Source organism: Pseudomonas sp. HB05 (assembly GCF_016756915.1).
Classification (GTDB): Bacteria; Pseudomonadota; Gammaproteobacteria; order Pseudomonadales; family Pseudomonadaceae; genus Aquipseudomonas; species Aquipseudomonas alvandae.
The window spans coordinates 1-55,588 of sequence record NZ_JAESPG010000016.1; the positions used below are offsets into that span (position 1 = coordinate 1).

At 62.9% G+C, this 55,588-nt stretch carries 55 protein-coding genes; 24 read left to right on the forward strand and 31 right to left on the reverse strand.

Translation table 11 applies throughout. From position 1 onward, the window contains the following. Window positions 1–228: 228 nt before the first annotated feature. From JMN22_RS14950 to JMN22_RS14965, 4 genes are read right to left on the reverse strand one after another with little or no spacing between them, the layout of a single operon-like run. A complete protein-coding gene (locus JMN22_RS14950; protein WP_198796538.1) occupies window positions 229–1,596 on the reverse strand; it encodes a 4Fe-4S binding protein in 1,368 nt (455 codons plus the stop codon). Then, window positions 1,584–2,441 (reverse strand): FTR1 family iron permease, encoded by an 858-nt coding sequence (locus tag JMN22_RS14955; protein WP_030138809.1) that lies wholly within the window; start codon window positions 2,439–2,441, stop codon window positions 1,584–1,586. Before JMN22_RS14955 ends, JMN22_RS14950 begins: the two co-directional genes overlap by 13 nt. Window positions 2,442–2,459: 18 nt before the next feature. Then, window positions 2,460–2,786 (reverse strand): cupredoxin domain-containing protein, encoded by a 327-nt coding sequence (locus JMN22_RS14960; RefSeq protein ID WP_198796537.1) that lies wholly within the window; start codon window positions 2,784–2,786, stop codon window positions 2,460–2,462. Between the two features lie 2 nt (window positions 2,787–2,788). Continuing rightward, window positions 2,789–3,319 (reverse strand): iron transporter, encoded by a 531-nt coding sequence (locus tag JMN22_RS14965; RefSeq protein WP_198796536.1) that lies wholly within the window; start codon window positions 3,317–3,319, stop codon window positions 2,789–2,791. 181 nt (window positions 3,320–3,500) lie between these two features. On the opposite strand from JMN22_RS14965, the gene JMN22_RS14970 reads away from it, so the two are divergent. After that, window positions 3,501–3,725 (forward strand): DUF3079 domain-containing protein, encoded by a 225-nt coding sequence (locus tag JMN22_RS14970; protein ID WP_198796535.1) that lies wholly within the window; start codon window positions 3,501–3,503, stop codon window positions 3,723–3,725. Window positions 3,726–3,886: 161 nt separating this feature from the next. Here the strand turns inward: JMN22_RS14970 and JMN22_RS14975 are convergent, their stop codons facing one another. From JMN22_RS14975 to JMN22_RS14985, 3 genes are all read right to left on the reverse strand, one after another. Next, on the reverse strand, window positions 3,887–5,626 hold the full coding sequence (locus JMN22_RS14975) for a dipeptidase (RefSeq protein WP_198796534.1): 1,740 nt from the start codon (window positions 5,624–5,626) through the stop codon (window positions 3,887–3,889). Window positions 5,627–5,939: 313 nt separating this feature from the next. Beyond that, window positions 5,940–7,943: a peptidase U32 family protein gene (locus tag JMN22_RS14980; protein WP_198796533.1), complete on the reverse strand. Its 2,004-nt coding sequence runs from the start codon at window positions 7,941–7,943 to the stop codon at window positions 5,940–5,942. Between the two features lie 117 nt (window positions 7,944–8,060). Continuing rightward, window positions 8,061–9,629: a sensor domain-containing diguanylate cyclase gene (locus tag JMN22_RS14985; RefSeq protein ID WP_198796532.1), complete on the reverse strand. Its 1,569-nt coding sequence runs from the start codon at window positions 9,627–9,629 to the stop codon at window positions 8,061–8,063. A gap of 126 nt (window positions 9,630–9,755) precedes the next feature. On the opposite strand from JMN22_RS14985, the gene JMN22_RS14990 reads away from it, so the two are divergent. Then, on the forward strand, window positions 9,756–10,214 hold the full coding sequence (locus JMN22_RS14990) for a metallophosphoesterase family protein (protein ID WP_198796531.1): 459 nt from the start codon (window positions 9,756–9,758) through the stop codon (window positions 10,212–10,214). Window positions 10,215–10,224: 10 nt separating this feature from the next. On the opposite strand, the gene JMN22_RS14995 is transcribed toward JMN22_RS14990, so the two are convergent. The 3 genes from JMN22_RS14995 to JMN22_RS15005 all read right to left on the reverse strand — a co-directional run bounded on the left by JMN22_RS14995 (window position 10,225) and on the right by JMN22_RS15005 (window position 13,377). Next, entirely contained in the window at window positions 10,225–11,127 is a 903-nt protein-coding gene (locus tag JMN22_RS14995) for a sugar phosphate isomerase/epimerase family protein (protein WP_045155837.1), read from the reverse strand. Window positions 11,128–11,267: 140 nt separating this feature from the next. Beyond that, window positions 11,268–12,437: a Gfo/Idh/MocA family protein gene (locus JMN22_RS15000; RefSeq protein ID WP_198796530.1), complete on the reverse strand. Its 1,170-nt coding sequence runs from the start codon at window positions 12,435–12,437 to the stop codon at window positions 11,268–11,270. A 16-nt stretch (window positions 12,438–12,453) separates the two neighbouring features. Further along, on the reverse strand, window positions 12,454–13,377 hold the full coding sequence (locus JMN22_RS15005) for a TIM barrel protein (protein WP_039591077.1): 924 nt from the start codon (window positions 13,375–13,377) through the stop codon (window positions 12,454–12,456). A gap of 130 nt (window positions 13,378–13,507) precedes the next feature. On the opposite strand from JMN22_RS15005, the gene JMN22_RS15010 reads away from it, so the two are divergent. From JMN22_RS15010 to JMN22_RS15025, 4 genes are all read left to right on the forward strand, one after another. Continuing rightward, entirely contained in the window at window positions 13,508–14,563 is a 1,056-nt protein-coding gene (locus JMN22_RS15010) for a LacI family DNA-binding transcriptional regulator (RefSeq protein ID WP_045155838.1), read from the forward strand. A gap of 93 nt (window positions 14,564–14,656) precedes the next feature. Then, on the forward strand, window positions 14,657–15,223 hold the full coding sequence (locus JMN22_RS15015; protein WP_033864438.1) for a chalcone isomerase family protein: 567 nt from the start codon (window positions 14,657–14,659) through the stop codon (window positions 15,221–15,223). Beyond that, window positions 15,220–15,759, forward strand: coding sequence for a DUF3833 domain-containing protein (locus JMN22_RS15020; RefSeq protein WP_198796529.1), 540 nt, complete (start codon window positions 15,220–15,222; stop codon window positions 15,757–15,759). Before JMN22_RS15015 ends, JMN22_RS15020 begins: the two co-directional genes overlap by 4 nt. Next, window positions 15,756–16,061 carry a DUF6482 family protein gene (locus JMN22_RS15025; RefSeq protein WP_198796528.1) on the forward strand — a complete coding sequence of 102 codons (306 nt, stop codon included), beginning with the start codon at window positions 15,756–15,758 and terminating at the stop codon, window positions 16,059–16,061. The genes JMN22_RS15020 and JMN22_RS15025 overlap by 4 nt, the downstream gene beginning before the upstream one ends. A gap of 17 nt (window positions 16,062–16,078) precedes the next feature. Here JMN22_RS15025 and JMN22_RS15030 read toward each other — a convergent pair whose 3' ends face one another. The 8 genes from JMN22_RS15030 to JMN22_RS15065 all read right to left on the reverse strand — a co-directional run bounded on the left by JMN22_RS15030 (window position 16,079) and on the right by JMN22_RS15065 (window position 23,172). Continuing rightward, on the reverse strand, window positions 16,079–16,567 hold the full coding sequence (locus tag JMN22_RS15030) for a DUF2878 domain-containing protein (RefSeq protein WP_080628530.1): 489 nt from the start codon (window positions 16,565–16,567) through the stop codon (window positions 16,079–16,081). Further along, a complete protein-coding gene (locus JMN22_RS15035) occupies window positions 16,567–17,835 on the reverse strand; it encodes an SAM-dependent methyltransferase (RefSeq protein WP_198796527.1) in 1,269 nt (422 codons plus the stop codon). Before JMN22_RS15035 ends, JMN22_RS15030 begins: the two co-directional genes overlap by 1 nt. Next, window positions 17,807–18,622, reverse strand: a complete 816-nt coding sequence (locus tag JMN22_RS15040; protein ID WP_030138827.1) for a DUF1365 domain-containing protein — start codon at window positions 18,620–18,622, stop codon at window positions 17,807–17,809. The genes JMN22_RS15035 and JMN22_RS15040 overlap by 29 nt, the downstream gene beginning before the upstream one ends. Further along, window positions 18,619–19,866, reverse strand: a complete 1,248-nt coding sequence (locus JMN22_RS15045) for an NAD(P)/FAD-dependent oxidoreductase (RefSeq protein WP_198796526.1) — start codon at window positions 19,864–19,866, stop codon at window positions 18,619–18,621. The genes JMN22_RS15040 and JMN22_RS15045 overlap by 4 nt, the downstream gene beginning before the upstream one ends. A 3-nt stretch (window positions 19,867–19,869) precedes the next feature. Beyond that, entirely contained in the window at window positions 19,870–20,625 is a 756-nt protein-coding gene (locus JMN22_RS15050) for an SDR family NAD(P)-dependent oxidoreductase (protein WP_198796525.1), read from the reverse strand. Next, a complete protein-coding gene (locus JMN22_RS15055; protein WP_181289580.1) occupies window positions 20,622–21,044 on the reverse strand; it encodes a nuclear transport factor 2 family protein in 423 nt (140 codons plus the stop codon). Before JMN22_RS15055 ends, JMN22_RS15050 begins: the two co-directional genes overlap by 4 nt. A gap of 165 nt (window positions 21,045–21,209) precedes the next feature. Continuing rightward, complete coding sequence (locus JMN22_RS15060; RefSeq protein ID WP_198796524.1) at window positions 21,210–22,286, reverse strand: alkene reductase; 1,077 nt, start codon at window positions 22,284–22,286, stop codon at window positions 21,210–21,212. Between the two features lie 46 nt (window positions 22,287–22,332). Then, entirely contained in the window at window positions 22,333–23,172 is an 840-nt protein-coding gene (locus JMN22_RS15065) for a pirin family protein (RefSeq protein WP_030138832.1), read from the reverse strand. 118 nt (window positions 23,173–23,290) lie between these two features. Between JMN22_RS15065 and JMN22_RS15070 the strand changes: the two genes are divergently transcribed. The 6 genes from JMN22_RS15070 to JMN22_RS15095 all read left to right on the forward strand — a co-directional run bounded on the left by JMN22_RS15070 (window position 23,291) and on the right by JMN22_RS15095 (window position 29,156). Further along, window positions 23,291–24,205, forward strand: coding sequence for a LysR family transcriptional regulator (locus JMN22_RS15070; protein WP_198796523.1), 915 nt, complete (start codon window positions 23,291–23,293; stop codon window positions 24,203–24,205). A gap of 235 nt (window positions 24,206–24,440) precedes the next feature. Continuing rightward, entirely contained in the window at window positions 24,441–25,745 is a 1,305-nt protein-coding gene (locus tag JMN22_RS15075; RefSeq protein WP_198796522.1) for a flavin-containing monooxygenase, read from the forward strand. After that, window positions 25,745–26,155 (forward strand): RidA family protein, encoded by a 411-nt coding sequence (locus JMN22_RS15080; protein WP_003182257.1) that lies wholly within the window; start codon window positions 25,745–25,747, stop codon window positions 26,153–26,155. Before JMN22_RS15075 ends, JMN22_RS15080 begins: the two co-directional genes overlap by 1 nt. Window positions 26,156–26,165: 10 nt before the next feature. After that, window positions 26,166–26,840, forward strand: a complete 675-nt coding sequence (locus JMN22_RS15085; protein WP_198796521.1) for a DUF1028 domain-containing protein — start codon at window positions 26,166–26,168, stop codon at window positions 26,838–26,840. Continuing rightward, entirely contained in the window at window positions 26,833–28,011 is a 1,179-nt protein-coding gene (gene argE, locus JMN22_RS15090; protein WP_198796520.1) for an acetylornithine deacetylase, read from the forward strand. The genes JMN22_RS15085 and argE overlap by 8 nt, the downstream gene beginning before the upstream one ends. A 104-nt stretch (window positions 28,012–28,115) precedes the next feature. Continuing rightward, window positions 28,116–29,156, forward strand: coding sequence for an ABC transporter substrate-binding protein (locus JMN22_RS15095; RefSeq protein ID WP_198796519.1), 1,041 nt, complete (start codon window positions 28,116–28,118; stop codon window positions 29,154–29,156). A gap of 192 nt (window positions 29,157–29,348) precedes the next feature. Here JMN22_RS15095 and JMN22_RS15100 read toward each other — a convergent pair whose 3' ends face one another. From JMN22_RS15100 to JMN22_RS15110, 3 genes are all read right to left on the reverse strand, one after another. Next, window positions 29,349–30,260: a LysR substrate-binding domain-containing protein gene (locus JMN22_RS15100; protein ID WP_198796518.1), complete on the reverse strand. Its 912-nt coding sequence runs from the start codon at window positions 30,258–30,260 to the stop codon at window positions 29,349–29,351. Window positions 30,261–30,477: 217 nt separating this feature from the next. Further along, complete coding sequence (locus JMN22_RS15105; protein ID WP_198796517.1) at window positions 30,478–31,680, reverse strand: NAD(P)/FAD-dependent oxidoreductase; 1,203 nt, start codon at window positions 31,678–31,680, stop codon at window positions 30,478–30,480. Window positions 31,681–31,920: 240 nt separating this feature from the next. Further along, window positions 31,921–32,322, reverse strand: coding sequence for a hypothetical protein (locus JMN22_RS15110; RefSeq protein ID WP_030138840.1), 402 nt, complete (start codon window positions 32,320–32,322; stop codon window positions 31,921–31,923). Between the two features lie 246 nt (window positions 32,323–32,568). Between JMN22_RS15110 and JMN22_RS15115 the strand changes: the two genes are divergently transcribed. Further along, window positions 32,569–33,639: a M42 family metallopeptidase gene (locus tag JMN22_RS15115; RefSeq protein WP_198796516.1), complete on the forward strand. Its 1,071-nt coding sequence runs from the start codon at window positions 32,569–32,571 to the stop codon at window positions 33,637–33,639. A gap of 137 nt (window positions 33,640–33,776) precedes the next feature. Here JMN22_RS15115 and JMN22_RS15120 read toward each other — a convergent pair whose 3' ends face one another. Further along, window positions 33,777–34,256: a nuclear transport factor 2 family protein gene (locus tag JMN22_RS15120; protein ID WP_030138842.1), complete on the reverse strand. Its 480-nt coding sequence runs from the start codon at window positions 34,254–34,256 to the stop codon at window positions 33,777–33,779. 60 nt (window positions 34,257–34,316) lie between these two features. Further along, complete coding sequence (locus JMN22_RS15125; protein ID WP_030138843.1) at window positions 34,317–34,883, reverse strand: TetR/AcrR family transcriptional regulator; 567 nt, start codon at window positions 34,881–34,883, stop codon at window positions 34,317–34,319. A 126-nt stretch (window positions 34,884–35,009) separates the two neighbouring features. Between JMN22_RS15125 and pssA the strand changes: the two genes are divergently transcribed. The 11 genes from pssA to JMN22_RS15180 all read left to right on the forward strand — a co-directional run bounded on the left by pssA (window position 35,010) and on the right by JMN22_RS15180 (window position 47,160). Beyond that, window positions 35,010–36,353, forward strand: a complete 1,344-nt coding sequence (pssA, locus tag JMN22_RS15130; protein WP_198796515.1) for a CDP-diacylglycerol--serine O-phosphatidyltransferase — start codon at window positions 35,010–35,012, stop codon at window positions 36,351–36,353. Window positions 36,354–36,364: 11 nt separating this feature from the next. Further along, entirely contained in the window at window positions 36,365–37,381 is a 1,017-nt protein-coding gene (locus JMN22_RS15135) for an AraC family transcriptional regulator (protein ID WP_198796545.1), read from the forward strand. 246 nt (window positions 37,382–37,627) lie between these two features. Further along, window positions 37,628–38,599, forward strand: a complete 972-nt coding sequence (locus JMN22_RS15140; RefSeq protein WP_030138846.1) for an NAD-dependent epimerase — start codon at window positions 37,628–37,630, stop codon at window positions 38,597–38,599. Between the two features lie 33 nt (window positions 38,600–38,632). Further along, window positions 38,633–39,376, forward strand: a complete 744-nt coding sequence (locus JMN22_RS15145) for a glycosyltransferase family 2 protein (RefSeq protein WP_030138847.1) — start codon at window positions 38,633–38,635, stop codon at window positions 39,374–39,376. 1 nt (window position 39,377) lies between these two features. After that, entirely contained in the window at window positions 39,378–39,671 is a 294-nt protein-coding gene (locus JMN22_RS15150) for a lipid-A-disaccharide synthase N-terminal domain-containing protein (protein WP_030138848.1), read from the forward strand. A 4-nt stretch (window positions 39,672–39,675) separates the two neighbouring features. Continuing rightward, window positions 39,676–41,196, forward strand: a complete 1,521-nt coding sequence (locus tag JMN22_RS15155; protein ID WP_030138849.1) for an ArnT family glycosyltransferase — start codon at window positions 39,676–39,678, stop codon at window positions 41,194–41,196. A gap of 398 nt (window positions 41,197–41,594) precedes the next feature. After that, window positions 41,595–43,259, forward strand: coding sequence for an AMP-binding protein (locus JMN22_RS15160; RefSeq protein ID WP_198796514.1), 1,665 nt, complete (start codon window positions 41,595–41,597; stop codon window positions 43,257–43,259). 16 nt (window positions 43,260–43,275) lie between these two features. Beyond that, on the forward strand, window positions 43,276–44,037 hold the full coding sequence (locus JMN22_RS15165; RefSeq protein ID WP_198796513.1) for an SDR family NAD(P)-dependent oxidoreductase: 762 nt from the start codon (window positions 43,276–43,278) through the stop codon (window positions 44,035–44,037). 11 nt (window positions 44,038–44,048) lie between these two features. Further along, window positions 44,049–45,236, forward strand: a complete 1,188-nt coding sequence (locus tag JMN22_RS15170; protein WP_030138852.1) for an acetyl-CoA C-acyltransferase — start codon at window positions 44,049–44,051, stop codon at window positions 45,234–45,236. A 9-nt stretch (window positions 45,237–45,245) separates the two neighbouring features. Further along, complete coding sequence (locus JMN22_RS15175; protein WP_198796512.1) at window positions 45,246–46,373, forward strand: acyl-CoA dehydrogenase; 1,128 nt, start codon at window positions 45,246–45,248, stop codon at window positions 46,371–46,373. Window positions 46,374–46,386: 13 nt separating this feature from the next. Further along, entirely contained in the window at window positions 46,387–47,160 is a 774-nt protein-coding gene (locus JMN22_RS15180; RefSeq protein ID WP_198796511.1) for an enoyl-CoA hydratase, read from the forward strand. Window positions 47,161–47,315: 155 nt separating this feature from the next. On the opposite strand, the gene JMN22_RS15185 is transcribed toward JMN22_RS15180, so the two are convergent. The 8 genes from JMN22_RS15185 to JMN22_RS15220 all read right to left on the reverse strand — a co-directional run bounded on the left by JMN22_RS15185 (window position 47,316) and on the right by JMN22_RS15220 (window position 55,465). Then, the gene (locus tag JMN22_RS15185) at window positions 47,316–48,467 is read right to left on the reverse strand and encodes an acyl-CoA dehydrogenase family protein (protein ID WP_198796510.1); all 1,152 of its coding nucleotides are present in this window, start codon (window positions 48,465–48,467) and stop codon (window positions 47,316–47,318) included. Between the two features lie 2 nt (window positions 48,468–48,469). After that, window positions 48,470–49,576, reverse strand: coding sequence for an enoyl-CoA hydratase/isomerase family protein (locus JMN22_RS15190; protein WP_198796509.1), 1,107 nt, complete (start codon window positions 49,574–49,576; stop codon window positions 48,470–48,472). 134 nt (window positions 49,577–49,710) lie between these two features. Beyond that, window positions 49,711–50,418: an HPP family protein gene (locus tag JMN22_RS15195; RefSeq protein WP_030138857.1), complete on the reverse strand. Its 708-nt coding sequence runs from the start codon at window positions 50,416–50,418 to the stop codon at window positions 49,711–49,713. A gap of 172 nt (window positions 50,419–50,590) precedes the next feature. Beyond that, window positions 50,591–51,970, reverse strand: coding sequence for a UDP-glucose dehydrogenase family protein (locus JMN22_RS15200; protein WP_198796508.1), 1,380 nt, complete (start codon window positions 51,968–51,970; stop codon window positions 50,591–50,593). Window positions 51,971–52,084: 114 nt separating this feature from the next. Continuing rightward, complete coding sequence (locus tag JMN22_RS15205) at window positions 52,085–53,011, reverse strand: LysR family transcriptional regulator (protein WP_198796507.1); 927 nt, start codon at window positions 53,009–53,011, stop codon at window positions 52,085–52,087. 57 nt (window positions 53,012–53,068) lie between these two features. After that, window positions 53,069–53,602, reverse strand: a complete 534-nt coding sequence (locus JMN22_RS15210) for a hypothetical protein (protein ID WP_198796506.1) — start codon at window positions 53,600–53,602, stop codon at window positions 53,069–53,071. 23 nt (window positions 53,603–53,625) lie between these two features. Further along, complete coding sequence (locus JMN22_RS15215; protein WP_198796505.1) at window positions 53,626–54,429, reverse strand: putative hydro-lyase; 804 nt, start codon at window positions 54,427–54,429, stop codon at window positions 53,626–53,628. Window positions 54,430–54,526: 97 nt separating this feature from the next. Next, window positions 54,527–55,465 carry a LysR family transcriptional regulator gene (locus JMN22_RS15220; protein WP_198796504.1) on the reverse strand — a complete coding sequence of 313 codons (939 nt, stop codon included), beginning with the start codon at window positions 55,463–55,465 and terminating at the stop codon, window positions 54,527–54,529. Window positions 55,466–55,588 lie beyond the last annotated feature (123 nt).

Below are 55,588 nucleotides of genomic sequence, written 5' to 3' on the forward strand. Positions count from 1 at the left end.
CGCGAAGGCGGTGGGTCTGTTTGAATTAAGGTTGAATGTGCCGACGCCTTCGCGAGCAAGCTCGCTCCCACATTGGCTTTGTGTTTGAGCCTGGACATGGTGGACGCCGCGAATCCCTGTGGGAGCGAGCTTGCTCGCGAAGGCGGTGGGTCAGTTTGCATCGGAGTTGGATGTGCCGACGCCTTCGCGAGCAGGCTCGCTCCCACAGGGGACGTTGGTGGCTTCGTGTTACCACCCCCAGAACTGCAACCACCAACCGTATCCCACCAAGCCGCTCGCCATGACCAGACAGGTCATGGCGGGCATCCGCTGGATCGGCCCGGCGCCGTCGCGGCCGAGCACTTTCCAGCCCAGCAGCAAGCTCCAGCCGATGGCCGCGACCAGCAGCATCGCCCGGGCTGGCTGTACCCATTCCAGCAACAACCCTTCGTAGCGCAACAGCTTCACCGTGGTGGCCGACAGGCCGAGGAACAACCCTGCACCGCCGAGGGGCACCAGGGTGATGGCCAAGGGCCAATACTGTGCAGCATCACCCGAGAGTCGGGCCGCCAGGCGCATCAGCAGCATCAACGCAGTGCCCATCAGCAACGCACTCATTCCGAGATAAGTGACGATGCAAAAACCGTCCAGCCAACTGAAACTGTCGTTGAGCCGCGGATAGTGCGTCAACAACCACCACGGCGCGTTGTCCAGCAACGGCCAGGTCACGTCGCGCGACACCAGCCATTGGGCCAACCCCTGTTTCAAGGCGATGAACCAAGGGCTGACGGTCCACTGGAACGCGCCCATCGCCAGGCCAATGACCCCGAAGAACAGCAAGCGCACGTCCCAGGGCGAGACCGTGGTTGGGGTGGCCTGGAGGATTTCCCGGTTGCTGGAGCGTGCGATCAGCCGCACCGCGTCGCGCTGGCCGCTGCAACGGCCACAGGCATGGCAATCGGCGGCGCCGCGCATCCGGCGGATGTCGAGCAAAGGCGCGCAGTTGGGCGGCGGGCGGCGCGGCGCCGGGTTTTCCAGCCAGCGTTTTTCATCCACGTGGAAGTGCACGGGTGCGAGGCGGGCGAGCAGGGCAAAGACGCCGCTGACCGGGCACAGGTAACGGCACCACACCCGTTTGCCACGGGCGAACAGCAATCCCACGACGACCGCCGCGACGGTCGAGCCACCGAGGATCAGCAGCGCCGCCTGGGCATAGTCATAGACGCTGATCAACTGGCCGTAGAGCGTGGTCAGGCAGAACGCCAGGGTCGGCCAACCGGCCCAGCGCAATCCCCGTGGCACGCCGAGGCCACGGCCGTATCGGCTGGCCCATTCGCTCAAGGCGCCTTCGGGACACAGCACGCCACACCAGAGCCGGCCGAACAGGACGATAGACAGCAACACGAACGGCCACCAGATCCCCCAGAACAGGAACTGCGCCAACAACGTCAAGTTGTCCAGGAGATGCGCCTGGCTGTCCGGCAACGGCAACATCGCCGGGAGAACCAACAGCACGGCGTAGAACAGCACCACCGCCCATTGCACGGTGCGGATGGTCGCGCCATGGCGGCGCATGCCGTCGCCGAGGCGCTGGAGCGCCGGGTTCAGGTCGGGCATGGCAGGTTTTCCACCTTGCTGCGTGGCCGCAGCCAACCGGCGACGGCCAGCCAATAACCGAGCCACACCAGCAACGTCAGCAGGCTGGGGCTGGCGCGATAACCGGTGAAGTCGGCGAGAAAAGCGCCCAAGCCATGGCCGTCGTCCAGCACGGCGCTGCTGTCCCACAGCGCATCGCCGATGGCGCGATACACCGCCTCCGGCCAATCCATCGCCAACAGTTGCCCGCCGATCCGCTCGACACCGCTGACCAGAAGCGCCGAGCCCAACAGCAGCAGGATCGCTTCGCTGATGGCGAAGAAGCGCGGCCACGAGATGAATCGGCGGCTGCCGTGGAGCAGGGAAACGGTCAGCAGCGACAAGACCAATCCGGCCACCGCGCCGACCGCGAACAACCCCAGTGAAGGACCTTCCAGCCGGGCGCCGGCGCCGTAGAGAAAGACCACGGTTTCGCTGCCTTCGCGGCTGACGGCAAGCAACGCCAGCACCAGCAGCCCCATCCCACCCTGGCGCCCCAGGCGTTGGTCGGCCTGACGCGTGAGGTCATGCTTGAGCGTGCCGGCGTTGCGATGCATCCAGCCGACCATTTGCACGATCAGCAGACTGGCGACCAGCGCCAACGACGCCTGGAACCACTCGTTGGCGCCGCCGCTCATGGCTTCGCCGGCCAACAGGATCAAACCGGCCAGCACGCCCGACAGCAACAGGCCGAGGGCCGCGCCACTCCAAACGTAGCGCAGCAGTCGGTCGGCCTGCTGCTGGCGGCTCACCCAGGCCTGGAGAATGCCGATAACCAGCAAGGCCTCGACGCTTTCGCGCCAGACAATGAACATCGATTGCGTCATTCGAACCTCTCCTGAGGATTAGCGGGCGAGAATGCTGCCCTCGGGTAACTGCGGGTTGAATTCATCGAAGAACGGGTAACGGCCGGGGCGCAGCGGGTGGATCACCACGAAGCTGGTCACGCCGGGGGACAGGACCTTCTCGACCCGTAGCGGCGTGCTTTCGAATTCCGCCGGGCCTTGGCCGATGTTCTTCAGCACGATCTTGAAACGCTGGCCGGCCGGCACTTCAAGCAGCGGCGGGGTGAACTGCCCGTCGCGCATGCTCAGCTCGTAAGTGAGCAGTTCGGCCTTGGCGATCGATGGCAGCGACAGGCCGGCCAGCATCAGCCAGATGAATCGGCTCATGTTCAGTACCCGCCTTTTTTTCCGATCCCGGCGTAGACGAATTCGTAGTGCAATTCACAGCGCTCGAACCACGGCGCCACGCCGGTTTCCTTGTCGGTGTGACGGCCGAGGGATGCGTGGCCTGCCGGCGGCTGGACGGTGAAGGTCAGTTGGTATTTGCCGGGGCCGAGCAGCTTCACGTTATCGCCGTAGTGCGGCCCGTCATTGGCGACCATGGCGTGGAAATCGCCCTTGAGCTCGGTGTCGTTGCCTTGTTTCTTCAACTGGAACGAGACGTTGAGATAGGGCACGAAGCTGCCTTCCTGGAAGCCCTGTTTATTGTCGGCGGTGGCGCGGATGTCGGCCTCCAGGTGCACATCGGAATCGGCGGTGGCGCGCATCATGCCGGGGGGGGCCATTTCGATCGGTTGCAGGTACACCGCGCCGACTTCAAGCCCGGGGCACAGTTGCGGTTCGCCGATGGGGTATTCCTTGGCCTGGGCCAGCGGTACGAGACACAACAGGGCGAGGGACAGGGGAGCGAGTGTGCGCATGATGACTTCCTGGTTGGCTAAGTGATGGCGCCGAGTCTAGGAAGCTTCGCTGCGAATAATAATGATTCTTGTCAATTTTCAGCGTGAATTTTCCCCGGATCTCTGTTCTTGACCGGAATCAAGGGACGCTGCGCGGCGCCAGGGTAGGGTGGGGTACATCCATCCGGCATGCGGGGTCGTCATGGCAAAGCCCTTTCCCATCAGTCCCAAACATCCCGAGCGCATTTGTTGGGGGTGCGACCGTTACTGCGCGTCGACCGCGCTGGCGTGCGGCAACGGCGCCGACCGCACGATGCACCCGGCGGAGATGATCGGCGAGGATTGGTACCTGCACGGGGATTGGGGGATAGACGTGGTGGATGTGACGGACAAGGCACCGGATGAAACCGCTGATCATCTGAAATAATGAATAACCTGTGGCGAGGGGATTTATCCCCGCTCGGTTGCGCAGCGACCGCAATATCTTGGGGCCGCTGCGCAGCCCAGCGGGGCGGTGCGACGTTTCGCTAAATCCCCTCGCCACATTAGAACCCGCAAACTTCAGATAGCATTGCTGGGCAGGAGTAGTTAGAGCTTCGGCAACTGCCCGATCCGCCCCATCATTTCGGTCACGACCTGCAGGTCCAGCAGGAACTGCTCCACGGTCTTGAACTCGTTGTCGTTGTGACCGGTGTACTTCACATCGGGCATGGCCAGGCCGAATTGCACGCCGTTGGGCAGGTCATGGACCGACGTGGCACCTGCGGAGGTGCCAAACTTGTGTTCCATGCCGAGGTTCTCGGTGGCGACGGCCAGCAGCGCCTTGACCCATTCGCCTTCGGGGTTGCGGTACATCGGTTCGTCGATAGAGTTATCGAAGGCCACCGCGACCTTGGACTTCTTGGCCCAGTCGGAAAGCTTGTCGTTGATCTCCGTCTTCAGCGTCTCGGTCGGCTTGCCCACGGGCACCCGCAGGTTCACGGCCAGCTTGAAGGTCTTGTCATCCATCCCGACGTAGGTCAGCGAGGCGGTCAGCGGGCCCATGAATGCGTCGGAGAAGCCGATGCCCAGTTTCTTGCCCAGGTAATCCAGGCCCCAATTGTCAGTGGCATAGCGGGCGGAGTCGGTGATGTGGTTGTGCTTGAGTGCGACCTTGCCGTCGAGGCCGTTGATGAACACCAGCATCCTGGCCACCGGGTTGACGCCTGACTCAGGCTCGGAGGAGTGGGCGGAAACGCCAGTGAAGGTCAGCTTGACCGTCTTGCCGTCCACCTCGCTTTTTACCTCAACGTCGCCGCCATTGGCCTTGGCGTAGTCAGTGCCGGCCTTGCGCAGGCTGGCGGCCAGCTCGGCGGGTTTGTCGGTGGCGAATGTCGCGACTGAAGTCGATGGGATCTGGTTGGTCGCCATGCCGCCGGTCAGCCCGGTGATCTCGGCGCCTTTGCCCTGGCCCGCGCGACGCGGGAAATTGGCCATGACCGTGCCATAGCCTTTCTCGGCGATCACCACCGGGTAGCTGCCATCCAGCGCCAGGTTGTAATTGGGCGTCGGGTTGCGCTCGAAATAATAGGGAATGGCATCGCCGGTGGTTTCTTCGGTGGTGTCGACCAGCAGCTTGAAGTGACGCGCCAGCGGCAGTTTTTCTTCCTTGATGATTTTCATGGCGTAGAGCGCCACGACGATGCCGTTCTTGTCATCCTCGGTGCCGCGACCGTACATGCGATCGCCCACCAGTGTGACCTTGAACGGATCAAGCTTGGTGCCGTCCTTGAGCACCCAGTTTTCCGGCGTCACCGGCACCACGTCGGCATGGGCGTGAATGCCCACGACTTCGTCGCCGCTGCCTTCGAGGGAAATCTCATAGACGCGGTTGTCGATGTTGCGGAAGTTCAGGTTGAAGTCGTTGGCCAGGCTCTTGATCTTGTCGGCGATCTTCAGGAATTCCGGGTTTTCATGCTGGGCCACGCCGTCCTTGCGATAGGTCGGGATTTCCACCAACTGGCGCAACGTCTCGGTGGCGGCCTTGCCGTACTTCACCCGGGCGTAGAGACCCAGCAGCCGATGGATCTCGTTCTGTTGCTCGGCGGACAGGGTTTTGTTGTCTTGGAAGGCATCGATCGCCGGGCCGAGGTTGGCGGTCTTGGCCAGGTCACTCTTGGCGACGCTTGCCAGGAACTGGCGGAAATCGCTGACCGAGGTATCGCTGAATGCTTTGACGAAGTCCGCGCTTTGTTGCGCAGTGATGTTGGCATTGGCCGATAACGGCAGGGAGGAGAGGGTGGACAGGACGAGGGTGGCGATAGCAAGACGCTTGAACGGGAAGTTCATGGTGGCAGGCATTCCTTTGCAGGGAAAAGTGTCGTTTGATGAAACAATCACTTACAACCTAGCATCATGAACGCGGATTGGGGGAGCCCCTTGAACGGAATATGTCGCCCGTAAAAGCGCAAACGGCGCAGAAATGAAAAATCCCTGCGCCGCGTCTGATCCAACTTTTCCGGCGGCTGGAATATCGCCTTCGCGAGCAAGCCCGCTCCCACAAAAGATCAGCAGAGGCGGCTGAGTAGCAGCACTTACTGTGGGAGCGGGCTTGCTCGCGAAGACGTCGGTCCATTCAACCGAGAGGTAACTGACCCGCCGATCAATGCGTCCCGCGCGGAATCGTCTTGAGCAAATCTTCCGGGCTGATATGCCCCACCACCGGCTGCGCGGTGCTGCCCGGCAGCGGCAGGTCGAGGATGTGCCCCTTGATCTTGCCGACCACGTGCATCTCGCAGGGCTTGCAGTCGAACTTCAGCGTCAGCACTTCATCACCGTGAATCAACTGCATCGGCGCAACCTTGGTGCGCACGCCGGTGACGCCCTTGGCCTGCTTGGGGCAGAGGTTGAACGAGAAGCGCAGGCAGTGCTTGGTGATCATCACCGGCACTTCGCCGGTTTCCTCGTGGGCTTCGAACGCCGCGTCGATCAGCTTGACGCCGTGGCGGTGGTAGAAGTCCCGGGCCTTCTGGTTGTAGACGTTGGCCAGGAATGACAGGTGCGATTCCGGGTACACCGGCGGCGGCGTGGTCTCGGCCTTGCGTCCGCCCCGTGGGTGCGCCGCGACGCGTGCCGTGGTCAGGGCTTCGATCACCTCGCGGCGCAGCGCCTTGAGCTGGGAGTTGGGAATGAAAAACGCCTGGGGCGCGTCCAGCTTGATCGACGTGGCGTGATACTCGGTGGTGCCCAGTTGGCCGAGCAGGTCCTGCAATTGTTCCAGGGCTTGCTCCGGCTTGTTCGCCAGGCCGAAGGGACCGTCGAGGGCCACGCTGGCGCTGATGCCTTCTTCGCTGGTGGCGGTCAGCGCCAGGCGCTCTTCACGCAACTGTGCGACCCAGGCCAGGCCCACACGGCGCTCGGCGGAGGTCTTGAGCAGCGCTTGTTGCCAGTTGTGATCGAGGTTGCGGCTCAGCGGATGATTGGGGCGCAACTGGTACATGCCGACTGGCATTTCGTTGGGCTCGACGCGGTAGCGGTAGCGCTTCTGGCCTTCGTCATCGAGGAACTCGCCCTTGGGCTCGGCGATGTTGGCCCGGAAACCCACCACTTCGCGCTTGACCAGCACGTTGAGGCCGTCGCCGTTGGACAGCGGGTCAGAGGTCACCACTTGCAGGTCACGCTTGCCGACTTTCTCCACCACGCCCACCGGTACGCCGGTGAACGTCGGCGAATCGAAGGCGCCGATGTCGATCTTGCGCTCGCTGACGAAATAGTCAGTGCTGCCACGGTGGAAGGTCTTGTCCGGGTCCGGCACGAAGAAATGCGCGATGCGGCCACTGGAGGCGCGGGCCAGGTCGGGGCGGTCTTCGAGGACATCGTCCAGGCGCTGACGATAGTAGGCAGTGATGTTCTTTACATAGGCCGCATCCTTGTAGCGGCCCTCGATCTTGAACGAGCGTACGCCAGCCTCCACCAGGGCGCGGATGTTGGCGCTCTGGTTGTTGTCTTTCATCGACAGCAGGTGTTTCTCGTAGGCGACCACCCGGCCCTGGTCATCTTTGAGGGTATAGGGCAGGCGGCAGGCCTGGGAGCAATCGCCACGGTTGGCGCTGCGGCCGTTTTGCGCGTGGGAAATGTTGCACTGCCCGGAAAACGCCACGCACAGCGCGCCGTGGATGAAGAACTCGATGGCCGCGTCGGTCTCGTCGGCGATGGCGCGGATTTCCTGCAGGTTCAGTTCACGGGCCAATACCAGTTGCGAGAAACCGGCCTGGTCGAGGAATTTCGCCCGGGCGAGGGTACGAATGTCGGTCTGGGTGCTGGCGTGCAGCTCGATCGGCGGGATGTCCAGTTCCATCACGCCCAGGTCCTGGACGATCAGGGCATCGACGCCAGCATCGTAGAGCTGGTGGATCAACTGGCGGGCCGGCTCCAGTTCGTTGTCGTGCAGGATCGTGTTGATCGTGGTGAACACCCGGGCGTGGTAGCGGTGGGCGAACTCCACCAACTGGGCGATATCGCTCACCTCGTTGCAGGCGTTGTGACGCGCGCCGAAACTCGGGCCACCGATGTACACGGCATCGGCGCCATGCAGGATGGCCTCGCGGGCGATGGTCACGTCGCGGGCGGGGCTGAGCAATTCCAGATGATGTTTAGGCAAGGACATGTTTTTTTAGTCAGGCTGGTCACGGTCGAAGCGCGCATTGTAGCCGCCAGGCGCCGGATCGGCACCTGCGCAACCCGACATTGGGTGATATGAGGCGATATGCGGTTGATCGCCGCGTCAGGGCCGGGAAGCACCGGCACTGCACCAGCGGTTTCGCCCGGTGTTCTTCGCCAGGTACAAAAACGCGTCTGCGGCCTTGATCAGCATGGCCGGGGTCGCGTCCTCGTTGCTTGGCTGGCAGGTGGTGATGCCGGCGCTGATGGTCACGATCCCCAAGGGATGATCGCCATGCTCGATGTTCAAGGCCCGGACGGCATCGAGGATTTGCTGCGCGACCTTGGCGGCGCCTGGGCTGTCCGTGTTGGGCAGCAACACGGTGAACTCCTCGCCGCCGTAGCGGACCGCCAGGTCACCCGGTCGCTTGATCGTCTGCCCGATCGCGCCGGCAATGGCTCGCAGGCAGTCGTCACCGGCGGCGTGGCCGTAGCGGTCGTTGAAGCGCTTGAAGTAATCGACGTCGAGCATGATCAGGGCCAGGGACGAACCCTGGCGCTTGGCCAGGCGCAGCTCATCGGCCAGGGCGATGTCCAGCCGCCGGCGATTGCCGAGCCCGGTCAGGCTGTCGGTCAGCGCCATGTCGCGCATGGCCTGGTGGGCGCTGCGGATCTGCTTTTCCATGGTCATGCGATAGCGCAATTGGCTCAGCACGATGAGGCCGAAAGCCACCAGCACCGAGATCAGGAACACCAGCACCAGGCTGGTCTTGAGCAGGTCGCGACGCCAGGGGCCGATGATTGAATCCCGGGACAGGCCGGCTTCCACCACCAACGGGTAGGTGGTCAGGGCGCGGTAGCCGTAGAGGCGCTCGGTGTCGTCGACGACGGCCCTGGCTTCGGCGATGCCTTGGTTGGAGGTGGGCAAATGCTCCCGGAAAATCACGCTGTTGACCAGGCTCTTGCCGATCACCGAGGCGACGAAAGGCCGGCGCACCAGGATCGTTCCACTGCGTGTCGCCAGGACCAGCGCGCCCTTGTCGTCGATCTTGAAATCACCGTAGTAATCGACGAAATAGCTGACCTTGACGGTCCCGAGCAGCACGCCCGCGAACGAACCGTCGGGGTTGTTCAGGCGCCTGGAGACGGGAATGATCAAATCGTTGGTGGAGCGGCTGTTGATCACCTCGCCGATGCGTACGCCCCGGTCGTCGTGGGTGCGGTGGTACTGGAAATAGTCGCGGTCGGCGTTGTTCGCCGTTTCCGGGATCACCTCCTTGTCCGTCGCCAGCCATTGGCCATCCGGGCCATAGATGAACAGCCCGTGCAACTGCGGCATGATCGCGGCCTGTTGCACCAGCAGCCTATGGATGCGCGGGATGTCCATGTTTTGCAGACCATCGCCTTCCACGCGTTCGGCGAGGGCGGCGGTCACCACGTCGACTTGTCGGATGGTGTCTTCGGCGTGTTGGGCGGTTGCCCGTGCCAGGTTGGTGACCGAATCGCGCGCAGAGGCAAAGGCCGCGCGATAATCACGCCATGTTCGCCAGCCTTCGACAGCCAGGAAGGCGATGATGACCACGAGCATGAAACTGACGGTCAACCGAAACGCCGCCCCGGCTCGCACAGCCTGCTGGGAGAAGGCTTCATCGGGGCTTTCGATTTTTGGCTCTGGCTGCTTGCGTCCGAGCATTCACATATCCTTTCCACGACAGGTTCGCGCCTTTCAGCGCGGAGCCTATCCTATTCGATTTCAGCACGTTAGCTAACTGCGACGAGATAGATATAGCCCACGACACACGCCGCAGGAGGAAGGTTCATGAAAGTTGGCGTCATTTCCGATACCCACGGCCTGCTGCGCCCCGAAGCGCTTGCTGCGCTGCAAGGCTGCGAGCGGATCATTCATGCCGGTGATATAGGCAGCCCGCAGATTCTGGAGGCATTGTCCACCATCGCCGAGCTGCACGTGGTGCGGGGAAACAATGACTTGGCGGCTGATTGGGCAGGGCACATCGCCGATTGCCTGCAGTTCGACCTTGGCGGATGGCAAGTGCTGTTGGTCCATGACATCGCCGACGTGCCGACACCGCTCGACCCAGGCGTGAGGCTGGTGATCACCGGCCATTCTCACAAACCGCTGATCGAATGGCGCGGCGAGCGGCTCTATCTCAACCCTGGCAGCGCCGGCCGGCGGCGGTTCAAGCTGCCGGTGACGCTGGCGCTGCTGGAGATCAGCGAACAGGCGATCAAACCACGGATCGTGCCGTTGCTGCCGTGACGGGCACGGTTTACCTGAAGTACTTGTCGACGTAGGCCTGGATTTCCTGGCGCATGAATCGCCCGGATTCATCTGCGCGTTCCTCCCAGCCGAACACGCACGCGGTGACGATGCCATCGAAGCCGGTCTTGGCCAGCTCGCCAAAGAACAGGTCCCAGTCGATCTCGCCCTGGTGCATGTCCATGTGCTGGTGCACCGTCACTTTGGCGCCGGGCGGGTTGACGATGTAGCGCAGGCCGGACGAGGCCTTGTGGTTGTAGGTGTCGGCGATGTGCACGTGGGCAATCATCGGCCCGGCTTCGGCGATCATGGCTTTCATGTCGTCGCCGAAGTAGAAGGTGTGGGGCGTGCAGTAGAGGAACTTGACGTTGTCCGAGCCAATGGTCTTGAGCATGTCCAGGGCCGGGTGCAGCGTCTCGCACCAGTCCTCCGGATGGGGCTCGACGTTGAGCGTGACGCCTTCGGATTCGAGGATCGGCACCAATTCCTCCATCGAACGCCACCAGGCCGCTTCGCTCGACTCATGGCTGTGCACGCCGCCACAGCAACTGACCTTATGCCCGCGATCCGGCGACGGTCCGCGGCCGAATTCCGAGTTCATCGTGGTGCAGCCCATCTCCACGGCGACCTGGATCGCTTCCTTCCAATAGTTCACCGCAGCCCGGCGCTCGTCCTCGTGCGGGCTGGCCCAGCGGTACATGGGTAGCAGCGAAGCCAGTTGCAAATCGTGGTCGCGCAGGGCCTTCTTGAATTCGGCGATGCGTTCCTTGTGGGCCCGCGGGCGAACCCACCACGGCAGGAAATCTTCCCGTGGCGACAGCTCGAGGTATTCGTAGCCGAGCTCGGCGGTCTTGCGGCAGAGGTCCGGCAGGCTCAGGTGGCGGTGCATGTAGGGATCGAGGGCGATTTTCATTGTTGTTCTCCTTGGGGAGCGTTCATGACCGTGGCGAGGGAGCTTGCTCCCGCTGGACTGCGCAGCAGTCCCAAAAAAGGGGCCGCTTCGCGCCCCAGCGGGAGCAAGCTCCCTCGCCACAGGAATTCTCTGGCAGCGGGTTAGTAGGCGATCCAGGTTGAATCGTTATTAGCCGATTCCACGCAACGCTCGACCCAGCGCACGCCGTCCACGCCGGCGTCGATATCGGGATAACGCAGGGCGGCCAGCGTCTCGGTGTCGCCACGGTTGGCAGCGTCCATGGCGAGGGCGAAGCGGCGATAAAGATTGGACCAGCCTTCGAACAGCCCTTCGGGGTGGCCGCCACCGATGCGATCGTCTTGCAGCGCGTCGGGATGCAAGTAGCCCATGCCGCGCTCGAGGGTTTGCGCGGGTTGGCCCTGGATTTCGAAACTCAGCTGGTTCGGGCGTTCGTCCCACCATTCCAGGCTCGCCCGGGACCCGATCACGCGGATCTTCTGGCCGTGCATCGAGCCGGCGTTCACCGCGCTGGACCAGACCATGCCCATCGCGCCGCTTTCGTATTCCATCAAGGTGTAGGCGTTGTCCTCCAGCGGGGCGCGGCTGGCGACGAAGCTTTGCCGGCTGCACATCAGGCGCTTGATTCGGAACTCGGGCAGCATGACTTTGGACAGGTACAGCGGATGCGTGCCCACGTCGCCCAACACATAGCTGGGCCCTGCCTGGCGCGGGTCGACGCGCCATTGCGTCGCCTGGTTCTGCGCCTCTACCGGTGCGCTATGGAAACCGTGGGCGAACTGCATGTGCACCATGCGAATCTCCCCCAGCTCGTGGGCGACGATCATCGCCCGCGCCTGCTCGATCAACTGGTGCCCGGCATAGCCGTAGGTGAGGCCGACGATGCGGCCCTTGGATTTCGCCAGGTCCCGCAGCGCCTCGGCCTCGTCGAGGGTGAAGCACAGCGGTTTTTCGCAGACCACATGCAAGCCGGCTTCAAGGGCCGCGCGAGTAATGGCGTAGTGAGTGCCGTTGGGGGTGGCGATCGACACCGCCTCGATGCCGTCGGGCCGCTGCGCTTCCATCTCGAACAGGCTCAGGTAGTCCGGATAACAGCGCGCCGGGTCGATCCCCAGCCGTTGGCCGAAGGCCCGGCCACGCTCGGGGTCGATGTCCAGCGCGGCGGCAACCAGTTCGAAGTTGCGGTCGCGCAGGGCGGCCGAGCGGTGGATGTAGCCAATCTGGCTGTGTTCGCCGCCGCCGACCATGGCCCAGCGGAGGGGGCGTGCAAGGATGTTGCTGCCATTGATCATGAGGACTCCTTTTCCTTTAAAAACCGATGCGGGATAGATAGGCGCGGCTGGCCGCCACGTCTTCCAGGCTGCTGGCGGCATTGCGCGGGTCGCGTTCCTGTTCGACGGTGATGCAGCCTTGGTAACCGAGCTCATGTAGGAGGCGATGCAACGCCGGGTAATCGATGACGCCACGCCCGATCGGGCACATCACGCCCCGGGCGCAGGCTGCGAAGAAGCGGATGCGTTCGTTCAACACCTGGTCGAAGACCGCCGGGTCGATGTCCTTGAAGTGCAGGTAATCCACGCGATGAGCGTAGGTACGCAGCGATGCGAGGGGGTCCATGCCTGCGTAATAGAGGTGCCCGGTGTCCAGGCACAATCCGGCGACGTCGTGGGGAATATCATCCACCAGCCGCGCCAGCTCATCGGCGAATTCGATGTGGCCGCCCGCGTGAGGATGGATGACGGCACGGATGCCGTAGGCGTGCCAGGCGATGTCGGCGACGGCGCGGATGTGCGCCATCATGGCGTTCCAGCGCGCGTCGTCCAGGCGTGGCGCGCGGTCCGAGTGGCCGGCCGCGTAGTCGCGTTCTTCGTGGCCCCAGTCGATGATCACCAGGTAGGGGCCACCGAAGCGTTGGCCGGGTTGTGGTTCGATGGGCGGCAACTGTTTGAGCAATCCGCAAATGGCGTGGGCCTGGCGCAGCAACTCCGGCAGGTTGGCCGGACTTACCAAGTCATCGAAAATCGTCCCCGCGACGATGTGAAGGCCGTGCTCCGACAGCGCTGGGCTGAGGGTCTCGGCCTCCAGCGGCAGATAGCCGCAAGGCCCCAACTCGATGCCGCGATAACCGGCCTCGGCGGCTTCGCCCAACACCCGTTGCCACGGCGGCAGGAACGGGTTCTTGATGTCATCGACGCCCCAGCAGCAGGGCGCCGTGCAGATGTGAATCGCCATGGAAGCACTCCGGCGGTGTTGTTGTTGTTTTTGTCTTGCCCTGATGCTATTGCCTCGGCGGGGAGCGGGCCATGGGGTGATGGCTTAATGTGGCAAAACCCCTCATGATGCCGGAAAGAGGTGTCAAGACATGTCAAAGCAACCCCGCCGAAAACTACGACCGACCATGGCCGACGTCGCCCGGGAAGCCGGCGTGAGCCTGTCGACCGTCGACCGAGTTCTGAACCTGCGCGCCGATGTCCGCGCCGACACCGCCCAGCGCATCGCCGCGGCGGCCGGGCGCTTGGGTTTTCATGCCAAGGCCGTGATCGAGCAACGGGTGCTCAACGACCGTCCCACCTTGCGCTTGGGCTTCCTGTTGCAGAAAAGCGGGGTGCCGTTCTACCAAGGGCTGGCCCACGCCCTGTCAAACGCCGCCGCCACCTGCGCGCGAGCGCGCATTCGGGTGGTCATCGGTTACCTGGACGACCTCGACCCCGTCAACGTGGCGCAACGCATCCTGGCCCTGCGCGACCAGGTGGACGGCCTCGGCGTGGTGGCGGTCGATCACCCCAGGGTGCGCGAGGCGGTGGCCCAATTGCGTGAGACAGGCATATCGGTGGTGGCGTTGCTGTCGGAATTGTCGAGCAGCGCCGGCACCGGCTATGCCGGCCTTGACAACCGCCTCACAGGCCGTACGGCTGGCTGGTTCATCAGCCGCCTCGCCAGGCAGCCCGGTCCAGCGGCGGTCATGCTCAGCAGCCAGCGTTTCCAGTGCCAGGAATTGTGCGAACTGAGCTTTCGCAGCTACCTGGCGGAGCAGTCCGGTGAATGGGAACTGCTCGCCTCGCGCCTGACCCTGGAAGACGATGAATTCGCTTATGGCAATACGCTCGACCTGCTCACGGCAGAACCCGACCTGGCGGGGCTCTATGTGGCTGGCGGCGGCATCGCCGGGGTGTTGCGCGCCCTGCGTAGCCTTCAGGAACAACAGCTTCGCCTGCCCGTGGTGGTGTGCCATGACCTCACGCCGCTGACCCGCGACGCGTTGAAGACCGGGTTGGTCCAGGCAGTACTTTCCCATCCGGTGATCGCCTTGGCGGAAGAGGCCGTCGATGCCTTGGTCGAGGCTGCGACGGCCACGTTGGCAGGGCCGGTGGCGAGGCGGGTGGTGCCGCTGCAGGTTGATGTACCGGAAAGCGTCTAGGGAAAATCCCAAGGTATTTGCCTACAAAAAAGCTGTACAAAACTATGATGTTGTACAAATATCGGTTTGCCTTCGCAAACCGGTTGCTTGCCCATGCCCAGATCCTTAGCCGCCCGCCACCGCTTGATAAGTGCCATGAGCCTTGCGCTGGCGCTGTACGCCAGTGATGCCTTGGCGGATTGGCGCGAGGCCTTGCCCGGAGCGGATCTGATCGGCGAGGCAGATTTTCGCTGGTACGGGTTCGCCGTCTACCGGGCGCGGCTCTGGAGCACCGTGTCCAAGCCGAGCCTGGACACGCCTTTTGCCCTTGAACTCGATTATCGGCGCCGCATCAGCAAGCAGGACCTGGTCGAAACCAGCCTTGAGGAAATGCAACGCGTCACCGGCACGGTGCAGGATGCCGGGCGCCTGGAAGCCTGGGCGGCGCAGATGCGCGGTGCCTTTGTCGATGTGCAACCCGGCACTCGCATCACCGGCGTGTACCTGCCCGGCCAAGGCAGTCGCTTTTATGTCGATGGACGCCTTTCCCGCGAGATTGCCGACACGCTGTTCTCCCGATGTTTTTTCTCGATCTGGCTCGATCCGCGCACGCGTCATCCCGAGTTGCGCCAACGATTGCTGGGGCTCGATACGTCAAACGCAAAAAGGAGCACGCCATGATCCGTCTGCTGGCCATCTTGTTGCTGGTGATGGGCCTGACCAGTTGCGGCAATGTCAACGTAGGCCGCTATGCCGACCAGCAACCGCAACTCGACCTGGAGCGTTTCTTCAGCAAACCCGTCAAGGCCTGGGGCATCTATCAGAAGCGCTCGGGGGAGGTCATCAAGCGCTTTGAAGTGGATATTTCCAGCCGTCGCGAGGGTGATCGACTGATACTCGACGAGCGTTTTCTCTACAGCGATGGAAGCCGGCAGCGTAGGGTCTGGACATTGACGCCAACCGGCCCAGGCCTTTGGAGTGGCCGCGCCGACGATGTAATTGGCGAGGCGTTAGGGGAGGTGGCGGGCAATGCGCTGCGCTGGCGCTATCGACTGAACCTGCAAGTGGACGATTCCACTTACGAGGTGACGTTTGACGACTGGATGTACCTGATGGACGAGGACACGCTGATCAACCGCTCCAGCATGAGCAAAGCCGGCATCGAACTGGGACAAGTGACGCTGTTCTTCCGTCGCCAGGCGGGGGACATGCAATGACTTTGAAAGAACTGCTCCAACTGGCCGTCGAGGGTCGGATCGTCGAGTTGGAATTGCTCTCACTGGAAGGCGGAATCTACCTTCTACGTGTTCGATTGGACCGGGAAGTGCTCACGTTGCTTGACGAGTCGGGACATTCGTTTCGAGTTCGCTCCACCACGCATCTGCGGGAGCTGTTGCGCGATGTGCCGCGCCTGCCCTGTACGCTGATTCAACAGGTTGTCCATGATGAAATGTGCGACCAGCGTGAAGGGCTGATCGAGCCGCTGCGCCTGCCGCTTTTCCTGGATGAGCCTTGGTAGACAGGCCGATGCCGTGGCTATTGGGCGTCGGCCAGGCGTACGGCCAGCGGCAGCCCTATCGCCCATAGCGGCGCCAGCACCAGCGCGGTGCCGAGCATCCCCAGCGGCAGTGAAACACCCGCCAGTGGTGCGCCCGCGCAGTAGGCGAGGGGGCCGCCGACTGCGCCCGCGAGGGCGCCAAGCCACAGCTTTTTTCCAGCCCATGCCAGGCTGTGGCGCAGCCCGCTGGCAAAAACCAGCCAGAGCAGCGCCAGCCACAGCGGCAACGGGCTTTCAGCGAATTCGAACAGGCCCAAGATCCCCAGGCTCCCATCCAGCAACATACCGCTCACACCGACACGCAGCATCGCCCGACGCTCGGCCTTCGGGTCGGGGCACAACAGTAGGTGAGCGAGCAATCCAACCACCACGGCAGCAAGCCATGCCGGCTGGTGCGCACCCAGTACACACGCCCACCAGCCCAATTGCAGCCAGAGCGCATTGGCAATCAGCGCGGTGCGACTGATCATGCTTGACGCTGTTCCAGCAAGGGCGCGGGGCGGGCCCCGGGGGCGGCGAACAGCAGTTGCGCGACGCCAATGGCACGCTCCTGGAACCCGCCCTCGCAATAGCACAGGTAAAACTCCCAAAGGCGCTGGAACGTCTCGTCATAACCCAACGCCAGCAGGGCCTGGCGCGACTGCCGGAAGTTGTCGTGCCAGTGGCGCAGGGTGCGGGCGTAATGCGCGCCAAAATCTTCCAGGTGCAGCAAGTTGAGCGGGGTCTGGGCACTGGCGGTCTTGAGCAGCATCGACAGGGACGGAAGCGCCCCACCGGGAAAGATGTGCCGCTGGATGAAATCCACCGAGCGCCGGGCCTGCTCGTAGCGTTGGTCGCGAATGGTGATGGCCTGGATCAGCATCAGGCCGTCGTCCTTGAGCAGCGCGGCGCAGCGGCGGAAATACTCGGGCAGGTAGCGATGGCCGACTGCTTCGATCATCTCGATGGACACCAATTTATCGAAGCGTCCCTCCAGGTCGCGGTAATCCTGGCACAGCACTTCGATGCGTTGTTGCAGGCCCAGCGCCGCGACACGTTGACAGGTATGCGCGTACTGCTCTTTGGAAAGTGTCGTGGTGGTGACTTTGCAGCCGTAATGGGTAGCCGCATGGATGGCCAGGCTGCCCCAACCGGTGCCGATCTCCAGCAGATGGTCGCCGGGTCGCAGATCAAGCTTCTGGCAGATGCGTTCGAGCTTGTTGACCTGGGCCTGTTCGAGGCTTTGTTCGGCATGTTCGAACATGGCCGCCGAATACATCATCGTTGGATCTAGCAAGCGTTCGAACAGCTCGTTGCCCAGGTCGTAATGGGCCTTGATGTTGCGCCGCGAGCCCTTGCGATTGTTGCGATTGAGCCAGTGCAAGCCGCGCAGCAAAGGCCGGCCCAGGCGTGCCAGGCCGCTGTCCATGGCATCGAGCACGTCAAGATTGGCGACGAACAGGCGAGTGACGGCGGTGAGGTCGTTGCTGCGCCAGTAGCCGTGGATATACGCCTCGCCGGCACCGATCGAACCATTGCCGGCGACCATGCCCCAGACGGCACCGTCCAGTATCTCGGCCTCGGCCACCAAAGGGCTGGACACGTCGCCAAAGCTCAACGGCTCGCCATCCAGCATGAGGCGCAGGTGGCCGTGACGCAGGCGGCGCAGTTGTGCGAACACGGCCTGTTTGAACAGGCCGCCGCTCAACGGGCAGCCGCCGCTGGCCTTAGTGACGCTCAGGGTGGGTTCGGACATGGTCTGGATCCTTATGGGCGGTTTGGCCGACAGTCAGGCTGCCATCGCTGGCCTGATGATCGTGCAGGGGCGTGCGTTTGAAGAGCAGGCGCAGGGCCTGCCAATAGATGGCGCTCACGGTGCGCAAGCTCATCCACGGAAACGCCAGCACGTAGCGACGCAGTGCTGGCGCGTCGAGAGGGCGACGTTGCAGCGCGAGGTCGGCCTCGAACACCTTTTGGCCGGCGCGCCAGTTTTCCATGTGCACGCGGATGTGCGAGTCCTGGATCAGGAAGCGCATGCGGTAGTCCATGTCCCGTGGCAGGAACGGTGAAACATGGAACGCCTTGGCGACCTGGAACAGGTGCGGCTCGCCGGGGGTTACCGGCAGCACGTAATGGTGGCGCTCACGCCAGGGTGTGTTACGCACTTCACAGAGAATTGCCGCCAGGCGCCCGGCAGTGTCATGGCAGAAGAAGAAACTCACCGGATTGAATGACAGGCCCCAACTGCGTGGTTGGGTCAACAGATGGATTGCGCCTTGAGGAACGGAGCCCAGCGCTTGCCCTACGACTTCCCGCACCGCTTGAACCAGCGGGATGCCCGCTTGGGTAAGGGTCGGCAGGTAGTCACGCTCACGCCAGCACAGCGGCGCCACACGCCATGGCCGCAGTAAACGTGACAGTCTCAGCAGGCTCGCTTGTTCGGCGAGATCGAGGTAAAACATGCCGATCGGATACCGGAACGCGTGGACGCGCGGCGTATGGCGCCGATGATCGATCCAGCCGTGACACAGGCTGCTGTTCAAAGCACTTCTCCGAAATGCTCCGCCACGGCGAGCGCGCTGACGACGCCGTCTTCATGGAAGCCATTGGCCCAGTAGGCGCCGCAGAAATAGCTGTGCTGCTGTCCTTGCAGGTCATTTTGCCGAGCCTGGGCGGCGATCCCGGCGAGGCTGTATTGCGGGTGGGCGTAGTCGAAGCGGGCGAGGACCTTGGCCGGGTCCACCGACGCGCTTTGGTTCAGGCTCACGCAGAACGTCACCGGCGCATCGAACCCCTGGAGAATGTTCATGTTGTAGGTCAATGCGGCAGGTGCCTGTGGCGGACCGCCCAGACGGTAGTTCCAGCTCGCCCAGGCGTTCTGGCGCCGTGGCAATAATCGAGTGTCGGTGTGCAGCAGCACCTCGTTGTGGGCGTAGGCCAGGGCACCGAGCACATCGACTTCATCGACGCTTGGGGTTTCGAGCAGCGCCAGGGCCTGGTCGCTGTGGCAGGCGAATACCACCTTGTCGAATCGCTCCGGGCCACGATGGCTGTGCACGGTCACGCCGTCGGCGTCGCGGCTGACCCGCTGCACCGGACAGTCGAGATGGATGCGTTGGCGAAAGCGGGCGCACAACGGCTCGATGTAGGCGCGGGAACCGCCTTCGAGCACTCGCCATTGCGGACGCTGGTTGACCGACAGCAGGCCGTGGTTGTGGCAGAAACGCACGAAGAATTGCAGCGGGAACGCCAGCATTCCGGCCGGCGACATCGACCAGATCGCCGAGCCCATGGGCACGATGTAATGGTCGATGAAGCGTTGGCCGTAGCGCCGATCGCGCAGGTAATCACCCAGTCGAGTGGCGCTATCGATACGCTGCGCCTTGAGGTCCGCAGTCGCCTCGCGGTTGAACCTGAGAATATCCAGCAGCATGCCCCAGAAGCCTGGAGACAACAGGTTGCGCCGGCGGGCGAACAGACTGCCCAGGCTGTGCCCTTTGTATTCCTGGCCGGACGCTGGGTCATGCACCGAGAAACTCATTTCCGTCGGGCGCGACGCCACGCCCAACTGGTCCAGCAAGCGGATGAAGTTCGGGTAGGTCCAGTCGTTGTAAACAATGAAACCGGTGTCCACGCCGTAGCGTCGGCCCTGCCAATCGACATCCACGGTATGGGTATGGCCGCCGATCCGGTTGTCAGCTTCGAACACCGTAATCTGATGCTGGCGGGCCAACAGGTAGGCGCACGTCAGTCCCGAGATACCGCTGCCGATGATTGCGATGCGCATGGTTCAAGTCCTTTCCGCGTTACGTGAAAGACGACGGCCAAGCGCAAGGCGCCAGCGCGCAGGCAGGTGCCCGAGCAACCGCATGACAAAAATGAAGGCCCACGGAAACGCGATATCCAGCGGGCGCGCGCCCAGGCGTCGCGCGATGTGCTGCGCGGCCCGTTGTGCCGACCAGATCTGGGGCATCGGGAAGTCATTGCGCCGGGTCAGGGGCGTATCGACAAAACCGGGGCTCACCAGGGTGACGTCGATGCCTTCGGCAGCCAGGTCGATGCGCAATGACTCGAGCAGGTAACGCAACGCGGCCTTGGATGCGCCGTAGGCACCGGCCCGGGGCAGGGCCAGCCAGGTCACCGCGCTGCACACGGCGACCAGATGCGGCGCTTGGCCTCGGCGCAACAGGGGCAAGACCGCTTCCAGGCAATGGCAGGTGCCGAGCAGGTTGGTGTCGAGTACGCGCTCCACCAGGCGTGTGTCGAACTGCCCCGGTTCCAGGTATTCGCAGGTGCCAGCGTTGAGAATCACCTGATCGAGGGCGGCCCATTCGACGTCGATGCGCTGGATAATGCAGGACACCTGCGCGGGATCGCTGAGGTCCCCCGGCAGCACCAATACCTGGTTTGGATAGCGTTCAGCCAAGGCTTGCAGTGGGCCGATTTGCCGCGCGCTCAATGCCAGGTGATGACCCTGTCCAAGCAGCACCGCGGCCAGCTCGGCGCCGATTCCGCTGCTGGCACCGGTCAGCCAGATGCGGCTCATGCCAGCCTCCGCTTGAGCCAGCGAATGAGCGGCCCGAAGAGAGGCAAGTGCTCGTAGAGCAGGGCGCCGGCGTCGAAGAAATCCCGATGCAGATAGACCCGATCGTTCCAGCGCAAGTAGCTGCAGCCTGCCAATTCGATCGGTGCACCGCCGTTCAGGCGCGGGTGACGAAAGCGCAGCGTCCAGCGCAGGTAGCCCTCGCCGGTGGCGGTTTCATCGTAGCCATGAAAGTCGTAATGCACGTCGCGGACGTTGGCGTAGAGCTGGGCGAAGTAATCGCGCAAGGCCGGCAGCCCTTCTACCCGGTGCAATGGGTCTTGGAAGAGCACATCGTCGCTGTAGAGCCTGTCGAGTTCGGCCAGACGGCTGGCGTCCAGTTCGGCGAACGCGTGGGCGAAACCCTTGAGAAAGGCAGACATGTCAGGCTCCGAAAGTTGTACATGGTGGTATTCCTGTACAAGTATTCGGAGCGTACTGCATGAGTTGTACGAGATAAAGTGTTTTGTATAAGTATTTCGCAGTTCTGTACAACGTAAGGTGGCGAGCAATGGAGCGCTTCCATGCGCCCCGCTGTGTGCCTGCCTTTATTGCGTGGGCAGGCTCGGATAATCCGTATAACCCGCTTCTTCGCCCTGATAGAACGTGGCTGGATCTGCCGCATTCAACGCCTCACCCAACCTGAAACGCTCCACCAGGTCCGGATTCGCCAGGAACGGTGTGCCAAACGCCACCAAGTCCGCCGAGCCCTGGCTGATCGCCATGCCCGCACGTTCAGCGCTGTAGCCGCCGTTGGCGATGTACGGGCCGCCAAAGCGCCGCTTGAGTTCGAGGAAATCGAACGGGCCTTCGCCCAGTTCCACGATGTGCAGGTACGCCAGGCCATAGCGGCTGAGCATCCGGGCCGTGTAGTCGAAAGTTGCCTGGGGATGGCTGTCGCTCATCGAGAAATAGCTGAAGATCGGCGACAGGCGAACGCCAACGCGGCTGGCGCCGAAGACTTCGATCACCGACTCGACCACTTCCTTGAGAAAGCGCGCGCGGTTTTCGATCGAGCCACCGTAGGCATCGGTGCGCTGGTTGGTGCCGTCACGCAGGAACTGGTCGATCAGGTAGCCGTTGGCGCCGTGGATTTCCACGCCGTCGAAACCGGCGAGCTTGGCGTTGAGGGCGGCCTGGCGGAAATCGTCGATCACCCCAGGGATTTCATCCAGCGCCAATGCCCGTGGCAGTTCATAGGGCTTGAGGCCTTCGGCGGTATAGATTTCACCGTCGGCCTTGATCGCCGACGGGGCCACGGGCAGGGCGCCGTCAGCCTGGACCAGGGAGTGGGACAACCGGCCCACGTGCCAGAGTTGCAAGTAGATTTGCCCACCTTGGGCGTGAACAGCGTCGGTCACCTGTTTCCAGCCGGCGACTTGCTGGCTGGTGAAAATCCCGGGGGTGCGCAGATAACCCTTGCCTTGGGCCGAAACCTGCGAGCCTTCGGTAACAATGAGCCCGGCGCTGGCCCGCTGGCTGTAGTACTCGGCCATGAGCGGCGTCGCGACATCGCCGTCGCCTGCGCGGCTGCGGGTCATGGGCGCCATGACCATGCGGTTTTTCAAGGACAGCGTGCCGACTTGGACGCGGGAAAGCAGAAGATCAAGACCGATGTGGCTCATGAGGCACCTTTGATTATCAGGATTGAAAAGGGGTATCGAGGGACGGCTAGGCCAGCCGCCCTTGTTGTTTCAACTGGGCGCCGATGCGGCGGATTTCGCTTTCGCCCTGTTCCAGTGCGGCCTCGCTGGTGTGGACTGAGTAGTGACCCATCACCAGGTCGTGGGGATGCTTGACCGCCGAACCGAGCACGAAGGAGGTCGCGCCCCGGGCAACGATGTCGATGGCTGCGGCGGAGTCCTGGAAGATCACCATTTCCCCAGCAGTGATATTTGCGTCCGCGTCGAGGCTGCCGCTGTTGACGGCCAGCCACGCAACGTCGTGTCCGGCCGGCGGTGTGTAGCGCCAGCGCTCCTTGTCCTTGAGCTGCACGGCCAGGTAGTTCATGCCGGCGGGCGCGGCAACGCTGCTGCGCGCGGCGCCGTATTGGCCAAGCAGGACCAGCGCCGGACCTTCCCGAGGAATCTCGGAGGGCGCGAGATAAACGCTGTGGGCCGGGGCATTCTCCTGGGCCGGCGGCAACGCTACCCAGAGCTGGAAACCGCGTATGGCGGAGCCGCCAACGGGCCGGGCGTCATGCCAGACGCCGTTACCGGCTTGCATCCACTCCATGCCGCCACTCGGTAGCGTGCCGGATTTGCCGGTGGTGTCCTCATAGGCCACTTCGCCCTCGATCATGTAGGTCAGTGTTGCGATCCCGGAATGAGGGTGCATGCCGAAGCCGCGTGGCATGCCCTTGGCGTTTAATTCGAACAGGTCGAGAAACACGAAAGGTTTGCACAGTTGGCCGAGATCGCCGGGGCTCATGAGCCGAGTGATAGGCCCATGGCTGTTGCCGCGGGTACGGTGGACGATGGCGCGCTGTGGCGTCGCGACGATGCTGTTCATGAAAGACCTCGGAGTTCTGAAGCACGTTGGCGTCGATGGGGAAAGCGTAAGCCGCTTCCAATGGCTTGATTAGCCGATACAATCGGATTGAACTCATCCAGAAAACGAAGGAATGCCGATGCTGGATCTGAACGACGTGGCGCTTTTTGTCCAAGTGGTGCGCAGCGGCAGTTTTGCCGAAGCGGCCAGGCGGCTGGGCATGCCTTCGAACACCGTCAGCCGGCGCGTCCAGCAGCTGGAAGCGCAGTTGGGGACGCGGTTGCTGCAACGGTCGACGCGCAAGCTCACGTTGACCCATGTGGGCGAGGGGTTCTATGAGCGTTGCGTGGGCGCGGTAGACGGCTTGATGGATGCGGGCCAGGCACTGATGCACGGCAGTGACGAACCAGCCGGCCTGGTGCGGATCGCCGCGATGGCGGATTTCTTCGACTTCTTCCCGATGGAATGGATTGCCGACTTCCTCGCCGCGCATCCGCGGGTGCAACTCGATTTCGTGCTCAGCGATGCCCGTGTCGACTTGATTGCCGATCGCATTGATGTCGCGTTTCGAGGCGGTGTGCTGCAGGACTCGGGGTACGTGGGTCGGCAACTGCTGAGCAATGCCAGCGACGGCATGGTCGCCAGCCCGGCCTACATCGCTGCGTGGGGCATGCCGACGTCGCTGGATGACCTGGCTCGGCACTACAGCGTGAATTTTCCCCATCCCAGTGGGCTGAGCCAGTGGCAGCTCATCGGTCCGGATGGCCATGAAGTGGAAGTGCAGATACCCAGCCGCTTCAACGCCAATACCGCCCAGGCATTGCGCAAGGCAGCGGTAGCGGGCCTGGGCATCGCCGTGCTGCCGTCGGCGCTGAGCGCCATGGACCTCGAAGCCGGCCGGCTGGTGCGCGTGCTGCCGCAGTACCAACGAAGCGGTTTCGGCCTGAACGTGCTTTACCCCAGCCGACGGCAACTGCCCTTGGCGGTCTCGGCATTCATCGGGTTGGTGATGGAGAAACTCGAGCTCAAGGCGTTCCCGGCCCGGCCGGGCTGAACGCACCTTTTCGGTACTTCTTGACCTTGGATTGCCCTCGGTTGGCGCAACGCCTTGCCGAGCAGTTTTTTCCTTCCCAGCCGCAATAAAAAGCCTCGTTTCGCAAATTCCTGCCTGCCAACACAATCGCCTCGACAGCTCATTTCGATAGCTGCAATCGCAGAACAACAAGAAAAGATACCCGAGGCGGCACCGCGCCGACCTGAGCCAAACCCACTGCCGGAAGTGCCCAGACATGCCCGTTGAAACCCTACGCATCGATACGCTTGTAATAGGCGCCGGCCAGGCCGGCGTCGCCATGAGTGAACATTTGAGCCGCCAAGGCGTGCCGCACCTGGTGGTCGAGCGCAACCGCATCGCCGAGGCCTGGCGCACGGCGCGCTGGGATTCGCTGGTCGCCAACGGCCCGGCCTGGCATGACCGCTTTCCGGGCCTCGAATTCGCCGGCCTGGATCCCGATGCCTTTGCCTCCAAGGACCAGGTGGCCGAGTACTTCGAAGCCTATGCCCGCAAATTCAATGCGCCGATTCGCACCGGGGTGGAGGTGCGCAAGGTCGAGCGCACTGTCGGTCGCCCGGGTTTCACCGTTGATACGTCGGACGGCCTGATCGAAGCCACCAATGTGGTAGTCGCCACCGGGCCCTTCCAACGCCCCGTCATCCCGCCCATCGCGCCTGAAATGGCAACGGTCACCCAGATTCATTCCGCGCAATACCGCAACCCCGCGCAGTTGGCCGAAGGCGCCGTGCTGGTGGTCGGCGCGGGGTCGTCGGGGGTGCAGATCGCCGATGAACTGCAGCGCGCCGGCAGGCAGGTCTATCTCTCTGTCGGCGCTCACGATCGTCCGCCACGGGCCTATCGCAACCGGGATTTCTGCTGGTGGCTGGGGGTGTTGGGCGAGTGGGATGCCGAAGCCGTCAAGCCGGGTAAGGAGCACGTGACCATCGCCGTGAGCGGGGCGCGGGGCGGCCATACCGTGGATTTTCGTCGGCTGGCCCACGAAGGCATCACGCTGGTGGGCCTGACGCGGGCCTTCAACGGCAGCGTGGTGAGTTTCGAGTCCAACCTCGCCGAGAATATCGCCCGTGGCGATGAAAACTACCTGGCCTTGCTCGACGCCGCCGATGCCTATATCGAGCGCAATGGCCTGGACCTGCCGCCCGAACCCGAGGCGCGCCGGTTGTTGCCCGACCCTGAATGCATGACCCATCCGATCCAGAAGCTGGACCTGGCCGAGGCGGGCGTCACGACCATCATCTGGGCCACCGGGTATTCGGTGGATTACAGCTGGCTGAACGTCGATGTGTTGAAAGCCGACGGCAAGCCTCGCCATCAGCGCGGCGTCAGTAGCGAGCCGGGCCTCTATTTCGTCGGCCTGCCATGGCTGTCGCGGCGCGGCTCGGCGTTCATCTGGGGCGTGTGGCACGACGCCCGGCACATCACCGACCACATCGTCAAACAACGCACGTACTTCGACTACCGCGATGCATCCCAACGCGATTCGCAACCTTTGAAAACCAGCCTGACGGGAGTTCGTTGATGCCTACTCATACTCGCATCCGCATGTTCAACACCAAGGACACCTACCCGAACCAGACCCTGGACAACGACCTCTGCCAGGCCGTGCGCGCGGGCAATACCGTGTACGTCCGTGGACAGGTCGGCACCGATTTCGACGGCCAGTTGGTCGGCCTCGGCGACCCGCGTGCCCAGGCCGAGCAGGCCATGCGCAACGTCAAGCAATTGCTGGAAGAAGCCGGTAGCGACCTGAGCCACATCGTCAAGACCACCACCTACCTGATCGACCCGCGTTACCGCGAACCGGTGTACCAAGAGGTCGGCAAATGGCTCAAGGGCGTGTTCCCGATTTCCACCGGGCTGGTGGTCAGCGCCCTCGGCCAGCCGCAGTGGCTGATGGAAATCGATGTGATCGCGGTCATCCCCGAATAAGGAGTACGACATGACGTTTTCCATCGTCGGACGCTGCGCCGAAACCGGCCAGTTGGGCATCGCCATCAGCTCTTCGAGCATTGCCGTCGGCGCCCGTTGCCCGTGGCTGCGGGCCGGGGTGGGCGCGGTGTCGAGCCAGAACATCACATTGCCTGCGCTGGGTCCGCAGATCCTCGACGAATTGGCGGCCGGTTCGAGGGCGCAGGAGGCGCTGGACCGTGCCCTGGCGCGTAACGGCTACAGCGAGTATCGCCAGGTCGCCGTGGTGGATGCCCAGGGGCGCACGGCGGTTTTCAGTGGTCGCCATGCGCTGGGCGTCAACGGCGCCGTGGTCGGTGAGCAGTGTGTGGCGGCCGGCAATCTGCTAGCGGGCGATGGGGTCATCGCCGCCATGGTCGCGGCATTCGAGCAGGGCGAGGGCAGTCTTGCGTCCCGGCTGTTGGGCGCATTGCAGGCGGGACAGGCCGCCGGTGGCGAAGCCGGGGCGGTGCATTCGGCGGCGTTGTCAGTGGTGGATGACCTGACCTGGCCAATTGTCGATCTGCGGGTGGATTGGGCGGAGGAAAACCCCATCGGCGAACTGGAGAAGCTCTGGCTCGCCTATCAGCCGCAGTTGCAGGACTACCTGACCCGCGCCCTTGATCCAACCCAGGCGCCCAGCTATGGAGTGCCGGGCGATGAGTGAGCTGCGCAGCCGCGCACTGCTCGCCGAACTGGTGGGCTTTGCCACGGTCAGCCGCGATTCGAACCTGGCACTGATCGAGTTCGTCCGCGATTACCTGCTAGGGCTGGGCGTGAGCAGCGAGCTGATCTACAACGCCGAGCACACCAAGGCCAACCTGCTGGCGAGCATCGGCCCGTCGGTGCCGGGTGGCGTGGTGCTGTCCGGGCATACCGATGTGGTGCCGGTGGATGGGCAAGCCTGGACGGTCGAGCCGTTCCGGTTGAGCGAGCGGGACGGCAAGTTGTTCGGGCGCGGTACGGCGGACATGAAAGGCTACCTGGCTTGCGTGCTCGCGGCGGTGCCGACTTTTCTCGCCAGCCCGCTGCGGCGTCCGGTGCACCTGGCCTTTTCCTATGACGAAGAAGTCGGTTGCCTGGGTGTGCGCAGTCTGCTGGAAATCCTGCCGCAACGGGTTCCGCAACCGGCCTTGTGCCTGATCGGCGAACCCACCGAGTTGCAACCGGTGCTGGGCCACAAGGGCAAATTGGCGATGCGTTGCCATGTCAAGGGCGCGCCTTGCCATTCCGCCTACGCGCCCTACGGGGTCAATGCCATCGAGCAGGCGGCGCGCCTGATCGGCCAGCTGGGTGAGATCGGCGCCGAGCTGGCCGAGCCTTCGCAGCACGACGTGCGTTTCGACCCGGCCTATTCGACGGTGCAGGCCGGCGTGATCCAGGGCGGCACGGCACTGAACATCGTCCCCGCCGATTGCCGCTTCGACTTCGAGGTACGCGCCTTGCCGGATTTCGCCCCGCAGCGGGTGGTGGAGAAATTGCAGGACTACGCCGAACAGGCGCTGCTGCCAAGGATGCGGGCGGTTCACGCCGACACCGCGATCCGTTTCGAGCCTTTGTCGGCCTATCCCGGCCTGGCGACCTCGGCGGACAGCGAAGCCGCGCGCCTGGTTGCCCGACTCTGTGGCAGCGATGCCTTCGGCACCGTGGCGTTTGGCACCGAAGGCGGGCTGTTCCATCAGGCCGGCATCCCGTCGGTGGTCTGCGGTCCCGGCAGCATGGACCAGGGTCACAAGCCCGACGAGTACGTGAGTGTCGAGCAAATGGCCGCCTGCGATCGGTTGATGGATCGCCTGGCGATTCACCTGAGCGAGCCCGATGGACGGGACCCAGGATGAACAGTTTTGTAATCGCTGTAGACCACGCCGCCCGCGCCTACGGTCACTTTTGAGTCCCGTCGCCGACTCGTGCGGGCGAGCCGGCATTTTCGAGGAACCGCTTCATGTCCAGATCCTTGCGTTGCAACATTGCGTGTGCCCTGGCGTTGCTGAGCACCAGCGTCCTGGCCGCGCCACAAAGCCTGACCGTGATTTCATTCGGCGGCGCCACCAAGTTGGCCCAGGACAAGGCCTACTTCCAACCCTTCAACGCCAGCGGTGCGGGAAACATCGTGGCCGGCGAATACAACGGCGAGCTGTCGAAAATCAAGGCGATGGTCGCGGCCGGGCACACCAGTTGGGACGTGGTCGAGGTGGAAAGTCCCGAGCTGCTGCGCGGTTGTGAAGAAGGCTTGTTCGAAAGACTCGACCCGACGGTCATCGGCAAACCCGGGGATTTCGTTCCGGGAGCGCTCACCGAGTGCGGCGTGGCGACGTACGTCTGGTCGATGGTCCTGGCGTATGACCAGAGCAAACTTGCGAAGGCGCCGACGTCCTGGGCGGATTTCTGGAACGTGAAGGCGTACCCGGGCAAGCGCGGTTTGCGCAAGGGCGCCAAGTACACCCTGGAAATCGCCTTGCTGGCGGATGGCGTCAAGACCGAGGACGTGTACAAGGTATTGAACACACCGGAGGGCGTCACACGGGCATTTGCCAAGCTGGACCAGATCAAGCCGAACATCCAGTGGTGGGAGGCAGGCGCCCAGCCGGCGCAATGGCTGGTGGCCGGGGACGTGGCGATGAGTGCCGCCTACAACGGTCGCATCGCCTCGGCGCAGAAGGAAGGCATGAAACTGAGCATCGTCTGGCCGCAGAGCCTGTATGACCCGGAGTATTGGGCGGTGGTCAAAGGCACGCCTAACAAGGCCCTGGCCGAAAAGTTCATCGCCTTTGCCAGCCAGCCGCAGACGCAGAAAGTCTTCTCGGAGAACATCCCGTACGGACCGGTGCATCGCCAGACGCTGGGCCTGTTGCCCGCTGAAGTCCGTGAGCAACTGCCCACCGCCGAGGCCAACCTGGCGCAGGCGCAAGCCGTAGACGCGGAGTTCTGGGTCGATCACGGCGAGGAGCTGGAGCAGCGTTTCAACGCCTGGGCGGCTCGCTAGTATCCAACCTGATATCGAACCGCTCTTGTGGCGAGGGAGCTTGCTCCCGCTGGGGTGCGAAGCGCCCCCTTTACCCTGTGATCGTGGTGTAGCAGGTGGACCGCGTCAGGTTTTTGGGGCTGCTGCGCCCGAGGCGTCGGACCGGCCCAGCGGGAGCAAGCTCCCTCGCCACGGGGTATCAGGCTCGCCGGTCTACGCCAACCACTCCCTGAACTGCTCCTTGCAATAATCCACGAACAACTGCGCCGGCTTGGTCAGGTGCGCGCGCTTGAGCCAACCGGCCACCAGTGCCGAACCCGTCACGTCCTCGGCGATACTCACGCATACCACGTGCTGTCCGTCGTAGGTGCAGGTCGATTGCGGGCGGGTCACCAGCACGGCAAAGCCAAATCCCTGGCCGACCATGCCGCGCACCATCTCGATGGAAGGCGAGCTGAAGACGATGTTCGGCGTCAGGCCCAGCTCCTCGAAAATGCTGACGAAATAGGTACGGCTGGGCTGGACGTCCAACAGGATCATCGGTTCAAGCACCAGGTCGCGCAGCGATACCTGCGATTGATTGGCGAAGCGGTGATCCGCCGGCAGCAATGCATAAGGCCGTTGCGGCGCCGTCAGCGCTTCGGTTTCTATCGTGCTGTCGAGGTCGTGCTCATAAAAAATCGCCAGGTCGAAACGCCCACCGGTCAGGCCCTGGACCAGCTCCTGCTGCTCGCCGTCCTGCACGCGGATCTCCACGCCGGGAAAGCGCTCGCGAAAACCCGCGATCAGCCGTGGCAGGTAGAGCGGGGCGACGGTTTCGAAGCAACCGATGTCGATCTGTCCACTGACCACGTCGTTGTCGGCCAATGCGTTCTGCTCGAACTCCCGGGCCATGCGCAACAGCTCCTGGGCCTTGCGATAGAAACGCGCACCGGCCGGGGTCAGCGAGACGCCCTGGGCGTGATGGCGGATCAACAATTGCACGCCGAAACTGTCTTCCAGGCCCTTGACCGCCGTGGCAATCGACGGCTGGGCGATGTACAGCTTGCGGGAGGCTTCGGCGACGCTGCCACATTCCACGGTGGTGACGAAATACTTCAACTGACGCAGGGAATAGGACGCCACGGCACACCTCGATCCGGATGGTTTCGCCTACCTTACCGTGAGCCGCCGGTGCGGGGCGACGGGGGTTGCAACGGATTTTGCTGGGCAGTGGCGATATCCAGGCTGGCTTGTCGAGCGGGCAGAAAAAACGCCCGCCGAAAAATCCTTGGCAGGCGTCTGGGAAAAACCGGCACAGAAGGAGGGACTGGCCGGAGTAGGGCGCGTCTGGATATGAGGATCAGGCCACCGGGATGGAGGGGTCAGCCGCCGCCAAGGCGGTTGCGCGGTCGGCGGCGGGCGGATAGATCCACACCGAGTTGATCTGGTGCTTGAGCTCCTTGGCTTCCTGGCCGAGCAACTTCACTTGGCGATCCCAGCCTTCGGTGTACACCGCGCCCCAGGCGCCGAGATCCAGGCACGTCACGTACTTGGGTTGGCTGTAGGTCATCGGCGCGACGCCGAGCAGGTCGGCGGCAACGTTGTTGCCCGCGTAGCGGCCCAGGGCGATGGCGTGCTGGCAAGACATGACCGCGTAATTGCCGAGGTCGTCGGTCGCGGCATAGGCCACGTCGCCGGTGGCGTAGACGTCGTTTTGTCCCAGGACTTTCAGATGCCCGTCGACATGCAATCGGCCCTGGCGATCGTGGGTTCCAGGTATTTGTTCGGTCAGTGGGCTTGCGCGAAAACCGACCGTCCAGATCACGGTCCTGGATTCGATGCGCTGGCCGTCCGATAGGGTGACACCGCTGGCATCCACCGATTCGACCGAGGCATTGAGGATCCACTCGATACCCAGCTGATCGGAGGCTTCGATGATCGAAGGGCTGATCCCTTCGCCCAGCGCGGCACCGATTGACGGTCCACGGTCGACGACGATCACGCGGATGTTGGCATCGCTGCCGAGAACGGCGCGCAGGCGGGCGGGCATTTCGGTGGCGGTTTCGATCCCGGTGAAGCCACCGCCGGCCACCACCACGGTGTTGCGAGCGGGGCTGTCGGGCAGGGTTGCGAGGGATTTGAGATGGGCTTCCAGGCGCGCAGCCTGTTCGATCTCATCGACGTCGAACGCGTGTTCCAGCATGCCTTCCAGCTCCGGGCGCATCAGCTTGCTGCCCGCCGCGAGTACCAGCCGGTCGTAGCTTTGCGTGGCGAGGCTGCCGAAAACGTCGCGGTAGCCGACTTGTTTGCGGTTTACGTCGATGCTTTCGGCGACACCGTGGATGAAGTTCACGCCGACCGCATCGAACAATTCGCCCAAGGGCGCCATCATGGTATGGACGTCGGGCTCATAGAAACGCGGGCGGATGCGCAACTCCGCCTGGGGCGCCAGGACGCTGATCTGTACATCGTTGCGATCATGCTGGTCGAGCAGGCGAGCGGCGCTGAGTGCGCTCCATACCCCGCCAAAACCGGCGCCGACGATCAAGATGTGCTGTTTCATGATGTGCTCCCAAAGACGAAATCGATACGTTGAATTGTTTGTTTCAGCGTGACCGTGTGGCGAACGAGCGGAAGGGCTTGGCCTGGCGTTTGGAATCGCCAGGCGTATTCAGCTTCGGTTCGCTGTGGGAGATGGTAGGTGGTGGAGAGAGGCGGGGCACTTCTACATAGGGTCAGTGCGGGCATGCGTGGGTGTGAGGGGACTATACGAAGGTATGGACGAAGGTATGGAAAAACCCCATCAACCCCCACCAAACAGATCCCGGGAATCCAACAGCCGCCAGGCAATTTCAGGCCGCTTCTCCAGCCCTCGCCGAATCGCAGCCGGAATCGACTGGCGAATCTTGCGGCACAGCCCTGGCTGCTCCTGAAATTCAATGGCAATACCGCGCATGGTGCGAACCTCGTTATGACCCGGCTCGATCGTCACCCGCACGCCCAGGTTCTCGAACAGCCGCTGCTGCAACCGTTCGAGCTCGTCCAGGCTCTGGATATTCTCCAAACGCTCAAGCAGGCGCTTCTCCTCCTGGCGATTCAGGCAAAGGATGCGCAAATCGCTGCCAGGCGTTTGCAGCAATGCATCACGCCCGCAATCACACACGCCAGGCGGGCAGGGGGGACGGATCGGAATCGACGCGGTCATGGGCTCCACGAGATCTGCGACACAGCAAAACCGCCTTTTGGCGTAGGGGCGACCCAGGCAATGTGATGCCTGGCGGCGCGTCGGTCAACCCTTCGAACGGGCCGCCTGTCCGCGCGCCGGCAAGGCCCGCTCGTCAGTTTCGCCAGGATCCGATCAAATTTTTCAGCGCCAGCCGTGTTCAAGAAGACAAACACGTCGCGGCCCGCTTCGTCAGCAGGTCGCACCTGGAAAAGGAGACTCCCTTCGATGCAATCCAATCCGTCCACCTTACCGCTGCTGGAAGAGCTGCTGATGGCCCGCGGGCCCGGCGGGCAGGAGCACGAAGTGCGCGATATCTGCCTGCGGGAGCTGGAGCCGCACTGCGACGAAACCTGGGTCGATCCGGCCGGCAATGTCATCGGCCTGATCAAGGGAAACCTGTCAGGCGCTGAAACGAATTCGCCGGTCCGGATCATGGCGCACCTGGACGAAATCGCCATGCTGGTCAAGCGTATCGAGCCCGACGGCACGTTGCGGGTGGTCTCATTGGGCGGCGCCAATCCGATCAACTTCGGGGTGTGCCCGGTGGACATTCTCGGTGACCGGGACTTCATCCCCGGTGTGTTGTCATTCGGATCGATGCACAGCACTGGTGAAACCCATCAGGGGGCGGATGTGCTGTCGGGGAACGTCAATTGGGGCGATGTGCATGTGATCACCCGATGCTCCGGTGAACAGTTGCAAACCCATGGCGTACGCCCCGGCACGCGAGTGGTCTTGAGCCAGCACTGGCGGCGCCCGTTTCGGGTCGGCGATGCCATCGCCGCGCATTTCCTCGATGACCGCGCGCCCATGGTCGCCAGCCTCCAGGCCGCCACGTTATTGGGCAGCCGCCGCGAGGCGCTCACGCACGACGTGTATTTCGTGTTCACCACGCAAGAAGAGGAATCCAATGCCGGCGCGCTCTACGCCGCCAGCCACCTGCCAGGGGATGCGACGGTTGCCGTTGAGGTCGGCCCCGTGGTCGCGGAATACGCCACCCGCCTGGGCGTCGATCCGATCATCAACACCGGCGATAAAAACGGCTGCTACCACCGTGGGATCGTCGACCAGTTGTACCAGGCCGGCAGGCGCTGCGGGCTGACGCCGCAATTCGCGCTGCTGGCGGATTTCGCCAGCGATGCCAGTGCGATCATGAGCAGTGGGGTGTCGGCCCAAGGCGGCTGCATTGCGATCCCGACGGAAAATACCCACGGTTACGAACTGATCGTGGACGGAAGTATCGAGGCCTGCGCTGGAACGTTGCTGGAGTTTTTGCTGAATCGAACCAAAGACTGACAAAAAACAGTGTGGGAGCGAGCTTGCTCCGGGCGGCGTTCCGACGATGGCGGCCGGCCAGTCAACAGAGGTGTCGACTGCCAGCTCATCGCGAGCAAGCTCGCTCCCACAGGTTGGGGTCAGTCCAGGTTTGGGTATTACAGCCCCAGATCGGAAAGCCCCGGGTGATCGTCTGGCCGACGGCCCAGCGGCCAGTGGAATTTACGTTCGCTTTCCTTGATCGGCATGTCGTTGATGCAGGCGTAGCGGTTGGACATCAGCCCCTCGTTGTTGAACTCCCAATTCTCATTGCCATAGGAACGGAACCAGTTGCCCGAATCGTCGTGCCATTCATAGGCGTAACGCACGGCAATGCGGTTGTCGGTGAAGGCCCAGAGTTCCTTGATCAGCCGGTAATCCAGTTCCTTGGCCCACTTGCGAGTCAGGAAAGCCTTGGCTTCTTCCCGGCTATGGGCGAATTCGGCGCGGTTGCGCCATTGGGTATCGAGGGTATAGGCCAGCGAAACTTTCTGCGGATCGCGAGAGTTCCAGCCGTCTTCGGCCAGGCGAACTTTCTCGATGGCTGTTTCACGGGTGAACGGCGGCAGCGGTGGACGAACTTCGGCAGAGGACGACATGGCAAATCTCCAGATGATGAGTGCATAAATAACAGGCGGTCTTGCAGGTACGCGTGTTGCTTATTCAATGGCCAGCAGGGTCTTCAATACGTCTTGGGCCTGATCGGCAGCGTCGTGATCGCCCATGACCAGCGCGAGGGTGATGGCGCCGTCGATCAGAATGAGCACCTGCCGAGCCAGCTGCTCCGGCCGCTCGATGCCTTGCTCGACACACAGGCCGGTCACGTAGTCGAGCAACTTCTGCTTGTGCATTTTCGCCACCTGGCGAACCGGATCCCGGGGGTCGCCGGTTTCGCCGCTGGTATTGATGAACGCACAGCCGCGGAAGCCTTCGCTCTCGAACCAGCCCTTGAGCACAGGGAACAGGTTGAGCAGCCGTGCGAGCGGGGTCGGCGCCTTGTCCACTTCGCCGCTGAACCATTGCATCCAGCGTTCGTCCCGGCGCTTGAGCGCAGCAACGACCAGATCGTCCTTGTTGGCGAAGTAGCGATAGATACTTTTCCTGGAGACGCCGGCGGTTTTCACCAGGAGATCCATGCCGGTGGCAGCGATGCCACTTTTGTAGATCAGTTTTTCGGCGACATCGAGGATGATGTCTCGTGTTTCACTGCTATTGATTTCGTTCATGGGCCTAAAAGTAGAATGATCGTTCTCCTTGGTCAAATGTTTTTTTTCATCGGGCGGGGGAGGCCCAAAGCCGTCCATCATGGTGTAAGCTCGTCGGTTCTTCGGATTTGACCTTTTGCGAGCCCTATGCCGTCGCTTTTCAAACGCTCCCTGCTGCCCAAGCTGCGCAGCTTTGCACTGACCGCCGATGCCGTGACCATCCTTGATGGCGCCGCCGAGTTCCGCCGTTGCCTGCTGGAGAAAATCGCCCAGGCCACCCAGCGCATCTACATCGTCGCCCTGTACCTGCAACAGGATGAGGCCGGCCAGGAAATCCTCGATGCCCTGCATGCCGCCAAGACCGCGCGTCCCGAGCTGGAGGTGGTCGTGGTGGTGGATTGGCTGCGCGCCCAGCGCGGATTGATCGGGGCCAAGAAGCAGCCCGGCAACTCGGCGTGGTATCAGGAACAGACGCGCACCCATGCCAGCGAAGTGCCGATCTACGGCGTGCCGGTGCAGACCCGCGAGCTGTTCGGCGTGTTGCACTTGAAAGGCTTCGTGATCGACGACTGCGTGCTCTACAGCGGCGCCAGCCTGAACAACGTCTACCTGCACAAATTCGATAAATACCGCTACGACCGTTATCACCTGCTACAGAACACCGCGCTGGCCGATTCGATGCATCACCTGGTGCAGCACGGCCTGGTTGCCTCCCGGGCGGTGCATCGCCTCGACTTGCCGAACCTGCCCAGCACCCGCAGTTTGCGCAAGGACATCGGCGACCTGCGCAGTCGCCTCAAATATGCGGCCTACGACACCACGGCTGGCAGCCTCGATAAAAGTGGCCTGTCGGTCAGCCCGCTGCTGGGCGTCGGCAAGAACAACCCGTTGAGTCGAGTGATCGGTGAACTGATTGCCAGCAGCCGCCAGCAACTGACCATCTGCACGCCTTACTTCAACCTGCCGCTGGCGGTGACCCGGGAAATCAACCGGGCCCTGGCCCGCGGGGTGCGGATCGACATTATCGTCGGCGACAAGACCGCCAACGATTTCTACATTCCGCCAAGCGAGCCGTTCAAGATCATCGCCGCATTGCCGTATCTGTACGAGATCAGCCTGCGGCGCTTCGCCAAGCGGCACCAGCGCTACATCGACAGCGGCCAGTTGAACCTGCACCTGTGGCGCGACGGCGACAACACCTACCACCTCAAGGGCATGTGGGTCGACGAGCGCTACACCTTGCTGACCGGCAACAACCTGAACCCCAGGGCGTTTCGCCTGGACCTGGAAAACGCCCTGTTGCTGGACGACCCCAAGGGCGAACTGCTGGCGTCGCGCCAGGCCGAGCTTGAAAAGATCTATCGCCACACCCACCGCATCGAACGCTACCTGGACCTGGAAACCCTGCCGGATTATCCGGCGGCGGTGGGCAAGTTCCTCAAGCGCGTCAGCCGGGTGCGGATTGAGCGACTGCTTTATCGGATCCTGTGAACACCCGTGCCATGGCGGAAAAAGACACCATCTCCATCCAGTTGGTGCGTGAGGCGCTGTTGCAAAGCTGCGCGCTAGGAGCCGCGACGGATGAAGTCCTGGAAAAGGTCGGCATAGCTCCGGCTTTGCTCGATGATTCCCAGGCCCGGGTGCCGGCCCATGCCTATGCGCGGCTCTGGCGGCTGCTGGCCCGGCGCCGCGATGACGAGTTCTTCGGCATGGACCCGCGCAAGCTGAAGTCCGGCAGCCTGGCGTTTCTTTGCCAGTGCGCCATGGCCCAACCGACGTTGGCTACGGGTTTGACTGCAGGACTGGGGTTCCTGTCGCTGATGCTGGAACATCTGCCAGCCCAGTGGGTTCGCCAGCAGAGCCTGGCGGAAATCGTCCTGCTCGAAGAAGGCCAGGCGCCGCGTCGGGCGTTTACCTATTTCACCTATTGGATGATTGTCCACGGCGTGGCCTGCTGGCTGGCCGGACGGCGCATCCCGATCCTGTCGGTCGAGTTACGTTGCCCAGCGCCGGATTTCTGCGACGATTATCGCGTCATGTTCTCCCAGAACCTACGCTTCGACCGCCCTCGCACCAGGATGATTTTCTCCGCAGAATGCCTGGACCAACCCATCCGGCGCAGTCCCGAAGAGCTCAAGCGCTTCCTGGCCCAGGCGCCGGCGAACATCCTGGTCAAGTACCGCGACCCGCAAAGCCTCTCCAGCCGAATCCGGCATGATTTGCGCCAATTGCCTGCGCAACAGTGGCCGGAAACCGAGGCACTGGCCCAGCAACTGTGTGTTTCAGCGTCCACTTTGCGCCGTCGGCTGGCGGAGGAGGGGCAGACCTACCAAGGCCTCAAGGACAGCGTACGCAAGGAGCTGGCGATTACTTGGCTGGCCGAGCCGTCCATCAGCTTCGTGGAAATCGCCTCGCGGTTGGGATTCGCCGACGCCAGTTCGTTCTACAAGGCGTTTCGCAAGTGGTCCGGGTCCAATCCGGGGCATTACCGCAGCCTGATTCTCAACGATCCTCACTGATTCCCCTGGATAGGCGCAGGGAGTTTTTGTGGGAGCGAGCTTGCTCGCGATAGCGATTTAACAATCGACAATTGTGTCGTCTGACCCACCGCCTTTGCGAGCAGGCTCGCTCCCACATAGGTTTCACTGGGCAGACCGGCACGCTCATAAAACCGTCATCTATTTTTGCTAAAAGGCTCTGCAGCGCCCGGAAAAGCCGGGTCATCAGCCAGGGTAGCGTATGCAAGTGACCGTTTTGGGTAGCGTATGAAGGTGCTGGTCACCGGTGCTGCGGGGTTCATCGGGTTTCATGTGGCCAAGCGGCTGTGCAGCGACGGCCATGAAGTGATCGGCATCGACAATCTCAACGACTACTACAGCGTCGAGTTGAAACAGGCGCGCCTCGCGCAGTTGGCGCAATGCCACAACTTCCGCTTCCAACGGCTGGACGTGGCGGACAAGACGGCCCTGACGGAGGTCTTCGCGCAGAACGCCTTTGAATACGTCATCCATCTCGCGGCCCAGGCGGGCGTTCGTTATTCCATCGACAATCCCGACCTGTATGCGCAAAGCAACCTTGTGGGCTTTCTCAACATCCTGGAGGCCTGCCGAGCCCATCGGCCGGCGCACCTGGTCTACGCTTCGAGCAGCTCGGTCTATGGCTTGAGCGAACGCCTGCCCTACGCCACGACCGACCCGGTCGACCAGCCGGTTTCATTTTATGCGGCGACCAAGCGCGCCAACGAGCTGATGGCCCACGCCTACTCGCATCTCTACGGCATTCCCACCACCGGCCTGCGCTTTTTTACCGTGTACGGGCCATGGGGGCGACCGGACATGGCGCCATTCAAGTTCACCGACGCCATCCTCAAGGGCCGTCCCCTCGATGTCTACAACGATGGCGCGATGTCGCGGGACTTCACGTATATCGACGACATCGTCGAGGGCCTGGTGCGCTTGCTGCCGCTGCCGCCAACCGATGAGGCTGGCGTGCCCAACAAGGTCTACAACATTGGCTTCGGCGGGCCGGTGAAACTTCTGCAGTTCATCGAGTGCATCGAAGAGGCCTTGGGCATGCGCGCGGTCAAGCATTTCCTGCCGTTGCAGTCCGGCGACGTGGTCGATACCTGGGCTGACACCCGTGAACTCGAGGAGCGCGTGGGTTTTCGCCCGCAGGTCCCGGTGCCCGTTGGCGTGCAGTCGTTCGTCGATTGGTACCGCCACTATTACCGCGTTTAACCCACCCATTCCCGTGTTTTAGATTGGAACGCCATGCACGAAACTCCTTATGTGTCGGTCCTGATTCCGGCGAAAAACGAAGCTGGCAACCTCATTCCCTTGCTGGAAGAAGTGCGTGTTGCACTGGCCAACGAGGCCTTTGAGGTCATCGTGATCGACGATGGCAGCACCGACGCCACCGCGGCCGAGCTGCGTGCGCTGCAACGCGGCGGCTATCCCCAGCTGCGGGTGCTCAGCCATGCCCGTTCCCTCGGTCAAAGCACCTCGATTTTCCACGCCGCCGAGGTGGCGCGCGGGCATTGGTTGGCGACCCTGGATGGCGACGGTCAGAACGACCCGGCAGACTTGCCGAAGATGCTGGACTTGGTCCGTGGATCGGAAGGCGCGCCCGGGGGGGTGAAGTTGGTGGCCGGGCATCGCGTCAACCGCCGGGACACGGCGAGCAAGCGCTGGGCGTCGCGATTCGCCAACAAACTGCGGGCCAGCCTGCTCAAGGACCAGACGCCGGACACTGGATGCGGCATCAAGCTGATCGAGCGCCAGGCATTCCTGCGGCTGCCGTATTTCGATCACATGCACCGTTTCATTCCGGCGCTGATTCGTCGTCACAACGGCCGGATGCTGGTCCAGCCGGTCAACCATCGTGAGCGCGGCGCCGGGGTCTCCAACTACGGCAACCTCGATCGCGCCCTGGTGGGCATCCTTGATCTGTTCGGTGTGTGGTGGCTGATAAAGCGCACCCGCCTGGACACCCACGCACAAGAAACCGAGGTTTGACATGGGCAGAGAATCGTTGTGGCTTGCGGTCGGCTTCGGGGGACAACTGGCATTTACCGGCCGTTTCGCCCTGCAATGGCTGTACAGCGAATACAAGAAGCGCAGCGTGATTCCCGTGGGCTTCTGGTACCTGAGTATCATTGGCAGCGCGTTATTGCTGGCCTATGCGATCTACCGCCAGGACCCGGTTTTCATTGTCGGCCAGTCGTTCGGCTTTATCGTTTACCTGCGCAATCTGCAGTTGATTGCCAAGCACCACGAGCGGGAGAACCGCGAAGTGGCAGGGAAGGGCTGAGACGGTGAGGATACGACTGTCCAGCTCGCGATTCGAATGCCTGGCGTGGACGGCGCTGGCCTTGATCATGGTCGGTGCCGGCCTGGGCTGGCGCCAACCGATGAATGTCGACGAGGAGCGTTTTCTCGGCGTCGCGCTCGAAATGCTGCAAAACGGCTCATGGTTCATTCCCCATCGCGCCGGTGAAATCTACGCCGACAAGCCGCCGCTGTTCATGTGGGCGGTGGCGTTGTTCGTGCAGTTGACCCATCTGCCCATAATCGCGCTGTATCTGCCTGCGCTGCTGGCCGGCGCAGTCACCACGGCGTGCCTGTATGACCTGGGCCGGCGCCTGTGGGGGCGGCGCGTGGGAAGCATCGCTGCGCTGTTGTTCCTGGCGACTTACCAGACCTACAGCATTCTGCGCACGGGCCAGATCGATGGGTTTCTTGCGCTCTGGACCATCCTGGGCATCTATGGTTTGTGCCGACACCTGTTGCTCGGCCCGGCCTGGGGCTGGTACTACGCGGCCTGCGCCGCGATGGGGTTAGGGATCATCAGCAAGGGCGTGGGGTTTCTGCCGGCGTTGATGCTGATTCCCTACGCGTATGCGCTGCGCAAGGGTTGGAAGGGCGTAGTGCCGATGCCCGGCAAAGCGTTGGCCTGGTGGCTGGGGCTGGTCGTTGCGTTGGCGGCCATCGCGGTATGGCTCGGGCCGTTGCTGGTGATCGTCGGGCAGGGCAGCCCTGACAGCCTGGCGTATGTCCAGGAGATCTTGTTCAAACAGACGGCGGGACGTTATGCCAACGCCTGGGAGCACCGAGAACCGTTCTGGTATTTCATCGTCCAGGTGATCCCGAAATACTGGTTGCCGCTGTTTTTCATGCTCCCCTGGCTGGTGCCGGCGTGGCGCAAGCATCTCATCAAGCAGGACGGCCGGGTGCTGGTGCTGCTCGGTTGGGTGATCCTGGTCCTGCTGTTTTTCAGCCTGAGCAGCGGCAAGCGCAAGTTGTATATCTTTCCGGCGTTGCCGGGCTTGATCCTCTTGGTTGCACCGCTGGTGCCGTGGATGCTCCGTCGCTGGTTTGGCAAGCGGCCGAGGGGCAGGGTGGTGTTCGCCGCCTTGACCTCGGTGTGGCTGTGCGCTTGGTTCGTGCGCGGTTTCATTGAGCCTTACAAGGAAGGCGTCAACCCCCATGAGACCTTGATGCGTGATGTGGCGCGACTGACGGGCAACAGTGAATTGGTGCTGGTGGGCTGGCGGGAAGGCCACTGGTTGTTCGCGCAACAGCCCATCGTGCATTTCGGTTTTCATACCGGCGATGCCCTGGAACAGTCCGCTTCCTGGCTGCGCAGCCATCCGCAGGCGTTTGCCTTGGTGCCGGAACGGAACCTGGCGCGTTGTTACGACCCACAAAAGGCCCGCCGGGTCGGCGATACCTCACGGGCCAAGTGGTTCCTGGTGGGGGCCGATGCGGACAACCAGCGCTGCCAACCCCCGGCGCCGGAAAAGGCCTATTCCTTTGCCTGGAAACAGCCCCTGTAGCGGCAGTAATACTCCTCACTTAAGAAAAACGATGGCCCCGTGGCGAGGGGATTTATCCCCGCTGGGCTGCGCAGCAGCCCCAACAGCAACGACCTCGATCTTACTGGCACACCGGGTTGTCTGGTTGGGGGCCGCTTCGCAGCCCAACGGGGCGGTGCGACGTTTCGCTAAATCCCCTCGCCACAGGTGTTTAAGCAGGCTTGCTGTGGCTGCCAGCCATTGCGGGAGCGAGCCCACTCGCGATGAGGCCATTCCTGGCAACACCGACTTAAGTCCATGGCCAAACCAGTCAAGCAACTTGATGGCTTTGACCATTGCCCCCCAAGCCCTTCGGCGCGAGTATTTGCCTGCTCTTCACGGTTCCCCCACCCAATAAAAAGTACAGAGGGATTCTGGCCATGCGCGATTATTCGTCCGCCACGTCGCAGTTCGATTACCTGAACACCGTCAATGCCGCGTTGCACGGCTCGCTTGAGGCACTCAACGCCTGTGTCGAATGTTGCGACCGGCACGCGCTGCCTGGCCGCATTGCTTTGTTCTGGGAGGGCCGTGACGGCAGTGACGCGACTTGGACTTACCGTCAACTGCAAGACAACGCCGCGCGCTTCGCCAATTTCCTCCGCGCCCAAGGTGTCGGCAAAGGCGACAAGGTTGCCGGCCTGTTGCCGCGCAACGCCGAATTGCTGATCGCGGTGCTCGCCACCTGGCGCATCGGGGCCGTGTACCAGCCGCTGTTCACCGCGTTCGGTCCCAAGGCCATCGAACACCGCCTCGGCAGCTCCGGCGCGCGGATCGTGGTCACTGACGCGGTCAACCGTCCCAAGCTCAACGAAGTCACCGGTTGCCCCACCGTCGTCACGGTCGGCGGTGCAAAGGGCGAGGGCATCGTCCGCGGCGATTACAGTTTCTGGGCCGAGGTCGCCAACCAGTCCGACCAGTGCGAACCCCTGATGCTGACCGGCGAGGATCCGTTCCTGCTGATGTTCACCTCCGGCACCACCGGCCCGGCCAAGGCGTTGTCGGTGCCGCTCAAGGCGATCGTGGCGTTCCAGAGCTACATGCGCGACGCGGTGGACCTGCGGCCGGAAGACGCGTTCTGGAACGTCGCCGACCCGGGCTGGGCCTACGGCATCTATTTCGGCGTGACCGGCCCGTTGGCGCTGGGACACCCGATTACCTTCTACGACGGCCCGTTCACCCTGGACAGTACCTGCCGCGTCATCAACAAATACGGCATCACCAACCTGGCGGGTTCGCCCACGGCCTATCGCCTGCTGATCGCCGGCGGCGAGCAGTTCGCCCGGTCGATCAAGGGTAAGCTGCGCATCGTCAGCAGCGCCGGTGAGCCGCTGAACCCGGAAGTGATCCGCTGGTTCGCCGACAACCTGGACGTGGTGATCCACGACCATTACGGCCAGACCGAACTGGGCATGGTGCTGTGCAATCATCACGGCCTCGACCACCCGGTGCACCAGGGTGCGGCGGGTTTTGCCTCGCCGGGGCACCGCATCGTGGTGCTCGATGAAAACCACCAGGAGCTGGGCGTCGGCCAGCCGGGCATTCTCGCCGTCGATCGCAGCCAGTCGCCGATGTGCTGGTTCGCCGGTTACGAAGGGGGCCCGACCAAGGCCTTCGTCGGCGATTATTACCTGAGCGGCGACACCGTCGAGTTCAACCCCGACGGCAGCATCAGCTTCGTCGGGCGCAGCGATGACGTGATCACCACGTCTGGCTACCGGGTTGGCCCGTTCGATGTGGAAAGTGCGCTGATCGAGCACCCGGCCGTGGTCGAGGCCGCCGTGATCGGCAAGCCCGACCCGGAGCGCACCGAGCTGGTAAAAGCCTTCGTGGTGCTCAGCGCCCAGTACCGCGCCGCGCCGGAGCTGGCCGAAGAACTGCGCCAGCACGTACGCAAGCGCCTCGCCGCCCATGCCTATCCCCGTGAAATCGAATTTGTCAGCGACTTGCCGAAAACCCCGAGCGGCAAGTTGCAGCGCTTTATCTTGCGCAACCAGGAAATCGCCAAAGCTCAAGAGGCGGTGGCGAAGAACGTTTCAGCTTGAATCCAAGGAAACCATGATGCAGATCGTCAACAAGATATTCCTCGTCAGCGGTGGCGCTTCCGGCCTCGGCGCGGCCACCGGTGAAATGCTGGTCAAGGCCGGCGCCAAGGTGATGCTGCTGGATGTCAACGCCGACGCCGTGGCTGCACAGGCGCAGAAGCTTGGCTGCCAGAGCGTGGTCGCGGACATCAGCAACGAAGCAGCCGCCGAAGCCGCGGTCAAGGCCACGGTCGATGCGTTGGGTGGCCTCAATGGCCTGGTGAATTGCGCTGGCATCGTGCGCGGCGAGAAGATCCTCGGCAAGAACGGTCCCCACGCCCTCGCCAGTTTCAGCCAGGTGATCAACGTCAACCTGATCGGCAGTTTCAACCTGTTGCGCCTGGCCGCGGCGGCCATTGCCGAAACCGAAGCCAACGCCGATGGCGAGCGCGGCGTGATCATCAACACCGCGTCGGTGGCGGCCTTCGACGGCCAGATCGGCCAGGCAGCCTATTCCGCGTCCAAGGGCGCGATCGCCAGCCTGACCCTGCCAGCCGCCCGCGAACTGGCGCGTTTCGGCATCCGCGTGATGACCATCGCCCCCGGTATTTTCGAAACCCCGATGATGGCCGGCATGACCCCTGAAGTGCGCGATTCCCTGGCTGCCGGCGTGCCGTTCCCGCCGCGCCTGGGCAAACCCGCCGAGTACGCGGCGCTGGTCCGGCATATCATTGAAAACAGCATGCTCAACGGCGAGGTGATCCGTCTCGACGGCGCCTTGCGCATGGCCGCCAAATAGGAGGATTAGTCATGTCCCACGATCCGATTGTCATCGTCAGCGCCGTCCGCACCCCGATGGGCGGTTTCCAGGGTGAACTGAAAAGCCTCACCGCGCCGCAGCTGGGTTCCGCGGCCATCAAGGCCGCCGTGGAACGGGCCGGCATTGCCCCCGACGCGGTTGAAGAGGTGTTGTTCGGCTGTGTGCTCGCCGCCGGGCAAGGCCAGGCGCCGGCACGGCAGGCAGCGCTCGGCGCCGGGCTGGACAAATCGACCCGTTGCACCACGCTGAACAAGATGTGCGGCTCGGGCATGGAAGCGGCGATCCTCGCCCATGACATGCTCGTCGCCGGCAGCGCCGACGTGGTGGTGGCGGGCGGCATGGAAAGCATGTCCAACGCCCCGTATCTGTTGGACCGCGCCCGCGCTGGCTTGCGCATGGGCCACGGCAAGGTGCTCGACCACATGTTCCTCGACGGCCTTGAAGACGCCTATGACAAGGGCCGCCTGATGGGCACCTTTGCCGAGGACTGCGCCGAGGCCAACGGCTACAGCCGTGAAGCCCAGGATGCCTTCGCCATTGCCTCCACCACCCGCGCCCAGCAAGCAATCAAGGACGGCAGTTTCGATGCTGAAATTGTCCCGTTGCAGGTGATGGTCGGCAAGGAACAGGTCACCGTGCGCCACGACGAACAGCCGCCCAAGGCACGGATCGACAAGATCCCCACGCTCAAGCCAGCCTTTCGCGACGGTGGTACGGTGACGGCGGCCAATGCCAGTTCGATTTCCGATGGCGCCGCGGCCCTGGTGCTGATGCGCCAGAGCCAGGCGCAACAGCGCGGCTTGAAACCACTGGCGGTCATTCACGGCCATGCGGCCTTTGCCGACGCCCCGGGCCTGTTTCCCACGGCACCGATTGGCGCGGTGAAGAAGCTGATGGGCAAGACTGGCTGGTCCCTGGACGAGGTCGACCTGTTCGAGGTCAACGAAGCCTTCGCCGTGGTGGGCGTGGTGACCATGGACAAGCTGGAAATCCCCCACGACAAGGTCAACGTCCACGGCGGCGCCTGCGCACTGGGGCACCCGATCGGTGCGTCCGGCGCACGCATCCTGGTGACGCTGCTGTCGGCCTTGCGCCAGAAGGGCCTGAAGCGCGGCGTCGCGGCGATCTGCATCGGCGGCGGCGAAGCCACGGCCATGGCCGTTGAATGCCTGTACTAAGGAATCACCATGCTCCCGACTGAAGAACAGACCCAAATCCGCGACATGGCCCGGCAGTTCGCCCAGGAGCGTTTGAAACCGTTCTCGGCTGAATGGGACCGCGAGCACCGTTTCCCCAAGGAGGCCATCGGTGAAATGGCCGAGCTGGGCTTTTTCGGCATGTTGGTGCCGGAACAATGGGGCGGTTGCGACACCGGTTACCTGGCCTACGCGATGACGCTGGAAGAAATCGCCGCCGGCGACGGGGCGTGCTCGACCATCATGAGCGTGCACAACTCGGTGGGCTGCGTGCCGATCCTCAAGTTCGGCACTGATGAGCAGAAAGCCAAGTTCCTCACGCCCCTGGCCAGCGGCGCGATGCTCGGCGCCTTTGCCCTGACCGAACCCCAGGCCGGCTCCGACGCCAGCAGCCTGAAGACCCGGGCGCGGTTGGAGGGCGACCATTACGTGCTCAACGGCAGCAAGCAGTTCATCACTTCCGGGCAGAACGCCGGGATGGTTATTGTGTTCGCGGTCACTGATCCTGGCGCCGGCAAGCGCGGCATCAGCGCGTTCATCGTGCCCACCGATTCGCCGGGCTACGCCGTGGCACGGGTCGAAGACAAGCTCGGCCAGCACGCCTCCGACACCTGCCAGATCCTCTTCGAGGATTTGAAAGTGCCCGTGGCCAATCGTCTCGGAGAAGAAGGCGAGGGCTACAAGATCGCCCTGGCGAATCTCGAAGGCGGGCGGGTTGGCATCGCGGCGCAGTCGGTGGGCATGGCCCGCGCGGCGTTCGAAGCGGCGCGCGACTATGCCCGCGAGCGCCAGAGCTTCGGCAAACCGATCATCGAGCACCAGGCCGTGGCGTTCCGCCTGGCGGACATGGCGACGCAGATCGCCGTGGCACGGCAGATGGTTCATCATGCCGCCGCGCTGCGCGATGCCGGCCAGCCCGCGCTGGTGGAAGCGTCCATGGCCAAGCTGTTCGCCTCGGAGATGGCCGAGAAGGTCTGCTCCATGGCGCTGCAAACCCTGGGGGGCTACGGTTATCTCAACGATTTCCCGCTGGAGCGCATCTACCGCGACGTGCGGGTCTGCCAGATCTACGAAGGCACCAGCGACATTCAACGCATGGTTATTTCGCGCAATCTTTGAACAGGAGTCCTGCATGAATTACGAAACGATTTTATTGGAGATCAAGGACCGCGTCGGCCTGATCACGCTGAACCGTCCCGAGGCGCTGAACGCCCTCAATGCCCAGATCGTCAGCGAGCTGAACCAAGCGCTGGACCGCCTGGAAGCAGACCCGAAGATCGGTTGCACCGTGCTGACCGGCTCGAAAAAAGCCTTCGCCGCCGGCGCTGACATCAAGGAAATGGCTGAGCTGACCTACCCGCAAATCTATTTGGATGATCTGTTCAGCGACAGCGACCGCGTCGCCAACCGCCGCAAACCGATCATCGCCGCGGTGAACGGTTTTGCCTTGGGCGGCGGCTGCGAGCTGGCGTTGATGTGCGATTTCATCCTGGCCGGCGACAACGCCAAGTTCGGCCAGCCGGAAGTCAACCTCGGCGTACTGCCGGGCATGGGCGGCACCCAGCGCCTGACCCGTGCGGTGGGCAAGGCCAAGGCCATGGAAATGTGCCTGACCGGGCGCTTTATCGATGCGGTGGAAGCCGAGCGTTGCGGCATCGTCGCGCGCATCGTGCCGGCAGATGAGCTGCTGGACGAAGCACTGAAAACGGCGGCGTTGATTGCTTCCAAATCCGTGCCCATCAGCATGATGATCAAGGAAAGCGTCAACCGTACCTTTGAAGTCAGCCTGTCCGAAGGCGTGCGCTTCGAACGTCGGGTGTTCCACGCCGCGTTCGCCACGCAGGACCAGAAGGAAGGCATGGCCGCGTTCGTCGCCAAGCGTGCCGCGGAATTCCAAGACAAGTAGCGCAACTGGCGCCCGCGAAGGCGGGGGGTACATTCGGCGTGGATGTGACAGACCCACCGCTTTCGCGAGCAAGCTCGCTCCCACAGTTGACCTGAGGTGTACGCGATACTGTGTACACCACCAAACCCTGTGGGAGCGAGCCTGCTCGCGAAGCTTTACACCAGGTAGTGCTTCAACTCCCGGGCAATCACCATCCGCTGAATCTCGCTCGACCCCTCATAGATCTGGGTAATCCGCGCATCCCGGTAGTAGCGCTCCACCGGATAATCCTCCAGATACCCATAACCCCCATGGATCTGTATCGCCGACGAGCAGACTTTCTCGGCCATTTCCGAAGCGAACAGCTTGGCTTGCGAGGCTTCCGACAGGCACGGCTTGCCGGCGCTGCGCAGGCGCGCGGCGTGGAGGATCAGCAGGCGGGTGGCGTTCAGGCGGGTGTGCATGTCGGCCAGTAGGTTGGCGATGCTCTGGTGCTCGATGATCGGCTTGTCGAACTGCACCCGATCGCGGGCGTAGGCCAGGGCCGCTTCGAACGCCGCGCGGGCGATGCCCAGGGCTTGGGCGGCGATGCCGATGCGACCGCCTTCCAGGTTGGACAGGGCGATGGCCAGGCCTTTGCCACGGGCGCCGAGCAGATTGGCCTCGGGCACGGTGCAGTTGCTCAGCGTCACCGCGCAGGTATCTGACGCGCGGATGCCCATCTTGTGTTCGGAGCGGTCAACGTTGAACCCCGGCGTGTCCGTTGGCACCAGGAATGCCGAAATGCCTTTCTTCCCAAGGTCTGGGTCCGTCACGGCAAAGACAATCGCCAGTTTCGCCCGCTTGCCATTGCTGACGAACTGCTTGGCGCCGTTGATCACCCACTGACCATCGCGCAGTTCGGCGCGGGTGCGCAGGTTGTGCGCTTCCGAGCCAGCCTGGGGTTCGGTCAGGCAGAAACAGCCAATCGCCTGGCCGCTGGCCAGGTCCGCCAACCAGGTCTGTTTCTGTTCATCGGTGCCGAAATTGAGGACCGGCCCGCAACCCACCGAGTTGTGGATACTCATCAACGCCCCGGTGGCGCCGTCGCCCGCGGAGATTTCTTCCACGGCGAGGGCATAGGCGACGTAATCGACATAGGTGCCGCCCCATTCCTCGGGCACCACCATGCCCAGCAGGCCCAATTCGCCCATTTTGGCCACCAGAGCGTCATCGATCCAGCCAGCCTTTTCCCAGGCTTGGGCATGGGGGGCGATTTCACCGCGGGCGAAGTCACGGGCCATGTCGCGGATCATCACTTGTTCTTCGGTCAGCTCAAGGTCTTGCATGTTCAATTCCCGTGGTAGTCGAAGCCGTCGAAGAAACTCGCGACCTGTGCGGCGTCCAGCGCCTCCAGGGTCGGTGGGTTCCATTGCGGGTTCTTGTCTTTATCGATCAGCAAGGCGCGCACGCCTTCGATCAGGTCGCCGCGCGCGAACCATTGGCGGTCCAGGTGCAGCTCCAGGGCAAAGCAGTCTTCCAGGCTCAGGTGCCGGCCACGACGCAACATCTCCAGGGTCACCGCCATCGCCAGGGGCGAGCGGGTCTTCAGGAGTTCGGCAGTTTTCAGCGCCCACTCATGGCTGTTCGCGACGGTGACCTGGCGCATCTGCTCGACCATGCTGGGGACGTCGGGCAGGGCGAAGAAATGATCGATGGCCGGCCGCAGGTCGGCCAAGGGTGGGGCAGGGAGCTGTTGCACAGCGATTTTTGCCAGCAGGCTTTGCAAGTCCTTGAGTGCCGTGTCGCGCCATTCCAGCCGATCGAGACGCTCGTCGAGCTGGGTGAGCTTGCGGCTGTCGAGGTACCAGTCGGCCAATCCGCAATACAACGCGTCGGCGGCACGAATATGCACGCCGCTGACACCGAGGTAGATACCCAGCTCGCCGGGAATGCGCGGCAGGAAATAGCTGCCGCCCACATCGGGGAAATAACCGATGGCGACTTCGGGCATGCCCAGGCGACTGCGTTCGGTCACGATCCGCAGGTCGGCGCCTTGCGCCAGGCCCATACCACCGCCCAGGACGAAGCCGTCCATCAGGGCGAGGATCGGTTTGCGATAGTGGTGGATCGTCAGGTCGAGGGCGTATTCCTCGACGAAGAAATCTTCATGCAGGGTATCGCCCTGCTTGTGGCTGTCGTACAGCGAACGGATATCGCCGCCGGCGCAGAACGCCTTGTCACCAGCGCCGCGCAGGACCACGGCGCGGATCTGCGGGTCGTGCGCCCAGGCATCGAGTTGCTGCTGCATGCTGCGCACCATGCCCAGGGTGAGGGCATTGAGGCCGGCGGGGCGGTTCAGGGTCAAGTGGCCAATATGGTTGCGGACGTCGACCAGCACCTCGTAAGGCGCGGTTTCGACGCGGTCCGCAGCTTGGGATGAAACCTGAGCTGTCATCGCTAACTCCCTGCTTTTATTGTTCTTTATAAATAATGTCGCGCGTACCCGGTCGGGATCGTAACAGTGCAAATTTGCATTGCACAACCGGGATACGTGCAGGTCCTGTCTGCATATTTATAGCAGCCACAGGCTCAACCGCGACCCGACAGTACCTCCGTGATGCTGCGGCGCTTGGCATGACGCTCGCTGGCGTGGATCAATTGCTCCAGATCTTCGGGGGTTACGTCGAAGAACGCTTCCATTTCCTCAAGTGCCGACTTCAAGTCTTCAGCGGTGATGGCTTGACGATCAACGGGGGGATGGTCGGCCGGTATCACCGCCACCGGCTCGCTGGCGCGCTTGGGATAGCGCACGCGCGTCAGGTTGTTGTAGGCCAGTGCAAAGACGAGCAGGCCAGAGCCGGCCAGCATCGCCGCCGCCACTGCCTGCCAGTCCAAGGCAATGATCGACGGATCGGCCAGCACCAGGGTTGCGGCCAGGGCTCCCGCTGGCGGATGCAGGCAACGCAGCCAGCACATCAATATCAGCGCCATGCCCGCCGCCAGGCAGGCGCTTTCCAGCGTGCGACCCAGCACGTGGGCCACCAACAATGCGAGGACCGAGGCACACAGGTAACCGCCGAAAATCGACCAGGGCTGGGCGAGGGCGCCCGATGACACCGCAAACAGCAGCACAGCCGAGGCGCCGAGCGGGCCGATCAGGTGCTGCGCCACCTCAAGGCCGAACACCTGGCCACAGAGCCAGACACTGAACAAGGTGCCGAAGGACATGCCGATGGCGGCACGGCTCCATTCGGTAGGACGGGTATTGATAGCCGCGGGGAACCAGCGAGAAAACATTCAGCAAACATCCAAAAAACGAACAAAAAAAGGGGCTTACGGGGTAAATCCCAGAAAGCCCTTTAAGTGTTCCAACAGTTGGGGGAGGAACGGTGCACAGTGTGCCGTCCGCCCCCTTGGGTTACAAATTCATATTAATGCTGGTTGAGTGCATTAATTTTGAAGTAACGAATCAGGCGCTTTTGGAAACTTCAAGCCACGCCTGCTGTGCAATCGGTAAATTGCAGGATTGCCCGCGCCCCATCGGGAAGTAGATAAACCCTTTGTCCGCCATGCGATCCGGGTCGTACAGGTTGCGACCGTCGAAAATCACCGGGGCCTTGAGCCGTTGCTGGATCAACTGGAAGTCCGGGGCCTTGAACGGCTGCCATTCGGTGCAGATGATCAGGGCGTCGGCCCCCGGCAAGACCGATTCCGGGGTGCCCATGAGCATCAGTTTCGGCTCGTCGGGGTAGAGCAACTGGGTTTGCTGCATCGCCTCGGGGTCGAACGCGCGAACACTCGCCCCGGCCGCCCACAGCGATTCCAGGAGCGTGCGGCTCGGTGCGTCGCGCATGTCGTCGGTGTTGGGCTTGAAGGCCAGGCCCCACAACGCGAAGGTCTTGCCCCGCAGGTCGCCTTTGTAGAACGCCTTGATGCGTTCGAACAGCTTGTGTTTTTGGCGCAGGTTGATGGTTTCCACGGCTTGCAGCAGGTCGCTGGAGCAATGGGCTTGTTCGGCCGTGTGGATCAAGGCGCGCATGTCCTTGGGGAAGCACGAGCCTCCATAGCCGCACCCTGGATAAATGAAGTGGTAGCCGATCCGTGAGTCGGCGCCGATGCCCAGGCGCACGGACTCGATGTCGGCTCCCAGGTGCTCCGCCAGTTCGGCAATCTGGTTGATGAAGCTGATCTTGGTGGCGAGCATGCCGTTGGCGGCGTATTTGGTCAGTTCCGCGCTGCGCAGGTCCATGAACAGGACCCGATCGTGGTTGCGGTTGAACGGGGCGTACAGGTCGCGCATGGTATCGCGCACTTCATCGCGCTCGCAGCCGATGACGATGCGATCGGGGCGACGACAATCGGCGACCGCCGAGCCTTCCTTGAGAAATTCGGGATTGGAGACGATATCGAACTGCAACAGGCGCCCAGCCTTGAGCAGGCATTTCTCGATATGCGCCCGCAGGATATCGCCGGTGCCCACCGGCACGGTGGACTTTTCCACGACGATCAGCGGTTGCTCGCGGTAGCGGGCCACCGCCTCGCCAACGGCCAGCACCTGGCGCAGGTCCGCAGAACCGTCGTCCCTCGACGGCGTACCGACCGCAATGAACAACACCTGGCCATGCTGTACGGCAAGTTGATCATCGCTGGTGAAATGCAGGCGCCCGGCCTCCAGCCCCTCGCGCACCAGCGCTGCCAAGCCAGGTTCGAAAATACTCACCAGGCCTTGGCGCAGGTTGGCGACCTTGTGTTCGTCAATGTCCATGCACACCACGTCATGGCCAACCTCAGCCATTACTGCGGCTTGCACCAATCCAACGTAACCACTGCCGAACACACTGATTTTCATGGCGGGACTCCCTGGATCATCCTGAGCGGTTGGCACAGCCAGCAGTTCGCCGCAGTGCGCTCGCCCCAGAATAAGTCGGGGATGTTTCAGTTCACTGACAGTCCGGCGAAGCGCTCAGGCCTGGCTCGGCACCAGGCGGTACTCCGCCGGGAGTTGCGCGACGTAGTCGTCGACCACTTCCCGGGTCAGGCTGACGATGTCTTCGACGCGCTCCATGCCCGCGCCGGTCCGCCAACTGGCGACGATGTCCATGACCGAGGGTAGCGGCACGCCGTCCACCAGGACCAGCGAACCCTGGTTCAGTTCACCCACCACCAGCGCCGCAGGCATGGCGCCGATGCCAAAGCCATCGCGAACCAGGCGAGTGATGGCTGACGCCGAGTTCACGCAGTTGATACGCGGCGAGACGAGGTTGGCCGAATGCAACATGTTGAGCAGATCCTGATGCGGCCGGGAATTGCGCGAAAAGGTCACGATACGTTCCTGCGACAGGTCCTCCAGGGAGGCGTAGTGGCGATCATAGGCAGAGCCGGTACGCGCCACCCAATGCATCGGATAACGGGTCAGCAAGGTGTTGCGCACGCTGTCCAGGCGCAGGATGTCGGTCTGGAAAATGATGTCCTGGTAGCCCTTCTCCAGTTGCGAGCACAGGTTGCTCGCGGTGTCGGCGGTGAGCTCGATTTCCAGCGCCGGGTAACGCTCCATCAGCCGTGTCACCAACGGGCTGAGCCATGTATGGATGACGGTGTCCATCGCACCGATCCGAATCCGGCCACGCACCTGGCGCGGATCCTTGATCACCGCTTTCATGCTCTGCATGGTGTCCATGATCCGCTCGGCATATTCCAGCACGCGCTGGCCTTCGGCGGTCAGCGACACACCTTTGGAGTCGCGCAGAAACAGGCGCACGCCCATTTCGTCCTCCAGGGCCGCGATCCGGCTGGAAATCGACGCCTGGGTGGTGAAAAGTTTTTCGGCCGTCAGCCGGAAGCTCTTCAGGCGCGCGACCCAGACAAAGGTTTCCAGAAACTTGATGTTCACTTCGGCGGCTCCTCGAAACTGAAGGGCAGGGCGTTGGTTTTTCCGCAAAGCAGGTGATCAGCCCGCCGAGATGTATTGGATCACGTCTTCGAGCGCCGTTGAGTCCGGCGCGGTACCTATGACGGCGTCCGCATTGCTCCATGGATACGCCAGGTGCGAGACCCAGGCCATTACCGCCGGCAACTCTTCTGCCGGCAAGGTTTTCATGTGCTCGATGGTAATGACCAGTCCCTCGGCCAAGGAGGACGAGGGGCTGAACCGCCAGTCATATCGCCCGCAGCCGACGCGGACCTCGCCGCTGTGCTTGTCCGACATCGCGACCAGCCATTTGCACTGGAATGTCTCGATGTTGTCGGCAGGCGGGGCGCCCAGGCAGAACGTGTAGACGTTTTCGAACGTCTGGTTGAAACGGCTGACCAGGACGTCACCGATCCCGCGACGGCCTTCGACGTGATCCGGGAATGAAATGGAACCGGTGCGAACCACCATGTCCAGGGTCGCCCCAGCGGTAAAGGCTTGGTCCAGCAGGTGAGGGCGGTTGCCATCCTTTGCGCGGATGTAGTGCTCGATGGATCGTTGCGCAGTGGTCATCAGTTTCAATCCGTTAAAAAGGTCTACAGGGCGCTGTTCAGGAGATCCGTCACCAGCATGCACCCGGGGGCATGGGTGATACACAGCGGCGGACGAGACGCCTGGACCACGGACTGGGGCGTTACGCCGCACGCCCAGAAGACCGGTATCTCATCCGCCTCGACCGGCACCGCGTCACCGTAGTCCGGCCGGTCGAGCGCGTGAATGCCGATCAACGCAGGATCGCCGATGTGCACCGGCGCGCCGTGGACGTTGGGCATGCGCCCGGTGATCTGGATGGCCTGGATCGCCGCCGCGGCTTTCATCGGACGCATGGTCACGACCATTTTGCCAGACAAGCGCGCGGTAGGACGCGTGTCGATGTTAGTGCGGAACATGGCGACGTTGCGGCCCAGGTCAATATGCCGCAGGCGTATGCCGGCCTCCAGCAGCGGTTGTTCGAAAGAAAAGGAACAGCCGAGGGCGAACGCAACCAGGTTGTCCTGCCACAGGTGCTCGATGTCCAGCGGCTCTTCGCTCAACTCGCCGTGGCGGTAGACGCGATAGCGCGGCACCTCATGGCGGATATCGATGGGTGCGCCCAGGTTGCGCAGGAACGGGTCGCCGGGTTCGCTCACGTCCAGCACCGGGCAGGCCTGGCGATTGAGTGTGCAGTAGCGCAGGAATTCGTCGGCCCAGTCACCCGGCAGGATCACGATATTGGCCTGCACCCGCCCTTGGCCCAGGCCGCTGGTGTGGCCGTGGTATCGACCGGCCGCGATGTTCTGGCGCAACGCCTGCGGTGAACAGGGCTGCAGTTGTTCGAATGACAGGGCTGATGAACTCATCGCGGGGTCTCCGTAGGTTTTTATTAGAGATCCCTTTGTAGAAAACCCGGGCGATGGCGTCCAACAAGGAAAACTGCTACCCCCTGACAAGTAAAAGTTATTCGACCGTCGACAGGCCCGCCGCCGCCACCATGCGCTGGGGCCCGACATCCGTGGCGTATTGGCAGACGACCTGGCGGCTCATGTGCACGATGCTCTCGATCAGCTCCAGACCCACGCCCGCACGCCATGACGCGACGACATCGAGCTGGGGCAGGGGCGCGCCGGGCTCCAGCTGGATCAATTCGCCACGGGCCAGGGGCTTGGCCACCAGCGCCGCCGGCAATGCGCCGATGCCGAAGCCGTCGCGTATCAGTCGGGTCATGGCCGACACCGAGTTGACGCAACTGACCCTCGGCGTGCTCACGCCGTGGGCGTACAGCAGGTTCAATACGTCCTGGTGCGGCCGCGATTGCTTGACGAAGGTGATGATGCGTTCATTCGCCATTTCGGCCAGCGAGGCGTAGGGCCGGGCATAGATCGATTGGCTGGCGGCGATCCAGTGCATCGGGTAATGCCCCAGTTCGAGGTTGCGCACGCTTTCGTGGCGGACCAGGTCAGTCTGGAACGCGATGTCCAAGTAGCCTTTCTGTAACTGCTCGCAAAGATTGCGCGCCGCGTCGGCGGTGATTTCGATCTCCACGGCGGGAAACGCCTGCATCAGCATGGACATCAACGGACTGAGCCAGGTGTGGATCACCGTATCCATCACGCCGATGCGCACCAGGCCTTGTTGCGGGGTGCTCTTGTCCAATGACTGTTTGAGCGCGCGCTGGACTTCGAGCATCTGCTCGGCGTATTCGAGCACTTTCGTGCCCTCCGGCGTCAACGACACCCCGCGTGAATCACGCACGAACAGGCGCAGGCCCAACTCGTCCTCCAGCGACGCGATCCGACTGGAAATCGCTGCCTGGGTGCTGAACATCTTTTCGGCGGTCAGGCTGAAGCTTTGCAGCCGGGCGACCCAGACGAAGGTTTCGAGGAACTTGAGGTTCATGGTGGTTCTCTTGGCGTTTGTCGTTCTTATGGTTGCAATTGTTACTCCAGGTCGGGCCCGGATGCGCATCAAATTTTCTTATGCCCGAGGGCGCCTTTTTTCCGTTTGACCCTTGCCTGCGCC

What these genes read in the sequence shown, in the direction of transcription:
- JMN22_RS15085 (WP_198796521.1), top strand. Translation starts at nt 26,166, where the DNA reads ATGACGTTTTCCATCGTCGGACGCTGCGCCGAAACCGGCCAGTTGGGC.
- JMN22_RS15190 (WP_198796509.1), bottom strand. Translation starts at nt 49,576, where the DNA reads ATGACAGCTCAGGTTTCATCCCAAGCTGCGGACCGCGTCGAAACCGCG.
- JMN22_RS15010 (WP_045155838.1), top strand. Translation starts at nt 13,508, where the DNA reads ATGTCAAAGCAACCCCGCCGAAAACTACGACCGACCATGGCCGACGTC.
- JMN22_RS15005 (WP_039591077.1), bottom strand. Translation starts at nt 13,377, where the DNA reads ATGGCGATTCACATCTGCACGGCGCCCTGCTGCTGGGGCGTCGATGAC.
- JMN22_RS14965 (WP_198796536.1), bottom strand. Translation starts at nt 3,319, where the DNA reads ATGCGCACACTCGCTCCCCTGTCCCTCGCCCTGTTGTGTCTCGTACCG.
- JMN22_RS14970 (WP_198796535.1), top strand. Translation starts at nt 3,501, where the DNA reads ATGGCAAAGCCCTTTCCCATCAGTCCCAAACATCCCGAGCGCATTTGT.
- JMN22_RS15065 (WP_030138832.1), bottom strand. Translation starts at nt 23,172, where the DNA reads ATGAACAGCATCGTCGCGACGCCACAGCGCGCCATCGTCCACCGTACC.
- pssA (WP_198796515.1), top strand. Translation starts at nt 35,010, where the DNA reads ATGCCGTCGCTTTTCAAACGCTCCCTGCTGCCCAAGCTGCGCAGCTTT.
- JMN22_RS15160 (WP_198796514.1), top strand. Translation starts at nt 41,595, where the DNA reads ATGCGCGATTATTCGTCCGCCACGTCGCAGTTCGATTACCTGAACACC.
- JMN22_RS15135 (WP_198796545.1), top strand. Translation starts at nt 36,365, where the DNA reads ATGGCGGAAAAAGACACCATCTCCATCCAGTTGGTGCGTGAGGCGCTG.
- JMN22_RS15180 (WP_198796511.1), top strand. Translation starts at nt 46,387, where the DNA reads ATGAATTACGAAACGATTTTATTGGAGATCAAGGACCGCGTCGGCCTG.
- JMN22_RS15095 (WP_198796519.1), top strand. Translation starts at nt 28,116, where the DNA reads ATGTCCAGATCCTTGCGTTGCAACATTGCGTGTGCCCTGGCGTTGCTG.
- JMN22_RS15020 (WP_198796529.1), top strand. Translation starts at nt 15,220, where the DNA reads ATGATCCGTCTGCTGGCCATCTTGTTGCTGGTGATGGGCCTGACCAGT.
- JMN22_RS14955 (WP_030138809.1), bottom strand. Translation starts at nt 2,441, where the DNA reads ATGACGCAATCGATGTTCATTGTCTGGCGCGAAAGCGTCGAGGCCTTG.
- JMN22_RS15120 (WP_030138842.1), bottom strand. Translation starts at nt 34,256, where the DNA reads ATGTCGTCCTCTGCCGAAGTTCGTCCACCGCTGCCGCCGTTCACCCGT.
- JMN22_RS15175 (WP_198796512.1), top strand. Translation starts at nt 45,246, where the DNA reads ATGCTCCCGACTGAAGAACAGACCCAAATCCGCGACATGGCCCGGCAG.
- JMN22_RS15165 (WP_198796513.1), top strand. Translation starts at nt 43,276, where the DNA reads ATGCAGATCGTCAACAAGATATTCCTCGTCAGCGGTGGCGCTTCCGGC.
- JMN22_RS14950 (WP_198796538.1), bottom strand. Translation starts at nt 1,596, where the DNA reads ATGCCCGACCTGAACCCGGCGCTCCAGCGCCTCGGCGACGGCATGCGC.
- JMN22_RS15185 (WP_198796510.1), bottom strand. Translation starts at nt 48,467, where the DNA reads ATGCAAGACCTTGAGCTGACCGAAGAACAAGTGATGATCCGCGACATG.
- argE (WP_198796520.1), top strand. Translation starts at nt 26,833, where the DNA reads ATGAGTGAGCTGCGCAGCCGCGCACTGCTCGCCGAACTGGTGGGCTTT.
- JMN22_RS14980 (WP_198796533.1), bottom strand. Translation starts at nt 7,943, where the DNA reads ATGTCCTTGCCTAAACATCATCTGGAATTGCTCAGCCCCGCCCGCGAC.
- JMN22_RS15045 (WP_198796526.1), bottom strand. Translation starts at nt 19,866, where the DNA reads ATGCGCATCGCAATCATCGGCAGCGGTATCTCGGGACTGACGTGCGCC.
- JMN22_RS15105 (WP_198796517.1), bottom strand. Translation starts at nt 31,680, where the DNA reads ATGAAACAGCACATCTTGATCGTCGGCGCCGGTTTTGGCGGGGTATGG.
- JMN22_RS15125 (WP_030138843.1), bottom strand. Translation starts at nt 34,883, where the DNA reads ATGAACGAAATCAATAGCAGTGAAACACGAGACATCATCCTCGATGTC.
- JMN22_RS15140 (WP_030138846.1), top strand. Translation starts at nt 37,628, where the DNA reads ATGAAGGTGCTGGTCACCGGTGCTGCGGGGTTCATCGGGTTTCATGTG.
- JMN22_RS14975 (WP_198796534.1), bottom strand. Translation starts at nt 5,626, where the DNA reads ATGAACTTCCCGTTCAAGCGTCTTGCTATCGCCACCCTCGTCCTGTCC.
- JMN22_RS15050 (WP_198796525.1), bottom strand. Translation starts at nt 20,625, where the DNA reads ATGAGCCGCATCTGGCTGACCGGTGCCAGCAGCGGAATCGGCGCCGAG.
- JMN22_RS15000 (WP_198796530.1), bottom strand. Translation starts at nt 12,437, where the DNA reads ATGATCAATGGCAGCAACATCCTTGCACGCCCCCTCCGCTGGGCCATG.
- JMN22_RS15015 (WP_033864438.1), top strand. Translation starts at nt 14,657, where the DNA reads ATGCCCAGATCCTTAGCCGCCCGCCACCGCTTGATAAGTGCCATGAGC.
- JMN22_RS15200 (WP_198796508.1), bottom strand. Translation starts at nt 51,970, where the DNA reads ATGAAAATCAGTGTGTTCGGCAGTGGTTACGTTGGATTGGTGCAAGCC.
- JMN22_RS15080 (WP_003182257.1), top strand. Translation starts at nt 25,745, where the DNA reads ATGCCTACTCATACTCGCATCCGCATGTTCAACACCAAGGACACCTAC.
- JMN22_RS15075 (WP_198796522.1), top strand. Translation starts at nt 24,441, where the DNA reads ATGCCCGTTGAAACCCTACGCATCGATACGCTTGTAATAGGCGCCGGC.
- JMN22_RS15170 (WP_030138852.1), top strand. Translation starts at nt 44,049, where the DNA reads ATGTCCCACGATCCGATTGTCATCGTCAGCGCCGTCCGCACCCCGATG.
- JMN22_RS15220 (WP_198796504.1), bottom strand. Translation starts at nt 55,465, where the DNA reads ATGAACCTCAAGTTCCTCGAAACCTTCGTCTGGGTCGCCCGGCTGCAA.
- JMN22_RS14960 (WP_198796537.1), bottom strand. Translation starts at nt 2,786, where the DNA reads ATGAGCCGATTCATCTGGCTGATGCTGGCCGGCCTGTCGCTGCCATCG.
- JMN22_RS15215 (WP_198796505.1), bottom strand. Translation starts at nt 54,429, where the DNA reads ATGAGTTCATCAGCCCTGTCATTCGAACAACTGCAGCCCTGTTCACCG.
- JMN22_RS15035 (WP_198796527.1), bottom strand. Translation starts at nt 17,835, where the DNA reads ATGTCCGAACCCACCCTGAGCGTCACTAAGGCCAGCGGCGGCTGCCCG.
- JMN22_RS15060 (WP_198796524.1), bottom strand. Translation starts at nt 22,286, where the DNA reads ATGAGCCACATCGGTCTTGATCTTCTGCTTTCCCGCGTCCAAGTCGGC.
- JMN22_RS15115 (WP_198796516.1), top strand. Translation starts at nt 32,569, where the DNA reads ATGCAATCCAATCCGTCCACCTTACCGCTGCTGGAAGAGCTGCTGATG.
- JMN22_RS14985 (WP_198796532.1), bottom strand. Translation starts at nt 9,629, where the DNA reads ATGCTCGGACGCAAGCAGCCAGAGCCAAAAATCGAAAGCCCCGATGAA.
- JMN22_RS15195 (WP_030138857.1), bottom strand. Translation starts at nt 50,418, where the DNA reads ATGTTTTCTCGCTGGTTCCCCGCGGCTATCAATACCCGTCCTACCGAA.
- JMN22_RS15055 (WP_181289580.1), bottom strand. Translation starts at nt 21,044, where the DNA reads ATGTCTGCCTTTCTCAAGGGTTTCGCCCACGCGTTCGCCGAACTGGAC.
- JMN22_RS15210 (WP_198796506.1), bottom strand. Translation starts at nt 53,602, where the DNA reads ATGACCACTGCGCAACGATCCATCGAGCACTACATCCGCGCAAAGGAT.
- JMN22_RS14995 (WP_045155837.1), bottom strand. Translation starts at nt 11,127, where the DNA reads ATGAAAATCGCCCTCGATCCCTACATGCACCGCCACCTGAGCCTGCCG.
- JMN22_RS15110 (WP_030138840.1), bottom strand. Translation starts at nt 32,322, where the DNA reads ATGACCGCGTCGATTCCGATCCGTCCCCCCTGCCCGCCTGGCGTGTGT.
- JMN22_RS15070 (WP_198796523.1), top strand. Translation starts at nt 23,291, where the DNA reads ATGCTGGATCTGAACGACGTGGCGCTTTTTGTCCAAGTGGTGCGCAGC.
- JMN22_RS15145 (WP_030138847.1), top strand. Translation starts at nt 38,633, where the DNA reads ATGCACGAAACTCCTTATGTGTCGGTCCTGATTCCGGCGAAAAACGAA.
- JMN22_RS14990 (WP_198796531.1), top strand. Translation starts at nt 9,756, where the DNA reads ATGAAAGTTGGCGTCATTTCCGATACCCACGGCCTGCTGCGCCCCGAA.
- JMN22_RS15025 (WP_198796528.1), top strand. Translation starts at nt 15,756, where the DNA reads ATGACTTTGAAAGAACTGCTCCAACTGGCCGTCGAGGGTCGGATCGTC.
- JMN22_RS15150 (WP_030138848.1), top strand. Translation starts at nt 39,378, where the DNA reads ATGGGCAGAGAATCGTTGTGGCTTGCGGTCGGCTTCGGGGGACAACTG.